The 52357-nt window shown below is 73.9% G+C and carries 47 protein-coding genes; 29 read left to right on the top strand and 18 right to left on the bottom strand.

What is annotated here, in order from left to right:
- Positions 1 to 112: 112 nt before the first annotated feature.
- Complete coding sequence (locus tag ABT360_RS23225; RefSeq protein ID WP_351819656.1) at positions 113 to 835, bottom strand: transcriptional regulator; 723 nt, start codon at positions 833 to 835, stop codon at positions 113 to 115.
- A 209-nt stretch (positions 836 to 1044) separates the two neighbouring features.
- Entirely contained in the window at positions 1045 to 1983 is a 939-nt protein-coding gene (locus ABT360_RS23220) for an endonuclease/exonuclease/phosphatase family protein (protein WP_351819653.1), read from the bottom strand.
- A gap of 252 nt (positions 1984 to 2235) precedes the next feature.
- On the opposite strand from ABT360_RS23220, the gene ABT360_RS23215 reads away from it, so the two are divergent.
- Positions 2236 to 3492: a Tm-1-like ATP-binding domain-containing protein gene (locus ABT360_RS23215; RefSeq protein WP_351819651.1), complete on the top strand. Its 1257-nt coding sequence runs from the start codon at positions 2236 to 2238 to the stop codon at positions 3490 to 3492.
- Here the strand turns inward: ABT360_RS23215 and ABT360_RS23210 are convergent.
- Together ABT360_RS23210 and ABT360_RS23205 are read right to left on the bottom strand one after the other, a co-directional pair.
- Positions 3461 to 4102, bottom strand: coding sequence for a helix-turn-helix domain-containing protein (locus tag ABT360_RS23210; protein ID WP_351819648.1), 642 nt, complete (start codon positions 4100 to 4102; stop codon positions 3461 to 3463). The two genes, ABT360_RS23215 and ABT360_RS23210, sit on opposite strands and share 32 nt — an antisense overlap.
- 80 nt (positions 4103 to 4182) lie before the next feature.
- Positions 4183 to 6975, bottom strand: coding sequence for a SpoIIE family protein phosphatase (locus ABT360_RS23205; protein WP_351819645.1), 2793 nt, complete (start codon positions 6973 to 6975; stop codon positions 4183 to 4185).
- Positions 6976 to 7350: 375 nt separating this feature from the next.
- Here ABT360_RS23205 and ABT360_RS23200 point away from each other — a divergent pair, with 375 nt between their 5' ends.
- Positions 7351 to 8463 carry a S1 family peptidase gene (locus ABT360_RS23200; RefSeq protein WP_351819643.1) on the top strand — a complete coding sequence of 371 codons (1113 nt, stop codon included), beginning with the start codon at positions 7351 to 7353 and terminating at the stop codon, positions 8461 to 8463.
- 176 nt (positions 8464 to 8639) lie between these two features.
- Here ABT360_RS23200 and ABT360_RS23195 read toward each other — a convergent pair whose 3' ends face one another.
- Positions 8640 to 8819, bottom strand: coding sequence for a hypothetical protein (locus ABT360_RS23195; protein WP_351819641.1), 180 nt, complete (start codon positions 8817 to 8819; stop codon positions 8640 to 8642).
- A 189-nt stretch (positions 8820 to 9008) separates the two neighbouring features.
- On the opposite strand from ABT360_RS23195, the gene ABT360_RS23190 reads away from it, so the two are divergent.
- Both ABT360_RS23190 and ABT360_RS23185 read left to right on the top strand, forming a co-directional pair.
- The gene (locus ABT360_RS23190) at positions 9009 to 10262 is read left to right on the top strand and encodes a DUF3419 family protein (RefSeq protein ID WP_351819639.1); all 1254 of its coding nucleotides are present in this window, start codon (positions 9009 to 9011) and stop codon (positions 10260 to 10262) included.
- A 15-nt stretch (positions 10263 to 10277) separates the two neighbouring features.
- Positions 10278 to 11003 (top strand): class I SAM-dependent methyltransferase, encoded by a 726-nt coding sequence (locus ABT360_RS23185; protein ID WP_351819636.1) that lies wholly within the window; start codon positions 10278 to 10280, stop codon positions 11001 to 11003.
- Here the strand turns inward: ABT360_RS23185 and ABT360_RS23180 are convergent.
- Together ABT360_RS23180 and hpnR are read right to left on the bottom strand one after the other, a co-directional pair.
- A complete protein-coding gene (locus tag ABT360_RS23180; RefSeq protein ID WP_351819632.1) occupies positions 10976 to 13219 on the bottom strand; it encodes an MMPL family transporter in 2244 nt (747 codons plus the stop codon). The two genes, ABT360_RS23185 and ABT360_RS23180, sit on opposite strands and share 28 nt — an antisense overlap.
- Positions 13220 to 13349: 130 nt before the next feature.
- Complete coding sequence (gene hpnR / locus ABT360_RS23175) at positions 13350 to 14861, bottom strand: hopanoid C-3 methylase HpnR (RefSeq protein ID WP_351819629.1); 1512 nt, start codon at positions 14859 to 14861, stop codon at positions 13350 to 13352.
- A gap of 240 nt (positions 14862 to 15101) precedes the next feature.
- Between hpnR and ABT360_RS23170 the strand changes: the two genes are divergently transcribed.
- Positions 15102 to 15878 carry an alpha/beta fold hydrolase gene (locus tag ABT360_RS23170; protein WP_351819626.1) on the top strand — a complete coding sequence of 259 codons (777 nt, stop codon included), beginning with the start codon at positions 15102 to 15104 and terminating at the stop codon, positions 15876 to 15878.
- Positions 15875 to 17116 carry a cytochrome P450 gene (locus tag ABT360_RS23165; protein WP_351819624.1) on the top strand — a complete coding sequence of 414 codons (1242 nt, stop codon included), beginning with the start codon at positions 15875 to 15877 and terminating at the stop codon, positions 17114 to 17116. The genes ABT360_RS23170 and ABT360_RS23165 overlap by 4 nt, the downstream gene beginning before the upstream one ends.
- 242 nt (positions 17117 to 17358) lie before the next feature.
- Here ABT360_RS23165 and ABT360_RS23160 read toward each other — a convergent pair whose 3' ends face one another.
- The 4 genes from ABT360_RS23160 to ABT360_RS23145 form a co-directional block, all read right to left on the bottom strand.
- Entirely contained in the window at positions 17359 to 18090 is a 732-nt protein-coding gene (locus tag ABT360_RS23160; protein ID WP_351819621.1) for a class E sortase, read from the bottom strand.
- A gap of 417 nt (positions 18091 to 18507) precedes the next feature.
- On the bottom strand, positions 18508 to 18765 hold the full coding sequence (locus ABT360_RS23155; RefSeq protein ID WP_351819618.1) for a WhiB family transcriptional regulator: 258 nt from the start codon (positions 18763 to 18765) through the stop codon (positions 18508 to 18510).
- An 84-nt stretch (positions 18766 to 18849) separates the two neighbouring features.
- Positions 18850 to 20022 carry an anhydro-N-acetylmuramic acid kinase gene (locus ABT360_RS23150; protein ID WP_351819615.1) on the bottom strand — a complete coding sequence of 391 codons (1173 nt, stop codon included), beginning with the start codon at positions 20020 to 20022 and terminating at the stop codon, positions 18850 to 18852.
- 15 nt (positions 20023 to 20037) lie between these two features.
- Positions 20038 to 21360, bottom strand: a complete 1323-nt coding sequence (locus tag ABT360_RS23145; protein ID WP_351819612.1) for an MFS transporter — start codon at positions 21358 to 21360, stop codon at positions 20038 to 20040.
- 1454 nt (positions 21361 to 22814) lie between these two features.
- Here ABT360_RS23145 and ABT360_RS23140 point away from each other — a divergent pair.
- The 8 genes from ABT360_RS23140 to ABT360_RS23105 all read left to right on the top strand — a co-directional run bounded on the left by ABT360_RS23140 (position 22815) and on the right by ABT360_RS23105 (position 28922).
- Positions 22815 to 23486, top strand: coding sequence for a pentapeptide repeat-containing protein (locus tag ABT360_RS23140; protein ID WP_351819663.1), 672 nt, complete (start codon positions 22815 to 22817; stop codon positions 23484 to 23486).
- 359 nt (positions 23487 to 23845) lie between these two features.
- On the top strand, positions 23846 to 24034 hold the full coding sequence (locus ABT360_RS23135) for a hypothetical protein (protein WP_351819609.1): 189 nt from the start codon (positions 23846 to 23848) through the stop codon (positions 24032 to 24034).
- 276 nt (positions 24035 to 24310) lie between these two features.
- Positions 24311 to 24499, top strand: a complete 189-nt coding sequence (locus ABT360_RS23130) for a hypothetical protein (RefSeq protein WP_351819607.1) — start codon at positions 24311 to 24313, stop codon at positions 24497 to 24499.
- An 11-nt stretch (positions 24500 to 24510) separates the two neighbouring features.
- Positions 24511 to 25212, top strand: a complete 702-nt coding sequence (locus ABT360_RS23125; protein ID WP_351819604.1) for a hypothetical protein — start codon at positions 24511 to 24513, stop codon at positions 25210 to 25212.
- Positions 25209 to 26174, top strand: coding sequence for a DUF6895 family protein (locus ABT360_RS23120; protein WP_351819601.1), 966 nt, complete (start codon positions 25209 to 25211; stop codon positions 26172 to 26174). Before ABT360_RS23125 ends, ABT360_RS23120 begins: the two co-directional genes overlap by 4 nt.
- Positions 26171 to 27100, top strand: a complete 930-nt coding sequence (locus ABT360_RS23115; protein ID WP_351819598.1) for a DUF6895 family protein — start codon at positions 26171 to 26173, stop codon at positions 27098 to 27100. Before ABT360_RS23120 ends, ABT360_RS23115 begins: the two co-directional genes overlap by 4 nt.
- A complete protein-coding gene (locus tag ABT360_RS23110; RefSeq protein ID WP_351819595.1) occupies positions 27097 to 28128 on the top strand; it encodes a serine hydrolase domain-containing protein in 1032 nt (343 codons plus the stop codon). The genes ABT360_RS23115 and ABT360_RS23110 overlap by 4 nt, the downstream gene beginning before the upstream one ends.
- Positions 28122 to 28922, top strand: coding sequence for a VOC family protein (locus tag ABT360_RS23105; RefSeq protein ID WP_351819592.1), 801 nt, complete (start codon positions 28122 to 28124; stop codon positions 28920 to 28922). Before ABT360_RS23110 ends, ABT360_RS23105 begins: the two co-directional genes overlap by 7 nt.
- 17 nt (positions 28923 to 28939) lie before the next feature.
- Here the strand turns inward: ABT360_RS23105 and ABT360_RS23100 are convergent, their stop codons facing one another.
- Positions 28940 to 29914 (bottom strand): transcriptional regulator, encoded by a 975-nt coding sequence (locus tag ABT360_RS23100; protein ID WP_351819590.1) that lies wholly within the window; start codon positions 29912 to 29914, stop codon positions 28940 to 28942.
- Between the two features lie 70 nt (positions 29915 to 29984).
- On the opposite strand from ABT360_RS23100, the gene ABT360_RS23095 reads away from it, so the two are divergent.
- The 6 genes from ABT360_RS23095 to ABT360_RS23070 all read left to right on the top strand — a co-directional run bounded on the left by ABT360_RS23095 (position 29985) and on the right by ABT360_RS23070 (position 37224).
- Positions 29985 to 31208, top strand: a complete 1224-nt coding sequence (locus tag ABT360_RS23095) for an MFS transporter (protein ID WP_351819587.1) — start codon at positions 29985 to 29987, stop codon at positions 31206 to 31208.
- Between the two features lie 127 nt (positions 31209 to 31335).
- Positions 31336 to 32313, top strand: coding sequence for a thiopeptide-type bacteriocin biosynthesis protein (locus ABT360_RS23090; protein ID WP_351819584.1), 978 nt, complete (start codon positions 31336 to 31338; stop codon positions 32311 to 32313).
- A 1-nt stretch (position 32314) separates the two neighbouring features.
- Complete coding sequence (locus ABT360_RS23085; protein ID WP_351819581.1) at positions 32315 to 34921, top strand: lantibiotic dehydratase; 2607 nt, start codon at positions 32315 to 32317, stop codon at positions 34919 to 34921.
- Between the two features lie 19 nt (positions 34922 to 34940).
- Positions 34941 to 35099 (top strand): hypothetical protein, encoded by a 159-nt coding sequence (locus ABT360_RS23080; RefSeq protein ID WP_351819579.1) that lies wholly within the window; start codon positions 34941 to 34943, stop codon positions 35097 to 35099.
- An 88-nt stretch (positions 35100 to 35187) separates the two neighbouring features.
- On the top strand, positions 35188 to 36354 hold the full coding sequence (locus tag ABT360_RS23075) for a lanthionine synthetase LanC family protein (RefSeq protein ID WP_351819577.1): 1167 nt from the start codon (positions 35188 to 35190) through the stop codon (positions 36352 to 36354).
- 30 nt (positions 36355 to 36384) lie between these two features.
- A complete protein-coding gene (locus ABT360_RS23070; protein ID WP_351819574.1) occupies positions 36385 to 37224 on the top strand; it encodes an arylamine N-acetyltransferase family protein in 840 nt (279 codons plus the stop codon).
- A 6-nt stretch (positions 37225 to 37230) separates the two neighbouring features.
- Here the strand turns inward: ABT360_RS23070 and ABT360_RS23065 are convergent, their stop codons facing one another.
- On the bottom strand, positions 37231 to 38307 hold the full coding sequence (locus ABT360_RS23065) for an MGDG synthase family glycosyltransferase (RefSeq protein ID WP_351819572.1): 1077 nt from the start codon (positions 38305 to 38307) through the stop codon (positions 37231 to 37233).
- Between the two features lie 184 nt (positions 38308 to 38491).
- Between ABT360_RS23065 and ABT360_RS23060 the strand changes: the two genes are divergently transcribed.
- The 4 genes from ABT360_RS23060 to ABT360_RS23045 are packed head-to-tail and all read left to right on the top strand — an operon-like array spanning position 38492 to position 41579.
- On the top strand, positions 38492 to 39319 hold the full coding sequence (locus tag ABT360_RS23060; protein ID WP_351819569.1) for an SDR family NAD(P)-dependent oxidoreductase: 828 nt from the start codon (positions 38492 to 38494) through the stop codon (positions 39317 to 39319).
- 5 nt (positions 39320 to 39324) lie between these two features.
- A complete protein-coding gene (locus ABT360_RS23055) occupies positions 39325 to 40203 on the top strand; it encodes a DMT family transporter (RefSeq protein WP_351819566.1) in 879 nt (292 codons plus the stop codon).
- On the top strand, positions 40197 to 40919 hold the full coding sequence (locus ABT360_RS23050) for a polysaccharide deacetylase family protein (protein ID WP_351819563.1): 723 nt from the start codon (positions 40197 to 40199) through the stop codon (positions 40917 to 40919). The genes ABT360_RS23055 and ABT360_RS23050 overlap by 7 nt, the downstream gene beginning before the upstream one ends.
- Before the next feature lie 33 nt (positions 40920 to 40952).
- On the top strand, positions 40953 to 41579 hold the full coding sequence (locus ABT360_RS23045; protein WP_351819560.1) for an alpha-ketoglutarate-dependent dioxygenase AlkB: 627 nt from the start codon (positions 40953 to 40955) through the stop codon (positions 41577 to 41579).
- Between the two features lie 10 nt (positions 41580 to 41589).
- Here ABT360_RS23045 and ABT360_RS23040 read toward each other — a convergent pair whose 3' ends face one another.
- Positions 41590 to 42351, bottom strand: a complete 762-nt coding sequence (locus ABT360_RS23040; RefSeq protein ID WP_444852314.1) for a carbonic anhydrase — start codon at positions 42349 to 42351, stop codon at positions 41590 to 41592.
- Between the two features lie 226 nt (positions 42352 to 42577).
- Between ABT360_RS23040 and ABT360_RS23035 the strand changes: the two genes are divergently transcribed.
- From ABT360_RS23035 to ABT360_RS23025, 3 genes are all read left to right on the top strand, one after another.
- Complete coding sequence (locus ABT360_RS23035) at positions 42578 to 45322, top strand: SpoIIE family protein phosphatase (RefSeq protein ID WP_444852313.1); 2745 nt, start codon at positions 42578 to 42580, stop codon at positions 45320 to 45322.
- A gap of 9 nt (positions 45323 to 45331) precedes the next feature.
- Positions 45332 to 46063: a class I SAM-dependent methyltransferase gene (locus tag ABT360_RS23030; protein ID WP_351819557.1), complete on the top strand. Its 732-nt coding sequence runs from the start codon at positions 45332 to 45334 to the stop codon at positions 46061 to 46063.
- A gap of 180 nt (positions 46064 to 46243) precedes the next feature.
- Complete coding sequence (locus ABT360_RS23025) at positions 46244 to 47752, top strand: DUF6056 family protein (protein ID WP_351819554.1); 1509 nt, start codon at positions 46244 to 46246, stop codon at positions 47750 to 47752.
- On the opposite strand, the gene ABT360_RS23020 is transcribed toward ABT360_RS23025, so the two are convergent.
- The 3 genes from ABT360_RS23020 to ABT360_RS23010 form a co-directional block, all read right to left on the bottom strand.
- A complete protein-coding gene (locus ABT360_RS23020) occupies positions 47727 to 48176 on the bottom strand; it encodes a GtrA family protein (protein ID WP_351819551.1) in 450 nt (149 codons plus the stop codon). The two genes, ABT360_RS23025 and ABT360_RS23020, sit on opposite strands and share 26 nt — an antisense overlap.
- Complete coding sequence (locus tag ABT360_RS23015) at positions 48173 to 49165, bottom strand: glycosyltransferase family 2 protein (protein ID WP_351819549.1); 993 nt, start codon at positions 49163 to 49165, stop codon at positions 48173 to 48175. The genes ABT360_RS23020 and ABT360_RS23015 overlap by 4 nt, the downstream gene beginning before the upstream one ends.
- 284 nt (positions 49166 to 49449) lie before the next feature.
- Positions 49450 to 49638: a DUF2795 domain-containing protein gene (locus tag ABT360_RS23010; protein ID WP_351819546.1), complete on the bottom strand. Its 189-nt coding sequence runs from the start codon at positions 49636 to 49638 to the stop codon at positions 49450 to 49452.
- 276 nt (positions 49639 to 49914) lie between these two features.
- Between ABT360_RS23010 and ABT360_RS23005 the strand changes: the two genes are divergently transcribed.
- The gene (locus ABT360_RS23005) at positions 49915 to 50178 is read left to right on the top strand and encodes a DUF5133 domain-containing protein (RefSeq protein ID WP_351819543.1); all 264 of its coding nucleotides are present in this window, start codon (positions 49915 to 49917) and stop codon (positions 50176 to 50178) included.
- Between the two features lie 284 nt (positions 50179 to 50462).
- On the opposite strand, the gene ABT360_RS23000 is transcribed toward ABT360_RS23005, so the two are convergent.
- Positions 50463 to 51395 carry a MurR/RpiR family transcriptional regulator gene (locus ABT360_RS23000; protein ID WP_351819540.1) on the bottom strand — a complete coding sequence of 311 codons (933 nt, stop codon included), beginning with the start codon at positions 51393 to 51395 and terminating at the stop codon, positions 50463 to 50465.
- Between the two features lie 176 nt (positions 51396 to 51571).
- Between ABT360_RS23000 and ABT360_RS22995 the strand changes: the two genes are divergently transcribed.
- A partial coding sequence (locus ABT360_RS22995) for a GAF domain-containing protein (RefSeq protein ID WP_351819537.1) occupies positions 51572 to 52357 on the top strand: 786 nt, incomplete at its 3' end.

The following is a 52357-nucleotide window of genomic DNA, read 5'->3' as shown; positions in this document are numbered from 1 at the left end:
ACACCTTCTCCGGGTACGACGCCTCCGCCCACCTCTCCGAGGAGACGTCCAACGCCTCCGTCTCGGCCGCCAAGGGCATCGTGCGGGGGGCGCGGGTCCGGGCGGAGCCGGATCAGTGGCCCGTGGCGTCGAACGGGGACTCCTCGCCCACGTCACCGATCAGGTCCCAGAAGTGGTCGACCAACCGGTGGAGGTAGGCGGAGCGCTCGGCGGCGACCTCCTTGAGGCGGGAGTCGTCGTTACGGGCGACCAGGTGGCCCATGTACCGCTCCGCGAACTCCGCGAACTCCGCGTGCATCGTGCGCAGCGCGTCGCCCACCAGCGTCTCGTTGACCACGACGATCTCGGCCACCGGCGCCACATGGGCCTTCCAGCGGCCGTCGATGGCCGAGCGGAGGTGCCCGGCCAGTTCCTCGCCCCGGCCCAGGATGCCGACGAGCTTGCGCAACGACAGGCCGAGGGCGTCCACCAGCGCCCTGGTCTGCCGCAGGTCGCCGTCCCAGTGCCGCGAAGCCTCCGCCGCCCGGTACTCGGTGGGATCCATCCCGATCCGGTACGCCAGCCGTTCCACGCTCAGCTGCCGGGCCAGCCGGTGCTCGGCCAGGGTGCGCGGCTCGACGCCCATCAGTGTGGTCGACGAGCACCACAGCACATTGGCGAGCGCGAAGAGCTGGGACTCCGACGGGACGTGGGAGCCCTGCTCCCACGCGGCGACCAGATCGGGGTGGACCGGGACTCCGCACGCGGCCATGGAGTGGGCGACCTGAGCGGTGGTCAGGCCCATGCGGGCCCGCGCCGCTCTGGCCTCTGCGGGGGAGAACGGAGTGCTGTACACGAATGAAACACCTCGCTGCACCCGGCGAGCGTAGGGCGCTTGGGGGGAGAGGAACCGGTGGACGAACATCCAGGAGCGGGCAGATTAACAGATGGCCGAGTAGTGTGAACGGCCAACTTTCCCTTCGATCCCAAGGTTGTACGCCGGTTGCAGGGTGCAAGCGGTGGATGGATGTTGGGATTGCCTCCCGGATCCAAGGAAGCTGTCCGTTAGCCGGAAGCTCCCGGCCGGTAGTCGGACACCCCCGCCCGGGTGCCGATCCTCAACGAGGTGACGACCGCGGCGTGGTCCGAGTAGAACGGCCCCGGCTGGTGCTGCGGAAGCCGGGTGTCCACGGTGTGGGAGCCCATGACCGAGACACCCGGCCCTCGCGCGAACACGAAGTCGATCCGGTCCGGCGTGATCATGTAGTCGTAGGCGGGCAACGGACTCCACGTCCGTCCGGCGGCGGCGCACACGTCCGGGTTCGCGGCGCGGTAGGTGTCGGTGAACCCGGCGTCGGTCACCACCTTCGTGGCGCGCAGCGTGTAGCGCAGCCCGAAGTGGTCGGCGCAGCCCGCGTACCGCGCGGTCCAGTCGGCGGCCGGCAGGGTGTTCAGGTCGCCGGCGAGGACGACCGGATCCGTGTTCCCGGCCAGCATGGCGGGCAACTGCCTGCGGACGATGTCCGTCACCTGGGGCACCTGCGCGCCGGACTCGGCGTCACGCACCCGCGCGGGCGCGTACGGCACCGGCTGCCCCGCCCGTACCGCGACGGCGTTCGCGTCGACCATGTCACCGATCCAGGGAGTGGTGTACCCCAGCCAGGTGTTGAAGAGGTTGACCTGCCGGCCGCTGGGCAGTTCGACGCGCACGCCGCCGAAGTGGAAGTCGCCCACCACCCCTCCGGACGGTTTCGGGTGGACCTTCGTGACCGGGTAGCGCGTGAAGATCCACAGATTGTCGCGGCTGCCGGAGGTGATGCGGGTCGCGCTGTACGTCCCTTTCCCGGCACGCCGGGTCAGACCGTCACGGATGACGTCCGCCGATCCGTACGTCTCGACGGAGAAGAACACGTCAGGGGCGATCGCCACCAACTGGTCCACCACCAGGGGCAGGTTGGCGGCACCGCCGAGGCCGTCGTCCTTACCGCCGTGGAAGATGTCCACGCGAGGACGCGGACGTCGTCGGGGGCGGTCGCGCCCGAGGCCGACGCCGGGGCGGGTGCGAGGGTCGTCGCGGCGAGCGTCGCGGCGAAGGCGAGGACGGCCAGACGGCGCCACGCGCGGCGCGCAGTTCCGAGAGTTCTCATGGTGTCAACCAACCACGCGGACCCGGCCGTTGGGCGACGATCCGATGACCGTTGGCGAGCCGCGGCCACGGACTTGTCGATCTGTCGATTCCCCTGGACAGTTGCCTCCATGGCGATCGTTGTGCTGCTGGGAACCCTCGACACCAAGGGGCTTGAGTACGGATGGCTCCGTGACCGGCTGCTGCGCCGGGGCGTCGACGTCGTCGTGGTCGACGCCGGCGTGGCCGGCGAACCACGGATGCCGGCCGATGTGCCGCGCGCCGAGGTGGCCCGGGCGGCGGGCGCCGACCTGGGGCGGCTCCGGGCCGAAGGCGACCGGGGCGCGGCCGTGACGACGATGGCCCGGGGCGCGGCCGAGACCGTGCTGCGGCTGTACCAGGAGGGCCGCCTGCACGGCGTGCTGGCCATCGGCGGCAGCGGAGGCACCTCCATCGCGACCCGCGCGATGCGCGCCCTGCCGCTCGGAGTGCCGAAGGTGATGGTGTCGTCGATGGCGTCCGGTGACGTCTCGGCGTACGTCGGGTCCACGGACATCACCATGATGTACAGCGTCGTCGACATCGCCGGGATCAACAGCGTCTCGGCCCCGATCCTGGCCAACGCCGCCGACGCGGCCGCCGGTATGGCGGAAGGCTTCGCCGCCGCCTCCCGGGCGACGGCGGCCGGCCTCGGTGCCGGCGACAGGCCGCTGGTAGCGGCGAGCATGGCGGGCGTGACGACGCCCGGTGTCGACGCGGCCCGCGAGCGGATGACCGATCTCGGCTACGAGGTGCTGGTCTTCCACGCGAGCGGGGCGGGCGGCCGGACCCTGGAATCACTGGCCGGACAGCGGCTGTTCGCCGGGATCCTGGACCTGACGCTCTGCGAGCTCGCCGACGACCTCTGCGGAGGCGTCCTCACCGCCGGCCCGGACCGGCTCGCCGCGGCCGGGCGCGGCGGCATCCCTCAGGTGGTGAGTCCGGGCGCGCTGGACATGGTGAAGTTCGGCCCCGTCGACACCGTGCCCGCGCGGATGCGCGACCGCGACGTACGCGTGCACAACCCGTCCATCACCGTGGTCCGTACGACGCCGCAGGAGTGCGCGGAGCTCGGCCGCCGCGTCGCGGCCAAGCTGCGGTCCGCCACCGGGCCGACCGCCCTGTGCCTGCCGCTGCGCGGGCTGTCCACCCTCGGCGCACCGGGCGGGCCCTACCACGATCCGGACACGGACGAGGCGCTCTTCGGGGCGTTGCGCGACGGGCTGCGGGGGAGCGCCGTCGAGGTCGTCGAGGTCGACACGCACATCAACGACCCGGCCTTCGGCCGCGCCGCCTCCGACCTCCTGCACCGGATGATCACCCGGACGCGGACACCCTGCCGCGGGTGACCCCGCTGCCCTCCGGCTCGTCTTCCGCCCTTCGCGGCCTGGCGCGTACGTGCATCCGCTCGCCCTGCCGGCCGAAGAGGCTGAGGACCTCGACGGGGCCGTCCCCCGTGGTGCCGAACCAGTGCGGCACCCTGGTGTCGAACTCGGCCGCCTCGCCCGCCCCGAGCACCAGATCGTGATCGGCCAGGACCAGACGCAGCCGCCCGGACAGCACGTACAGCCACTCATAGCCCTCGTGGGTGACCGGCTGCGGGGTGTTCCGGCCGGGAGGGAGCACCATCTTGAACGCCTGCTGAGGGCCGGGCTGACGGGTCAGCGGCACCACGGTGTTGCCGTGCACGGTCCGGGGGGTGAGCCGGACGCGCGGGTCGCCCACCTCGGGCGCGCCCACGAGCTCGTCCAGGGGGACCTGGTGGGCCTGGGCGATCGGCAGCAGCAGCTCCAGGCTCGGACGGCGCAGACCGGACTCCAGGCGGGACAGGGTGCTCTTGGAGATCCCGGTGGCCGACGACAGCGCGGCCAGGGTCACACCGCGCTCCGTACGGAGCCGCTTGAGGCGCGGACCCACCTCGGTGAGGGTCCGGGCGATGGCGTCCTGCTGTTCTTCCATGCCGCCATTGCACCGCGTCCCTCATGGGAACGGCAAGAAAGGTTGCCGTTCCGGCACCGGTCACGGGAGCCGGCGGGCGTTCACCAGGAGACGTCGTCCAGCAGCAGTTCCGTCGGCATCCGGGACCCCGCGGCCGGGGACTGCTCGGTCCACATCACCTTGCCCGTGGGGGTGTACCGGGTGCCCCACCGCTCGGCGAACTGGGAGACGAGGAACAGCCCGCGGCCCCCCTCGTCCGTGGTCGCCGCCCGCCGCAGGTGCGGGGAGGTGCTGCTGCCGTCGGACACCTCGCAGATCAGGCAGCGCTCGTACAGCATCCGCACATGGATCGGCTCGGAGCCGTAGCGGATGGCGTTGGTGATCAGCTCACTGAGCATCAGCTCGGTGGTGAACCCGACCTCCTCCAGCCCCCACTCCTCCAGCTGGCGTCCGCACGCGGCACGGACACGGGCGACGGCGGAGGGGTCCCGGGGCACGTCCCAGTCGGCGACCCGGGTGCGGTCCAGCAGGTTGGTACGGGCCACCAGCAGAGCGATGTCGTCCCGCCGGTGCGGCGGCAGCATGGCGTCGAACACGGCCTGGCAGGTCTCCTCCGGCGTACGGGCCGGATGGCCCGACAGCGTCTCGCGCAGCATGCGGAGGCCGGTGTCGACGTCCCGGTCGCGGTGCTCGATCAGACCGTCGGTGTAGAGGACCAGCTGCGAGCCCTCGGCCAGCTGGATCTCGGCCGTCTCGAACGGCAGGCCGCCCAGCCCCAGTGGCGGGAAGACGGGCACCTCGGGGCAGTCCACGGTGCCGTCCGGCAGGACGACCGCCGGGGCGAAGTGCCCCGCGGTCGCCACACTGCACCGGCCGGACACCGGATCGTAGATGGCGTACAGGCACGTGGCGCCCGTGATGCCCTCCCCGTTGCCGTTCCCGCCCTCCTCCTGGTCGATACGGGAGACCAGCTCGTCCAGGTGGCCCAGCAGCTCGTCGGGCGGCAGGTCCAGCGCCGAGAAGTTGTGCACCGCCGTCCGCAGCCGGCCCATCGTGGCCGCGGCGTGCAGACCGTGCCCCACCACATCGCCCACCACCAGGGCGACCCGGGCCCCGGGCAGCGGGATGACGTCGAACCAGTCACCACCGACCCCCGCCTGGGCCGGCAGATAGCGGTACGCGATGTCCAGCGCGCTCTGCTCGGGCAGGACCCGCGGCAGCAGGCTCCGCTGGAGGGTGACCGCCATGGCGTGCTCGCGGGTGAAGCGACGCGCGTTGTCGATGGCGACGGCGGCCCGGGCGGCCACCTCCTCCGCGAAGGCGAGGTCCTCCTCCTCGAACCGCTCGGCCCGCTCCGAGCGCCAGAAGTTGGCCATGCCCAGCACCACCCCGCGCGCCTGCAGCGGCACCGTGACCAGCGAATGGATGCCGTACGCGAGCGCCTCGTCGGCCCCCGCGGGATCCTGGGCGCGCCAGCCGTGGGCGACGTTCAGATCGGCCTCCAGCACGGCGTGCCCGCTCGCCAGGGCCGCCGCCATCGGTGTGGTCGGGACGGCGAACCTGATGAGGTCGCCCACCGGCTGGAGGGGGTGGTCGTCGTGGATGCCGGTCACCGCCGTACGCCGCATCTCGGTGTGCGTGCCCGACGGCTCCTCGCCACGCAGCACGGGATCCAGCAGCTCCACCGTCACGAAGTCCGCGAATCCGGGGACCGTCACCTCCGACAGCTCCTCGGCCGTCCGCACCACGTCCAGCGTCGTCCCGATCCGCACGCCCGCCTCGTACAGCAGCTTCAGCCGCTCCCGGGCCACCTCCGCCATCCCCGACACCGCACGCAGCTCGGTGGTGTCGCGGAGCGTCGCGACCGTGCCGGACGCCCCGCCGTAGGGGGCCGTGGGCCGGGTGTTGACGGCCAGCAGGCGGTCGCCCGCCAGGTGCACCTCGTCGGTCACGGTACGGCCCGAGGCCAGCAGGTCGGCGGTGTCCTGGTCCAACCCGAGGTCGGTGACGGGGCGCCCCTCCGCGTCGGGGGGCAGCTCCAGCAGCCTCCGGGCCTCGTCGTTGGCCAGCGTCAGCCGGCCGTCGTCCCCGATGATGAGCACGCCTTCACGCGCCGCGTGCAGAACGGCGTCGTGGTGTTCGTACATCCGGGTCATCTCGGTCGGGCCGAGGCCGTGCGTCTGGCGGCGCAGCCGCCGGCTCACCAGCGCCGAGCTGCCGACCGCCAGCGCCAGCGCGGCACCGGCGGAGCCCAGGAGCACCGGCAGGTGGCGGTTGACCGCGTCCCCGACGTTCTCGATCGAGACACCGGCGCTGACCAGGCCGACCACCGAACCGTCGGCGTCGGTCACGGGGACGACGGCGCGGGCCGCGTCGTTCGGGGCCCCTTCGAAGATCTCCGTGATCGCCGTTCCCGCCGTGGCGCGCTCCACGCCCTCGGCACGGCTGCCGACCAGCGTCCGATCGTTGTCGGCCACCCGGGTCCCGTCGGGCGTCATCACCGCGATGAAGTCCAGTCCGGAACCGTCCTTGGCCTTCTCCACCGAGGTCTGGAGCGCGGCGGTCGGATCGGGGGCCTTGAGCGCCGCCACCGTGCCCGGGGCGTCCGCGAAGGACTCGGCGGCGGCCAGCGAACGGTTCTGCGCGTCCTGCTCGCTGTCGTACCGCGCCTGGAACGCCAGTCCTGTCACCGCCGCTGCGATCAGCAGCACCGCCACCAGGATCTGCAGCACCAGCACCTGACCGGCGACGGTGCGCACGCCCAGCAGCGGCCGCACCCCCTCCTCCGGCGGGCGCCCTGCCCGCACGGGCCGGGACCGGCCCGGAGCGCCCGGCACGCGTCCCGGGGCCGGGCGGCCCGACGCTCGCCTGGTCCGTCCGAGACGTCCGCTCATGCCCCATTTCTAACATTGCATCCTCTGCCGGAGCGACCCACGGCGTCCCCGGCCCGCCCCAGCGGCCCCCGGCCCCTGAGCCGGCCGGAGCCACCCCCCGTGGTGGCCGGCCGCGGGAACGGCAGGAGCGCGCAGTGACGGCCCGCCCCGTGCCCCGAGGAGTCCCGCCTCCGCTCCGGTCTCCTCGGACGGCTCCTCGCCGCGCAGCCTCGCGCGGTGTCCCGCCCGGATCAATCTCGCCCCCGGGCGGCCGCCCCCGCCGACGAGCCGGTGCGGAGGTGAACACATCCGCCGCGCCGTCCGTACTCAGGGGCGGACGCGTCCCCCGGTCGCCGACGGCAACCGGAGTCCGAACCACCAGCAGGAGCAGCGGAGTTGAGTCACAGGCGCATACCCAAGCGAAAAGCCGTCCTCGCCGGAGCGGGGGCGGTCGGCATTGTCGCGGCGGCGATCCTGCTGCCCAACGCCAATGCCTCCCAGTCCGGGCCGGCAGCGGACCGGGTCACGGCCACCACCATGAGCGCCGCGTCCGCCGCGCAGGTGGCCAGGCAACTGGGCCAGTCCCTCGGCGACTCCTACGGAGGGGCGTACTACGACACGGCCAAGCGGCAGCTCGTGGTCAACGTGGCGGACGGCGACGACGCCGAGAAGGCCGAGGTCGAGCGGGCGGGCGCGGTCGCCCGCACCGTACGGAACAGCACCGGCGAGCTGACGTCGGCCACGCGGACGCTCTCACAGAAGGCGGGCATCCCCGGTACGGCGTGGGCCGTCGACCCCAGAACCAACCAGGTCCTCGTCACCGCCGACCGCACGGTCACCGGTGACCGCTGGAACACACTGGAGTCGGCGGTCGAGTCCCTGGGCCCGGGCATGGCCCGGATCCAGAAGTCCAAGGGGCAGTTCAAACCGTTCGTCGACGGAGGAGACGCCATCTTCGGCGGCGGCTCGCGCTGCTCGCTCGGCTTCAACGTCACCACCCAGGACGGTCAGAAGGGCTTCCTCACCGCCGGCCACTGCACCGCCGCCTCGCAGCAGTGGGCGGACCAGAACGGCACGCGGCTCGGTTCCGTCCAGGAGAGCGTTTTCCCCGGCGAGGGGGACTTCGGCCTTGTCACCTATGACGATCCGAACGCCGAGGCCCCGAGCGTCGTCGACGTGGGCGGCGGGCAGACCCTGCAGATCAGGCAGGCGGCCGAGGCGGCGGTCGGACAGCAGGTGTTCCGGATGGGCAGCACCACCGGGTTGCGGGACGGACAGGTCACCGGCCTGAACGCCACCGTGAACTACCCGGAGGGCACCGTCACCGGGCTCATCCAGACCAACGTGTGCGCCGAGCCCGGCGACAGCGGCGGCTCCCTGTTCACCCGGGAAGGGGACGCGATCGGCCTCACGTCGGGCGGCAGCGGCAACTGCGACGTGGGCGGCGAGACGTTCTTCCAGCCCGTGACGACCGCACTCGCCGCGGTCGGCGCCCGCATCGGCGGCTGACGCCCGCCGGCCGAACGTCCCGCACCGGAGGGTGCACCCGTGCCACGGCGGTACGGGTGCACCCTCCGGTGGCGTGACGGCACCGACCGGTGCGGGACGTTCCGGCGGTCGGCCGTGACCCGTGCGGAGGCGCACCGTCCCACATCCCGCACGGGACGGGCGCCCCTGCGCGGGGCCTACGCGCCCGGGATGAGGAGCAGGGGCGTCCAGCGCTTCTCGGGGGTGCCCCGGCCGGCCGCCGTGCGGCGGGGCGGGCGCTGCCGGCCGCGCACCAGCAAGGTGAGCGCGGCCACGGTGACGGCGGTGCCGGCCAGGCCCAGTGGTGTCACCGCATTCTGCCGTCGCTGTCGTCCCATCGGGTTCCTCCCTCGCGCGGTCCACCGGACAGCGTCCCCCGACGGTCAGGCGCGGGCAGCCGCGCGAGCCCGGCGGGCCCTTCAATCCGCCCGCCCGGCCTAGCGCGTCACCTCCCGGGGGTCGGCCGGCCGGGGGAATCCGGGTGTCTCCGCACCGGCCCGGCCGCTCGATCCAGCAAGGTGAGGGGCATGCCCTCGTACCCATCCGCCGACGTGACGCCGGTCGCCGCCCCTGCCTCGGCGCTGCCGGCGCCCCGCGCGGGCACCCCGCTGGCAGGGCGGATGTTCAGCGCCCTGCACGACCGGAAACTGGTCTACAACGCCTGCTGGGAGGACCCGGCGCTCGACCGCGCGGCCCTCGGCATCGGACCCGACGACCATGTCCTGGTCATCACCAGCGGCGGCTGCAACGCACTGGACTACCTGCTCGCCGGAGCGCGCAAGGTCACCGCCGTCGACGTCAACCCACGGCAGAACGCCCTGCTGGAGCTGAAGGCGGCCGGCGTCCGGCGCCTGTCCCACGCCGAGTTCTTCGAACTGTTCGGCACCGGCCGCTCCGTACGGGCCAACGAGATGTACCGGGACGCCCTGCGTCCCGACCTGTCGCCCTTCGCGCAGCGGTACTGGGACGGGTACATCGAGGCCTTCACCGGGCGGGGCTGGCGCAACTCCTTCTACTACCGGGGCACCTCCGGCTTCCTCGCCAAGGGCGTCATGCTCGTCATGCGCCGCTTCCAGGGCCTCGGCCCGGACCTGGAGGAACTGCTGGCCGCCCCCACGCTCGCGGAGCAGCGGCACATCTACGAGTCCCGGCTGCGCGACCGGCTGTGGTCGGCGGCACGGCTCGGCGCCCAGCCGCTCGCCCTCAGCTTCGCAGGCGTGCCGCCCCAGCAGCGCCGCGAGATCACCGAGGAGTACCCCGGAGGGACGGCCCAGCTCATCCACGACGGGTTCGACGCGATCTTCGGCCGGCTGCCCGTCGCCGACAACTACTTCTGGCGCGCCTACATCACCGGCTCCTACACGGCGACGTGCTGCCCCGAGTACCTGAAGGCCGCCAACTTCCCCCGCCTGCGGGACGCCCTTCCGCGCCTGGACGTGCACACCACGACCGTCACCGGGTTCCTCACCAGGACGCGGCCCGGGCCGGACGTCTCGAAGTTCGTGCTGCTGGACCACATGGACTGGATGGGCTGGCGCGACCAGGCCGCCCTGGCCCAGGAGTGGCAGGCCATCCTCGACGCGGCCCGCCCCGGCGCCCGTGTGATCTACCGCAGCGCCGGACTGCGCACCCGCTACCTCGATCCCGTACGCGTCCTCCACGAGGGCCGCACACGACGGCTGACGGAACTGCTCCACCGCCACCCGGAACTGGCCGCCCGGCTGCACGAGCAGGACCGGGTGCACACCTACGGCAGCTTCCACATCGCCGACCTGCCCTGACCCGACGGAGCGTTCATGGGAATCCGGACCGACCTGCGCACCATCCGCCACATGGCCTTCCCGCGCGTCGCGGGCACGACGCCCGCCGAGCGCATGGAGTCCTACTACCGCTCCACGGCCGAGGACTACGACGCCTTCCGCGAACGCCTCCTGCACGGCCGCCGCGAGCTGATGGGCCTCCTGCCGTCCGCACCGGGCGGCCACCTGGTCGACATGGGCGCGGGCACCGGCAGCAACATCGAGCACCTCGACGAGCGGCGCCGCAAGGAGTGCCGGCGGATCACGCTGGTCGACGTCTCCGCCTCGATGCTGGAGGTGGCACGGCGGCGCGTCGAGGGGTCCGGCTGGGACAACGTGGAGACCGTCCTGGCGAGCGCCACCGACTACCGGCCCGAGGACGGACAGGCCGACGTCGTCGTGTTCTCCTACGCGCTGACGATGATGCCCGACTGGTTCGCGGCCGTCGACCACGCCCGCGCCATCCTCAGGCCGGGCGGCACGCTCGCCGTCTGCGACTTCTACGTCGCCCGCAAGCACCCCACCGGCGGCGCGCGCCACGCCGCGTGGCGGCGACACCTGTGGCCCGCGTGGTTCAGCCACAACAACGTCTTCCTGTCGCCCGACCACCTCCCCTACCTCCGCGCCCGGTTCACCACCGCCCACGTGACCGAGAGCCTCTCCCCGGTCCCGTACCTCCCGGTCCGCGTGCCGTACTACCTCTTCATCGGCACCAAGGACTGAAGGGCGGGCCGCACGGCCGGCACCCACCAGTTGGCCCGGCCGAGCAGCGCCATCAGCGCGGGCGCCAGCAGCAGCCGGATCACCGTGGCGTCCACGAACACCGCCACGGCCAGGCCCAGCCCCACCACCTTCAGCAGCAGCAGACCGGACGCCGCCAGCGCCGTCATGACGACGATGACCACCAGTGCCGACGCCGTGAACAGCCCCGCCGTGTGCTGCACCGCACGCGCCACCGCCCGCCGTGTCGACGCGCCCGCCTCGTGTTCCTCCACGGTCCGCGACAGCAGCAGCACCTCGTAGTCCATCGACAGCCCGAACGCCACGCAGAGCACCAGCACGGGTACGACGGTGTCGGTCACCCCCGTCACCGTGACACCGCCCAGCCACCCGCTCAGGTGCCCTTCCTGGAACACCCATACCATCACACCGAACGTGGCGCTCAGACTCAGCACATTGAGGACGAGTGCCTTCAGCGGCAGCACCACACTGCGCGTGCACCACCCCAGCAACAGCAGCGTCACCACGGCGATGAGCGACAGCGCCGGCACCACCCCGGCCCGAATGGTGTCACCCAGGTCGGCCAGCCACGCCTGCGTGCCGCCCACCAGCGCCGGCACCGGCGAGGAGACGGCCCGTACCGCCCGTGCCACCTCCGCGCCCTGCGCCGTCTCCGGACCGGCATCGGTGACGACGGCCGCCCACACCCCCGCGGGTGACGCGTAACCGTGCCCCCGCTCCGGGGGCCCCACCCGCCGGCCCTCCCGGTACGTCCCCGTCGACGTCTCCACCCGCACCACATGCTCCAGCCGCGACAGCCGCACGGCGTAGCCCTCCAGCGCCGAGGCACCCCTGCGGGCGTCCAGCCCCGGCAGGGCCACCTGGACGGGGTTCAGCGCGTGGTGGTCGAAATCCCGGCGCACCGTGTCCGTGGCCTGGCGCGTCGCCGAACCGGCGGGCAGGGCCCGGTCGTCGAACGTACCGAACCGGGCGCCCGCGAACGGCAGGACCAGCGCGGTCAGCACAGCGCCCAGCACCAGCACGACCGGCACCGGGCGGCGCATCACCCCGTACGCGAGGCGGTACCAGCGGCCGCCGTCCGGGACGGTCCAAGGCCGGCGGCGGCGCACCGAGAGCGCGTCGATCCGCGGGCCCAGCAGGAGCAGCGCCGCGGGCAGGGCCGTGATCGCGAGCAGCGCGCTCAAGCCCACGACGGCGATCCCGCCGTACGCCACGGAACGCAGCATGCCGAGCGGGAACACCAGCAGCGCGGCGAGACTGCCGATCACCGTCAGCGCCGAGCACACCACCGTACGGCCCGTGCTGCACACCGTGGCCACCAGCGCCTGGTGCACCGCCTCTCCGGGGTCGCGCTCCTCCCGGAACCGCGCCCTCTCCTCCCGGTAGCGGGCCAGCATGAACAGGCTGAAGTCGACCGCCAGCGCGAACCCGAGCGCCGTGGTGAGGTTCAGCGCGATCACCGACACCGTCGTCAGGTGCGACAGCCCGCTCAGGAACGCGACGGCGCCCACCACCGCGCACAGCCCCACCGCCAGCGCCAGGCCCGCCGCCACGACGCCTCCGAAGACGACGACGAGGACGGCCGCCGTCAGCGGCGCGGCCAGCAGTTCCGTACGGTGCAGGTCCAGCCGGCTCTGCCGCTCGATGGCCAGCCCCACCGGCGTCGGCCCCGTCGCGGCCACCTCCAGGGGGCCGTGCCGGCCCGTCAGCTCCCGCAGCAGCGGCTCCACGTCCTTGTGCGCCGTCGCCTCACTGCTCGCCACCCGCAGCAGCACCAGCGCCGACCGCCCGTCGCCCCCGCGCAAGGAGGCGGGACGCCCCGCCCAGTACGAGCGGACCCCGACCACCTTCGGCAGTCCGCGCGCCCGCTCCGCGAGCCGCGTTCCGGCGCGCACCGCCGCCGGATCGTCGACCGAACCGCCGGCCCCCGTCGTCGCCACCAGCGTCACTGTCGGGCTCCCGCCGCGGAACGCCGTGGACAGCGTGTGCTCGGCGCGCGCCCATTCCGACCCCGGCGGCGTCGTGCCGCCGTGGTGGAGGTTCTCGTCGACGCCCACGGCCGCCACCGCGGCGACCAGCAGCGCGCAGCCGGTGAGCACCAGCGTACGGACGGGGAAGCGCAGGACCAGCTCGGCGAGGGCGCCCAGCGGGTCACCGGGCAGGAGACTCCGGCGCCGTTTCACGATCCCGGACCGCACATGAGTCTCCTGACGCCTTCACCCCGGAGCCGTGACCCGGGCCGGACTCGGAATCCTCAACCTTCCACACGGGCCGTCGGTACGTGCCGTGCGACCCGGCCGGTGTACTCGGACGGCGGAAGGCGCCGGCTCAGACGCCGTCCGGCTCCGGGTCGGCCTGCGGGCGGGCGTGGGAGGCGGCCCTGGTGTGGATGAACAGGTCCTGCCGGCCGGGCGGTGTGGCACGGTGCGTGGGCAGCGGAAGCTCGTACCGCACCTGCTTGCGGTGGTCCGCCATCTGGCGCTGTACGTTGTAGACGCTGCCGAACTTCCACAGCATGCGTGCGAAGTTGGTCTGGCCCCGGGCGAGGTTGCGGCCCAGCACGCTCATGGCGCCGATGGCGTTGCGCAGCCCCAGGTGCTTGCGGTTCAGCACGGCCTGGGTGCGCACCAGCTCCCGGTAGAACTCCTCCAGGGGGAGCGTGGTGGGCACGACGGCGTGCTGGATGTCGAACAGCCGGTAGTCACGGGTCGTCAGCTGGCGCGCCTCGGTGTGCCAGATCTCCGTGCCCGGGTACGGCGTCATCACGGTGAGGTGCACGATCTCGGGGACGGAGAGGGCGAACTCCCGGACGAGGCGGAAGCGCTCGGCGTCCCAGGCGGGGTCGACGATCAGGTTGATGGCCACCATGATGCCCAGCCGGCGTGCCGTCTCCAGGGCCTTGAAGTTGTCGTCCGGGCTCACCCGCTTGCGGTAGAGGTCCAGCCCCTCGGCGTCCAGGGCCTCCATGCCCAGGAACATGTACCGCAGGCCGAGGCGGGTCCAGCGGGCGAAGACCTCCTCGTTGCGCAGCAGGACGTCGCTGCGCGTCTCCAGGTAGTACTGCTTGCGGATGCGCCGGCGCTCCAGCTCGGCGGCGATGCCGTGGCCGTGCTCCGGCCGGATGAAGGCCACGTCGTCGACGATGAAGACGTTCGGCTCCCGGATCGACGCCATCTCCTCCGCCGCCGCCTCGGGGGACGCCTTCCTGTAGCTGCGCCCGTAGAAGGTCCACGCGGAACAGAAGGAGCAGTCCCAGGGGCAGCCGCGGGTGAACTCGATGGAGGCACAGGGGTCGAGCTCCCCGATGAAGTAGCGGTTGCGCTTGCGCATCAGGTCACGGGCGGGCCGGGGACTGTCCAGGCTGTCCAGCAGCTTCGGAGCGGGGCCGCGGCCCTCGGCGCAGACGACGCCCGGCACCTCCTTCAGCCCGCCGTCGCGTGCCGCCGCCAGCAGCGGCTCCACGGCGGGCTCGCCCTCGCCGCGTACGATCGCGTCGACCGCGCCCTCGGCCTGCTCCAGCACGTGCTCGGCGATGAACGAGACGCTGTGGCCGCCGAGGAAGACGAAACACCCCGGGGAGGCGGCCTTGGCGTGGTGGGCGATCTCGATGGCCTCGGGGATGTTGGCCAGGTAGTTCAGCGAGATGCCCACGGCCTCGGGCGCGAACGACTCCAGCTCGCGGTCGAGCAGGCCGCGCGAAAGGACCTGGAGGTCCACCACACGCACCTCATGACCGGCGTCACGCGCTGCCGCGGCCACCCGTTCCAGACCCAGTGGCTCGAGTCGCAGGAAGATCTCCGAGTACATGAGGGCACTCGGGTGAACCAGCATCACGCGCATCTCAGTCTCCAGCCGACGGCGGCACAGGGCAGCTACGTGAACCATTTCTGCCCCTTTGTTCAGATTTCTTGCTGGAGCCACGCCGGGGGTGAGGGATACCGGGCCCGCCGCCGCACGCTGCCCGCCGGCCCTCCCGGGCCCAGGCCTCCGCCGCCGGCCCGTGCGGTGGCGCTCTTGTGGCGCGGGCGCGGGCGGGCCAAGGTGAACGCGACCGGCCGTCCCCTCCCGATCGGAGCGACCGTGGCCCCCTTCGTCCTGCCCCACCAGCGAATCGGCGACGGACCCCACCACGTCCTCGCCGTGCACGGCTGGTTCGCCGACCGCGCCGCCTACGCGCCCGTCGTACCCGACCTCGACCGCACGGCCTTCAGCTACGTCCTGGTGGACCTGCGCGGCTACGGCGAGGCCAAGGACGCGCCCGGCGCGTACACGACCGCCGAGGCGGCGGGCGACCTGCTCGCCCTCGCCGACCGGCTCGGCTGGGACCGGTTCTCCGTCGTCGGCCACTCCATGGGCGGCAGTGTCGCCCAGCGCGTCCTGGCCGCCGCACCCGACCGGATCCGCCGGCTCGTCGGCATCTCCCCGGTCCCCGCCGCCGGGCTGCTGATGCCGCCCGAACAGTGGGAACTGTTCGCCGGAGCCGCCGAGAACCCCGGCAACCGCCGCACCATCATCGACATCACCACCGGCGGCAACCGGCCGGCCGCCTGGCTCGACCGGATGGTGCGCCGCTCCATGGACCGCAGCGACCCCACCGCGTTCCGCGCCTGGCTCGACTCCTGGGCCCGCGAGGACTTCCACGCCGAGGTCGCCGGCAGCGACGTACCCGCCCTCGCGGTCGCCGGGGCCCTCGACCCCGCCCTCGGCGCCCAGCTGATGAGCCGCACCTGGCTGCGGTGCTACCCCAAGGGCCTGGTCACCGAGCTGCCCCGCGCCGGGCACTACGCCATGGACGAGACGCCACTGGAACTCATCCGGGTCGTCGAGGACTTCCTGCGCGCCGACGGCCCCGCGTGACCGTCCCACCGCCGCCGGACGTCTTCGACCCCCGGCTGTACGCGCGCGGCATCCCGCACGACGCCTACCGCGAGCTGCGCGACCGGCACCCGGTGGCCTGGCAGGACGAGTACGAGGTGCTCGGCTGGCCCGCCGGGCCCGGCTTCTGGGCGGTGACCCGCCACACCGATGTCGTACGGGTCCTCAAGGACGCCCACGCCTTCTCGTCCCACCTGGGCGCCACGCAGATCCGCGACCCCGACCCGGCGGACCTGCCGTTCATCCGCCGCATGATGCTCAACCAGGACCCTCCCCGCCACGGCAGGCTCCGGCGCCTGGTCAGCCGCGCCTTCACACCCGGCCGGACCGACCGCTTCGAGGCCGCCGCCCGCGCCAGGGCCAGGGAGCTGCTCACCACCGCGTGCACCACCGCCCGCGACGGGGACGGCAGTGCCGACGTCGTCCACACCGTCACCGACGAGTACGCGCTGCTCAACCTCACCGACCTGCTCGGCGTACCGAGGAGCGACCGAGGGCTGCTGCTCACCTGGACCGAGCGGGTCATCGCGTACCAGGACCCGGACGAGCCCCCCGTGCTCGGACCGGACGGCACGCCCGTCAACCCGCGCTCGCCCGCGATGCTCGAGGAGATGTTCACATACGCCCGGGACCTCGCGGCGTACAAGCGCGACCATCCCGCCGACGACGTCCTCACCTCCCTCGCGCACGCCGACCTGTCCGACGGTGAGCTGGAGATGTTCTTCTTCCTCCTCACCGTTGCCGGGAACGACACCGTCCGCAGCGCCGCCCCCGGCGGACTCCTCGTGCTGGCCGAGCACCCGGACCAACAACGCCGGCTGCGGGCAGGGGAGTTCGCCATCGGGCCCGCCGTCGAGGAACTGCTCCGTGTGCATCCCCCCGTCCTGACCTTCCGCCGCACGGCCGCCGAGGACCGCGTCCTGCACGGGCAGCGGGTGCGGCGGGGCGACAAGGTGGTCGTCTTCCACGCCTCCGCCAACCACGACGAGCGGGTCTTCCCCGACCCGCACCGCCTGGACCTGGCCCGTTCGCCGAACCCGCACGTGTCGTTCGGCGACGGCCCGCACGTCTGCCTGGGCGCGCACTTCGCCCGGCTCCAACTCCGGGTCCTGCACGAGGAGGCCCTGCGTGTGCTGCCGCCGTACGAGCCGGCCGCCGAGCCCCGGCGGCTGGTCTCCCACTTCATCAACGGCCTGAAGTCACTGCGCCTGCGCCTGTGACCCCTCCCTCCGCGGTCCGGGCCCGGCTGCGAGAAGGCGTGCGGGCCGGTGCAGCGGCAGGCGCGGCGAGCGATGACGGCGGCCGAGGGGCCGGAGGTGCGCCCCGGCGCGGAACGGACGGTCGCGGGCCGCCGAGGGCCCGCCCGCTTCGGCGGGGCGGGTTCCGTGAAGGCCCGGGGGAGTGCGTTCACCCCCGGGCGGTGGGCGGCCTGCGTCGCGGCACAGGCGCGCGGCCGGCGCCCCTACGCCTTCTTGGACGAGACCAGCACACCGACCTTGTCGATGCGGTGCTCGGGGTTGCCCTTGGCGTCGCGCCAGAAGTTCCCGGCCGCGTCGTCCTCGGGCGTCGCACACGTGGAGACGGTGATCATCGCCTTGGTGGGGCGCTCGCCCGGCTTGCCCGGGACCGCGGCGCGCTGCTCGGCGAGGGAGCGCTCGGAGCGGAACGACGTCTTGCGGGTCTCGGTGATCCGGTACTCGTGGACCGTGCCGCCCGACGTCACGAAGACCGACTCGCCCACTTGGAGAGCCGGCAGGTCGCGCAGGGGGCCGCCGGCGGAGAGGCGGTGCGCGGTGACGAGGTAGTTGCCGGTCTCACCGGGCCCCGCACCGCCGTGCGGGCCGTACGGGCTGGCGGCCACGCCGCGGTCCTGGATCCTCGTGCCCGGCCAGTCGTCGGTCGTCCCCTTGTACGGCACCACCCGCAGCTCCTCGACCCCGATGGCCGGGATCGCCAGCACGGCGGTCCGGGTGCGGGCGGTCTCACTGGGCGACGGCTCGGGTGAGGGGGCGACCGGGACGGCGGGGGTGGCGGGTGGTGTCGCGGCCGCGGGAGTCGCGGGGCCCGCGGGCACCGGGTCGGCGACGGCCGCCACGGGGCGCTCGGCGGCGCCGGTGCCTCCGGCGGCACAGCCGACGAGCACGACGACGATCGCGCTGGTGACGGCGGCGGAAGCGGTTCGGGCGCTGAGCATGGGGCTCCGGATGGATGGCCGGGACAGGTCGGCCACACCAACGTAAACCGGACACATGTGCCCTGAATAGACCCGTCGACGGAATGCGATGGGTCACACGCGCTGGGTCACCGCACGCCAGTGATCGCCCTCTGGTCCGGAAGCCGCCCCCGGACGGCCGCCGTGACACGGTCCGCACTGCTCGTGCGGCCGGGTCCGGGCGACGGCCGCCGCCGGTGCCGGTCGCCCGCCGCCCAGGAGTGGCCCGCGATCTCCAGCAGACCGCTGCCTCCCGGGGCGGGCGGATTCGGGTGGACTCCGTCACCCACCGGCTCCGTCGAGATCCCACCGCGCGCTCAAGCGCAACGGGACGGTGGACGAACCGGCCGTCGGGGCGCCGTCCGGTGAACAGGCCGCCGGCCGGTCTCCGCGCCCACCTCAACCGGTGCCCCTCGAGGCCCGGCGGGCGGCGCGGCGCTTCAGGGCGCGCCGCTCGTCCTCGGTGGTGGCGCCCCAGACACCTGCCTCCTGGCCGGACTCCAGCGCCCACTCCAGGCACGGTTCCCGCACAGGGCAGCGGCGGCACACGGATTTGGCCTCCTCCGCCTGGAGAACCGCCGGGCCCGTGTTCCCGATCGGGAAGAAGAGGTCGGGGTCCTCGTCGCGGCAGACCGCCTGCAGGCGCCAGTCACTCATGGAACTCTCCCAGTCCGTCGAATGGTTCGTTCCTACCGGGTCGCCGCGAGAAGAGGGGCTGAAACAGATCAATGCCGGACGAAGTCAATTACCGGGCAGCCGAAGCCTCTCGGGAGCGACTGCCGCCGGCTCCGGCAGGCGCAGCCCGAACCGGCCGGGTGTGAGCGAGCCGAGGACGCTCGGGTGCCGGGCGCCGGTGCACGCCGGTACCGTCCCGGCGAGCCCATGGACGGTCAGGAACCCGAGCACCGCGAAGGCGTACGCCTCCTTGGCGTCCGACGGCAGCCCCAGTTCGTCCGAGCCGCGCAGCGGGACGCCGTCGAGTTCCGTACGCAGCATGGCCATCAGCACCGGGTTGCGGGTACCGCCGCCCGAGGCGACCACCTCGGTCGCCCCCACCGAACGGGCGGCGTCCGCCACGGTCCGGGCGGTGAGCCGGGTGAGGGTGGCGACGACGTCCTCGGCCGGCAGCGCCGCGTGGCCGGCCAGGGCGGCCCGCAGGTACGGCAGATGGAACAGTTCCTTGCCCGTCGTCCTGGGCGGCGGCTGCGCGTAGTACGGATCGTCCAGCAGCCGCCGCAGCAGCGCCTCGTCGACCCGGCCGCGGGCGGCCAGGGCGCCGCCCTCGTCGTACCCGAGCCTGCCACCGGTGAAATGGTGCACGGCCGCGTCGATCAGGGCGTTCGCGGGCCCGGTGTCGAACGCGGCCGGGGGCCCGGTCCGCGTGGCCACGGTGATGTTGGCGATGCCGCCGAGGTTCAGGGCGACCGGCACACCGGGCCGCCCGCGCAGCCACAGGACGTCCACGATGCTGACGAGCGGCGCGCCCTGGCCGCCGGCGGCGACGTCCCGGGTGCGGAAGCCCGACACCACGGGGAGGCCGGTCGCCTCGGCGATCCAGGCCGGCTCGCCGAGCTGAAGGGTGCCGTGCACGGTGCCGTTCTCGGACCAGTGGTAGACGGTCTGCCCGTGGGAGGCGACGAGGTCGGCGCGCCCGCCGCACAGTTCGTCGGCGGCCCGTACGGCGAGGGACGCGAAGGCCTGGCCGATACGGGTGCCGAGCCGGCACACCTCCTTCATGGTGGTCGCCGCCGGAGGCAGGGCCGCGGCCAGGGCGGCACGCAACTCGGCCGGGTAGGGGGCGCTCACCATGCCGAGTGGCTCGAGTACGAGCGTGTCCCCGTCCAGCGCCAGATCGGCGGCCGCGGCGTCGACCGCGTCGTACGACGTACCCGACATCAGTCCGATGACCCGCATTCCGCTCCGTCCCGGTCAGTCGCGCAGCGCGCGGCGGTGGTCGTCGCCCCGCAGCGCGGCCAGGGCGACCGCACTGACCGCGCACGTGGCGGCCACGTAGTGGGCGGGGATGTCGGCGTCGCCGGTCCGTTCGATCGTCTCGGTGATGATGAGGCCCGCGCAGCCCGAGAAGACCGCGTTGGACAGCGCGTACGCCAGCCCCAGACCGGTGTACCGGACCCGGGTGGGGAACATCTCGGCGAGCATCGCGGGCCCCGGCCCCGCCATCAGCCCCACGACCGCGCCGGCGGCGCACACGGCGAGGCCCTTGGCGGCCGTGGGGGCGGCGGGGTCCTGCAACAGGTCCAGCAGGGGGAACGCCGCGAGGGCGGCCACCACCGCACCGGACAGCATCACCGCGCGCCGCCCCACCCGGTCGCTCAGCGCGCCCGCCGGCAGGATCGCCGCCGCGAAGCCCGCGTTGGCCAGCACGGTGGCGATCAGCGCCTGCTGGAACGTGGCGTCCAGGACGCTCTGCAGGTACGACGGCATGACGACCAGGAAGGTGTAACCGGCCGCCGACCAGCCCATCAGCCGGCCCACACCCAGGGCGATGGCCCTGACCGTCTCCCGCACCGGAGCGGCGACCGCCTCGGGGCGGCGCTGCGTGAACGACGGCGTCTCCTCCAGCCGCAGCCGCAGCCACAGGGCGCCCAGCCCCATGGGCAGGGTCAGCAGGAACGGCACCCGCCAGCCCCACGACCCGAGCTGCTGCTCGGTCAGCACGGTGGCGAGCACGGCCGCCACCCCCGCCCCGCCGAGCAGGCCGAGCGCCACCGTGAAGGACTGCCACGCCCCGTACAGGCCCCGCCTGCCCGGCGGGGCGAACTCCGTCATCAGGGACACGGCACCACCGAACTCCCCGCCGGCCGACAGGCCTTGGAGGATCCGCAGCAGTGTCAGCAGCCAGGGCGCCGCGGCGCCGACCGTGGCGTACGTCGGCAGCAGACCGATCAGCGTGGTGGCCGCCGTCATCAGCAGCACCACCAGGATCAGCGTGGGGCGCCGCCCCACGCGGTCCCCGACGCGGCCGAACAGCGCCGCGCCCACCGGCCGGAAGAAGAAGGCCAGCGCGAACGACGCGTACGTCCTGATCAGCGCCTCCGCGTCGCTTCCGCCCTCCGGTGTGAAGAACACGGCGGCGATGACCGTGGCGAAGTAGCCGTAGACACCGAACTCGTACCACTCGATGAAGTTGCCCACCGAACCCGCCACCAGCGCTCTGCGCGAGCGCGGCGGCCCGGCGGACCCCGAGGGGCCGGCGGCCTCCTCCGCGGGACCGTGCACGGAGGTCGTCATGCGGTGCCCTCCCGGCGTCGTCGTTGTCGACTCGACTCGACTCGTCGACTACGTCATCGTTTCCCTTCCCGGCACGCCGAGGAAACGGTCCAGCAGTGCGTCGAGGCCGACGGCGAGGACCTCCTCGCCCGCGCGCTCCGAGAGGGCGGGCACGGTGGCGCGCACGTGGGGCGGTTCAGGCGGTCCCGTGGCTCGACCACTACGGCTTCCCGCGCGGTACGCCGGCACGGGGTGCGGCGGCCGGGTCAACGAGGGCCGAGACTCGTTCGAACGCGTTCTGGACGTACGCGACGACGTGCGGCTCCTGTCGGAGGAGCGGGATCCCGAGTCGGCACGGTGCCGGCGCTGCACGGGACGCGTCGGGAGAGCCGCAACGGCAACGGTCGCAACGGCAACGGCCGCCACGGCGACGACCGGAGCGGCAACGGGAACGGGCACGGCGACGGGAGCCGCGAGGAGAGCGGCTCCCGTGCGGGGGTGGCCCGCTGAGGGCGGCGCCCGTCATGTGCCGTTGGCCGCGTCGGGCTCTTTCTGCCGGCGCAGCAGCGCCGAACCGGCCAGGAGTGCCGTGACCATCGCGCAGGTCACCGCGGCGGCGCCCGACCAGGCCCACGACCGCCCCAGGCTGCTCTCCAGCAGGGCGAAACCGCTGCTGCCCGCGATCCCGTGGAGCGACACCACACCGACGGACGTCGCGGCCGCGAAGCCCCACACGCGGGGGGAGTCCCGCACGATCAGCCATTCGCCGATCACCAGGCAGAGCACGGTGACGACGAGGGCCAGGACGTCCGCGTACCCACCGGACCGCAGACCGCTGAAATCGGTGGGCAGGTGGATGATGCCGCAGGCGAACAGGGCAGCCGCCGCGGGCCAGCGGAGCGCGGACCGGGGCGTCGCCGGATCGGTGGCGCCCTCGGCCGGTTCGCGCACGAGGACCTTCACCTCCGGTGCCGGTGCCGCACCCGAAAGGGACCGGGGCGGGCGGACGTTGGGGTTCTCGGGAACCGCCTGGACGGGGCCGGCCGGTGCCGCGCCCGGCATGGGCGGCGGGGCCTGGTCGTCGCCGGTGCCGAGGATGCTCACCAGCTGGACGACGTCCTCGATCGGCCTGCCGACGGCCGCGGCGCGCAGCGTCGTGTCGCTGTCGTCGAGCGTATGACCCGCCTCGTTGAGCATCGCGACCAGCTGCCGCACCTCCTCCAGGGGCCGGGCCACCGCGGCGGCGCGCAGCGCCTCGTCCGCCGGGCTGTCGACGGCCTTGGTGTGCTTCAGCTGGGTCACCAGCGCGGCGACCTCCTCCAGCGGACGGTACGTGGCCGCCGTCCAGATCAGCGTCCGTATGCGCTCGTCGCTGTCCTCGTCGTCCGCCCCGGTACCCGACGTCTCGCCGAGTACGGCGTCGACGAGGGCGGCGTCGACCGCCGCGCCGGACTCCTCGTAGGGCCCGTCGGCGGGTGCCGTGTCGGCCGGCGCGAGGCCGGCGCCGCGGTCGTCGGTGCCGGTTGCGGGGTCTCCGTCGCTGTCGCTGTCGAGGGTCCGCACGTCGTCGACGGGCGCGGCATCGCGGGACACCGGTTCGGCGTGCGGGCGATCGGCGGGTCCGCCTTCGCCGTAAGCGGCCTCGCGGTACGCGGTTTCACGGTGTGCGGCGTCGCGGTACACGGTTTCGCCGGGCGCGGCCTCGTGGTGCGCGCCTTCGCCGTGCGCGCCTTCGCCGTACGCGCCTTCGCCGTACGCGGCGTCGCGGTACGCGGTTTCACGGTGCGCGGCGTCGCGGTACACGGTTTCGCCGTACACGGCTTCCCGGTACGCGGCGTCGCCCGGCGCGCGGCCGGGGGCGTCGGCCGTGGTCGGCGCGGTGTACGCGCGCGCGTCGTCGGTCCGCGCGGTGCCCGTGGTCCCGGGCGGTGGGGTGGACGCGCGCGCACCGCTGGGGGCCGTGGCTTCGCGGGGTGCCACGTGCGTGTACGTGCCGTTCGTGTGCGTCGTCCCGGCCGGGGGCGCGGGCGGCGCGGGCGGTGGGGCGGCACCCAGGCGCACGGCCTCGGCGTGTGCCGCGTCGACGGGCACCGTGCCGAAGGGAGGCGCCTCGCCGTGCGCCGCGTCGACGGGCGCGCCGGTGGTGACGGGCGGGTCGGGAGGGTGGGGCGGCTTCGCCCGGTCAGGGGCGCCCGCCGCGGGGCGAGTTGTGGGGTCGTCGGTTGTCATGGCGTGGCTCCGTTCGCCGGACTCCGGTGAGGCACACACCGTGTCGGTCGTCGAGCGCCGCTGGAATGGCGCGCGGTTTGCACCATCTAATGGGCAAGCCGGTCAATTGCGCCATCCGGGAAGGGCAGACGGGGTACCCCGCCCGGCATCCCCCACGCGCGGTCGCAGCTCGCCTTCTCTACCACAAAGTTGGATTCATGCCATTTGCGCCCTGTGCCGGACTGCGGTCCACTAGAAGCGGAAGTGGACATTCCGTTCCGCGTGAAGGGATGGTGGCATGACGTCGACCGAGCGTGAGCTCCGGGACCGGACCAAGGTCCTGGAGAGTGACATCGAGAAGGCCCTCAACCCGGGCGAAGCCGAAGGTTTCTACCGCGACACCCGCGAGTGCGGGATCCTGGCCCTGGAGGCCGGTGCGGGCAAGCTGCTGTTGTCGCCCCCGACGCCGCGGCCCAAGAAGGGTTGAACGGGCAACCGGAAAGAGCGGCCCGGCATTTCGGCCCGTCCGGCCCGGCGAGGTCGGTACGGAAAGACCGCCGGAGTGCGCCGCCGATCGATGTGGCCTCCGCCCCTCAGCGGCGGGGGCCACATCCCTGTTCGGGGAGTCGCGTGGGTCCGCGTTTTCGCAGGCCGTCACCGGTGTGTGCCGAAAGGGGGCGTTCTCGCCGTTTGCACACCTCGCCGGACTGGGTTCCACTGGAACTGGAAGAAGGCATTCCGTTCCGCATAAGGGGATGGTGGTATGACCTCGACCGAGCGTGAACTCCGGGACCGGACCAAGGTTCTGGACAGCGACATCGAAGCGACTCTGAACCCGGGCGAAGCCCAGGGCTTCTACCGCGACACGCGTGAGTGCGCGGCCCTGGCCCTGGAAGCGGGTGCGGGAAAGCTGCTGTTGTCGCCGCCGACGCCGCGGCCGAAGAAGGGCTGAAGGGCAACTGAATGGAGCAGCCCAGCACTTCGACGCCCTTGACGGACGCGGTGCGGGAGCTCGCAACCCATGTGGTCTCTGCTCTGACGAGGGGGGACCACACCCGAGTGTCCGCCGGCCCGGCGGTCACCACCGGGGACGACGACCTCGGCCTCGCCGCCGTACGCGTCGTGGGAGCGGACGTCCTGCTGCCGAGCGTCCTCCACCGCACCCCTCCCGCCCCCGTCGACCTGGCGGTGTGCGAGAAGGCGGTGCTCGCCTACCCTCCGGGGCCCGACGCCTCGGCCACCTCGCGCTGGGGCCACTGGGCCATGACCCGCACCTTGCGGGACCTCGGCGCCCCGGCGGCGGTCACGTCCACCGACGACGCCGAGCCGCCCGCCACCTGGCTGGAAGACCTTCCCTGGCAGGCCCTGACGCACCAGCTGGCCCTGCTGGCCGCGCTCGCCGTGCCCCGTGCCGACAGCGCGGTCGCCCGCGTCGCGGCCCGCCGCACCGTCGACGTGGCCCGTGGCTTCGTCCGCGCGGTACGACGCCGCGGCTGGCCCCAGGCAGCAGGCGCCGGCCGCTGGCTGGCCGTCCTCGACGGTGTGCCCGACACGCTGGGCCTGGACGCGGGCCTGGAGTTCGTGGCGCACATGGGCGGCGACGACCCGCGGGTGGCGCTCCACCTGCACGCGGCCCGCCACCTGCGAGCCGGAGCCCGGCCGTGACGGCTGAGGGAACCGCGACGGTGACGGACGTGCGGCGGGTCGCCGAGGCGGCGCTCGGCTGGCTGTCCGACAACCGCGACGGGTTCCGGCTCGGAGACGACGCGCTGGAACCGGACGCCGACGTCAACGCCTCCTGGAAACCGCTGGGCGAACTGGCCCAGACGTGCGTCTGCGTCCGCCGGCACACCCCGCCCGGGAGCGCCCTGCACGACACCGCCGCCGACCTGCTCGGCCACGCCTGGCGCGAGACCCGCCACGGGGAACTCTTCCTCGACCTGCAACGCCTCGAACCGTGTGCCACGTACCCCCTGGAGGTGTACGCCGCGTTCGCCTCGGGCGGCCTGCGACACCCCGCGTACGAGGATTTCGCCGCCCAGCTCGCCCGCACCCGCAGCTGGCGGATGACGGAGCTGCTGCCCAACCGGCTGCTCAGTATCCTCAACTCGGAGCGGCGCTCCGGGCTCACCCCCCACGAAGCCGCCCCCGCCGTCCTGCGGCGCACCTGGCTGGGCGGCCTCCCGGAGCCGTGGACGTTCGAGCGAACCCACGGGTACACGCTCACCCATGTGGTGTTCCACCTCACGGACTGGGGCCACGACGTGCGCGGCGTCCCGGCGGACATCGCGGCCTACCTGGAAACCTGGATCCCGGCCTGGCTCGACAGCTGCGTCGAGACCCGGCATTGGGACCTGTGCTGCGAACTGCTCGCCGTCGCCGCGAGCCTGCCCCGGCCCCCCGCCCCGGAACTGACCGAGGACGCGTGGGCGGCGGTGGCCGAGGCCCAGGACGACACGGGCGCCCTGACGGAGATGGGACGCGGACCGCGCGGCGAGGAGGTCCTGCGTGTCTTCGCCAACTGCTACCACTCCACGCTGGTCGCGGCGTTCGCCGCCACCCTGACCGCCGCCCGCCGCCCCGACGACCGGAACACCGACACAACCCACCGAGGAGTGCCGGCATGACCGCCGCCAGTACCCGCCTCGTCCACACCGTCGGCGTGGGCGCCATCGAGTGGCTCCACGCGCACCGCGACGGCTTCCGGCTCGAACCGGACGTCGACCCCGCCATCGGCTACCTGGAGCGCTTCAAGCCGGTCGGCGAACTGGCCGTGATCTGCAAGGTCCTCTTCCGCGAAGGAGTCGCCGGCTCCCGCCAGGCCGACCTCGCCCGCCGGCTCCTCGACCACGCCTGGCGCGAAGTCCTGGACGGCGGCCGGGCGCTGGCGCGCGGTCAGCGCATCGAACCGACGTCCCCCATCCCCTTCGAGGTGTACGTCCCGTTCCGGGAGCTCGGCTACAGCAACCCCGAGCTGGAGCGGGCGATCCGGATCAACCACCGGCTCACCGGCTGGGCCGCCCTGGAGGTGCAGCCCGTCCGGCGCCTGGGCCTGAGTGCCTTCGAACGCCGCTACGGGCTGGCCCCGAGCCTGCCCGAGGACGAGGCCCTGTCCCGCACCTGGCTCGGCCGCACCCCCGAACCGTGGACCGTCAGCCCCCACACCGCGTACGACATCACGCACACCGTCTTCCACCTCACCGACTGGGGCGAGAACCCCGGCGGCCTGCCGCCCCGCATCGCCGACCACCTCGAACTGTGGCTGCCGGCCTGGCTGGACGACTGGCTGGACCTGGAACGCTGGGACCTGCTCGGCGAGCTGCTCGTCGTCGACGCCTGCCTGCCCCGCCCCACGCTCGACGCGGCCGCCTGGGAGGGCTTCGCCGCGGCCCAGCAGCCTGACGGTGCGATGCCCGCCCTCGGCCCGATGCCCGAAGGCGATCCCGAGGACGTCTTCGACATCGTGTACCACCCCACGCTGGTCGCCGCCTTCGCCTCCGTACTGGCCACCTCGCGCGCCTTGGAGCAGCTGACCGCCGAGGCGCCCGCATGACCACCGGCACGGCCGACGACGACGCACCGTCACTCGACCACGCCGTACGGTCCGTCGACGCGCCCGACGTCGTCTTCGCCCTCTCCCGCAACGGCCGCCGCACCGTCCGCAGCGGCGGCACCGCGCCCTCCACGTCCGTACCGCGGGAGAAGCTGCGGTACGAGATCGGGTCGGCCTCCAAGACCTTCACCGGCCTTCTGCTGGCCGACCTCATCCACAGCGGAGCCCTTTCCGGCAACGACCCGGCCACCGCCCTCCTGGACCCGGCCAGGCCTCCGGGACGGCGCCCCGCCACCCTGACGCACCTGATCACCCACACCTCCGGACTGCCCCCGCTGCCCGCCGACTTCTACCCCCAGGCCCTGCCCCGCTGGTCCACCAACCCCTACGCCCACTACCCGCCCGAACGGGTCGTCCGCGCCTTCCTCCGCGCCCGCCCGCGCCACCGGCCCGGCACCCGGTGGCGCTACTCCAACTTCGGCGTCGCCGTCCTCGGGCACACCCTCGCCGCGGCCACCGCAACCCCCTGGGAACGGCTCCTGACCGACCGCGTCCTGCGCCCCCTCGGCCTCGACGACACCGCCCTGCGCCCCAGCGGACCCGCCACCGACGCCACCGGCCATCGGGCGGACGGCACCACCCCCACACCGCCCCTGCAGATCGGCGGGTTCCAGGCGGCCGGCGCCCTCCGCGCCACCCCGCACGACCTGCTCACCTTCCTGGAGACCCATCTGCGCCCGGACGGCTCCCCGCTGGCCGCCGCACTGCGGGAAGTGCGCCGCCCGCTGCTGCGCCGCGGGTCCGGACACCGGGAGACACACACCCTGACCTGGTTCCACCACCCGGCCGAAGGGGGCACCATGTACTTCCACATCGGGGCCACCAGCGGACAGACCGCCTTCCTCGGCTTCCGCCCCGACACCGGCACCGCGCTCGTCGCCCTCTCCACGCGCCGCTACAGCCGCAAGGACGCCCTCGTCCCCACCGCCTACGCGCTGCTCAGCTCATCGGAGGACCACCCGTGCTGACCACCGACTTCGTCCCCGGCACCCCCAACTGGATCGACCTCGGAGCCCCCGACACCGATGCCGCCGTGGCCTTCTACGCCGTTGTGTTCGGTTGGACGTTCCAGTCGGCCGGCCCGGACGCCGGCGGTTACGGCTTCTTCCAGCGCGAGGGCGGCACGGTCGCCGCCCTCGGCCCGCTCACCGAGGAGGGCGCGAGCCCCGCGTGGACGCCCTCCTTCCACACCGGGGACGCCGACGCCACGGCCAAGGCCGTGGAACGGGCGGGCGGTTCGGTGCGCGTTCCGCCCATGGACGTTTTCACCGCCGGGCGGACGGCCGCCTTCACCGACCCGACGGGAGCAGGCTTCGCCGTCTGGCAGCCGGGCGACACCAAGGGGCTGGAGACGGTCATGGAACCCGGCACCCTGTGCTGGACCGAGCTCTACACCACCGACGCGGTGGCCGCCAAGGACTTCTACCGCTCGGTGTTCTCCTGGGACTACCAGGACATGGACATGGGCGGCGGCCTGGTCTACTCCGTCGTCTCCGCGCCCGGCGGCGGCACGGACGACGACCCCGGCCAGGGCGGCATCATGCAGCTCCAGCCGGAGAACCTCGCGGCCGGCAACGGCTCCGAGTGGCACCCGTACTTCGGCGTCACCGACTGCGACGCCACCTTCGCCACCGCGACCGGGAACGGCGCCACGCCCCTGATCGCACCCACCGACGTTCCGGGAGTCGGGCGGCTCGCCATGGTGAAGGACCCCGCGGGCGCCACCTTCGCGCTCATCAAGGGCGACCCGTCCATGACCTGACAGCCTCGCCTTCCGCGTCAGCCGCCCTCCTGCGCCCGCACCAACGCCTCCCCGACGTCCGAGCGGTAGTACAGCACCGACCGCCCGGCACGTCGGCGCCGCACCAGCCGCGCGTCCAGCAGCACCCTCAGATGGCGGCCCACCGAGCCCAGGCCCCGCCCGGTCAGCGCCACCAACTGCGTCGTGCTCTTGGGCGTGTCCAGCAGCACCAGCACCCCCGCCCGCCCCGTACCCAGCAGCGCGCCCAGCGCCTCCGGCACGGCCGCTGCCCCACCCCCGTCCGCCAGGGCGCCCGCGCACGGATACACCACGGCGTACCGGTGCGGCGCGTCCCACGAGCACCAGCTCTGGCGGGGTGTGACCGGCACGAACATCAACCGCGCCCCGGAGATCTCCCGCGGCGGACAGGGGCGCGTACCGACCTGGAGCCGGTCCCCGCCCAGCCACCGCATCCCGGACCGCATGTCGTCCAGCGCCCCCGCCCAGCCGTCCTGGCACAACCGTGCCGTACGCGCCACGACATCGGCCTCCAGGATCCGTCGCCGCCTCGGCCACTCGGGCAGGACCGTACGCGTCCACACCCACTCCAGCAGCCGAGCCGTGCGCTCCGGCAGGTCGCAGCGGTGCAGCCGGGCCGGAAGCGGCCCGCCCAGCGACACGGTCAGATCCGCGCGGGCCGCCTCGGGCGGCCAGGTACGGATCCGCGCCAGTTCCTCCTCGAAGACGGCCTCGCCCTCACCGGTGGGCGTGGGCGTCAAGAAGTCCGCGTTCCAGGTGCGCCCCAGGGCCGCCCGTACGAGCAGCGCGGTGACCGGGTCGGCGGCCAGCCGCTCCCGGTAGGCGGGGAGGTGGGCGTCCAGCCACCCGCGCTCACCCGGATGCGCGGCCGTACCCCGATCCAGCGACTTCAGGCACGCGACGGCCTCGGCGAGCGGCGACACCACGAACCGGCTCCCGGCCAGCGTGTCCGCGTTGACCTGCCACCAGCCCATGCGTACCCCCGTGTTTCGCGTGAGCGCGAAACAGTAACGCCCCCGCCGCGCGGCCTTCGAGACTCCCGCCATGCACACCTACCGCGAACTCCTCCGCACACCGGAGTTCACCCCCCTCTTCCTCACCTCCGCCATCCAGGTCGCGGCCCAGACCGTGAGCGGACTGGCCCTGAGCACCCTCGTCCACCGGGCGACCGGATCGGCGCTGCTGTCCGCACTCGCCATGTTCGGCCACGCCCTCGCCCAGGTCGTCGGCGCGACGACGCTGCTGTCGGCGGCCGACCGGCTGCCGCCGCGCGCCGCGATGACCGGGCTCGCCGTCCTGTTCGGGCTCGGGACCGCGGCGCAGGCGATCCCCGGCCTGCCCGTGTGGGCCGTCTTCACCGTCCTCGCGGTCCTCGGCGTGCTCGCGTCGCTGGGCGGCGGAGTGCGCTACGGGCTCCTCAACGAGATCGTCACCAAGGACGGGTACCTGCTCGGCCGCTCCCTGCTCAACATGTCCGTGGGCGTCACGCAGATCTGCGGGTTCGCCCTCGGCGGCGTGCTCGTCGCCACCCTGTCGCCCCGCGGCACGCTGCTCACCGGCGCCGCGCTGTACGGGGCGGCCGCCGCCGTCGCCCGGTTCGGGCTCGCCCGCCGGCCGCCCCGCGCCACCGGGCGTGCCTCGATCGCCGTGACGTGGCGTGACAACGCCCGCTTGTGGTCCTCGCGCCCCCGCCGGTACGTCTACCTCGCCCTGTGGGTGCCCAACGGACTGATCGTGGGCTGCGAGTCGCTCTTCGTCGCGTACGCCCCCGGGGACGCCGGTCTGCTCTTCGCGTCCGCCGCCGTCGGCATGCTGACCGGCGACGTCCTGACCGGCAGGCTCCTACCCGCACGGTGGCGCCGGGGCCTCGCCGTGCCGCTGCTCCTGCTGCTCGCCGTTCCCTACGCGCTGTTCGCCCTCCGCCCGTCCCTGCCGGTGGTGGTGGCGGCCGTCGCGCTCTCCGGGCTCGGCTACTCGGCGGGCCTGCTGCTCCAGGAGCGCCTGATGGACCTGACCGCCGGCCAACTCGCCGGGCACGCCATGGGGTTGCACACCTCCGGCATGCTCACCATGCAGGGCGTGGGCGCCGCTCTCGCGGGCACGGCCGCCGAACTCACCTCGCCGTCGACGGCGATGGCCGTCATGGCCGTCGCCTCGGCCGGGGTCACCCTTGCCCTCGCGCGGGGCCTGCCACGCGGCGGCCGGGGAGGTCCGGTGGCTCTCGCAACCACCGGGCGTCTGGGTGCCCGCTGGCGTACGCGCCGGTAGGCAGCGGCGGGCCAATACCGCGCCCGCGCACCTCAGTTGATAGTACGACTAACTTTTGTCGTGCTTTCGGGCGGCGGCGGCCCGGACATCCACTGGGAGGAAGCGACACACCCCTGGAGGAGGCCGCATGGTGGACGTCGAGCGGCTGCTGGCCGACTGCCTGCAGGACGCCCGTACCGCACCCCTCGGCGCCCTGCCGCTCGCCGGAGAGGGCGCCGCGTACGCCGAGGCCCGCCGCACCTTCCTCGCCGCCGGACTACGGGCCCTGCGCGACGACCTGCCGGAGACCGGCTGGGTCCAGCTCGGCCTGGCACCGTGGCCGGACGCCTGGCCCGCACTCTACCGGCGGCTCGCCGAGGCCGCCCACGAACTCATCGGCTGCGGCTGGGCGAACGACTTCTTCTTCATGCACAAACCGCCCGGTCTGCGCATCCGGTTCCACGCCACCCGGCCGGCCGGTGTGGCCGCCCTGCGCGCCGAACTCCTCCGCCGCTTCGACCGCCGGGACGGCGCGTGGACGAGCCCGGTGGAAGGCGTGTACGAGCCGGAGACTTACCTGTTCGGCGGCCCGCACGCCATGCCCCTGGTGCACGCCCTGTTCACCGCCGACTCGCTGGCGTGGCTCGACCACCACGCCGCACCGAGCAAGGACGCGCCCGCCGACTGGCGGGTGTCGCTCACACTGCTGAGCGCCGCCCTCGACGGCCTGGGGATCGTGGGCTGGGAACACCGGGGAGTCTGGCAGGTGGTACGGGGGGAGACGGGGCGCCGCCTCGTCGGCGGCCTGCACGACGCGCCCAGGCGACGGGCCGCCGCCGGAATCCGGGCCTACTGGGCCCTGTCCCGCGAGGAGCAGCTCGACGCCCTCCCCAAACCCTGGCGCAACGGCCTGCGCGACCACCAGGAAGCCGTACGCCGGGCCGCGTCGCGCTGGCGCGCCGACTACTTCGAAGCGGGTGACGCCACCGTCGGACCTCGCCGGGCCGCCGCCCACTACGCCATCTTCCACTGGAACCGGGGCCGCTTCTCGGTGGCCCGCCAGAGCCTGCTGACCGAGGCGCTGGCATCCGACGGCCACGACGACTCCGGCGAAGGGCCCCGCTGACGTGGCCGGCGCGAACGACGGCACGCGCGCGACGGTGCTGCTGCGGATCGCGGGCACGCCGTGCGAGACCTGGACCTCCGCCGCCGACCCCGCCCTGTTCGACCGGGTCGCGCGCCACGCCCGCGACGGCGAACAGCGGACCGCCCGCGCCCGCGCACTCGCCGAACGGCTCGGCACGAGCGCCGTACCGCACCCGGACCTGACGGACACCGACCGCCGAGCCGTCCTGGCGCTGCGCAGGCGCCTGCACGCCGGACACCCGCCCACCGCGGCGGACCTGGACCTCCTGGACCGGCTGCCGCGCCACGCCGGCACGGCCGACCTGCCCGGCCAGGCCCGGACACTGGCGCGCGACGCCGAGCGGGCCGACGCCGAGCGGGCGGAGCTGGAGCGGGCGGTGGCGGACGGGCACGTGCGGGTGGCCGAACTGGCCCGGGACCTCGCCCGCACCCACCCCGTCCTGCGGGACCTCCTGGACGGCGCGGCCCCCGGGCTGCTCGCGGACGTCGAACGGCGCCTGGCCGCCGGCGAGTCCTGGACGGACAAGAGCCTCCGCAAACGCGCGGCGTACCTCTGGCGGGTCCTCGGCCGGGCGGCCGCGAAGACCACCCCCAGAGGCTGGGCCGGCCAACTCGCCACCGCCCCGCTCCTGACGGACGCCCCGGGCACCCTCCTGATCACGCCCGGCGCCACGCTCGGCGCCCTCGCCGCCACCTGCACGGAGAACGTCCATCTCGTCCGTTCCCGGCCCCCCGGCCCGCCCGACCTGCGCACCGCCGACGCCGGCACCCTGCTGGCGCCCGCGCCCCTGCACTTCACCGAGCCTCCGGGCTCCCTACGGGCCTACGTCGTCGACCCGCGCGAACCCGGCCGGCTGCGCCACGTCGTCCTGCGCCGCACCCGCCCCCTGGACACCGTCCTGAACCTGCTCGCCGACGGACCGCGCCCGCTGGGCGAACTGGAGAAGACCCTGCTGGGCGCGGCGACGGCCCGGAGCACCGTCGACCCGGCCGTCCTGCGCGGATTCCTCCAGCACCTGCACGCCATGGGCGTCCTCCAGGTGTGCACCGCGCCCCGGGTCCACCACAGCGCCTGGACACCACCCGAGGACGTGGCCGAACACGGCACCCTGCCACGGCCGTCCGCCCCCGGGCACGGCGAACCGGGCGGCTGGTTCCTCGACTCGTACCGCACCGCGGCCTCCCCGGTGCCCGCCGCGGCCGCCGCACGCGTCCGGCGCGGGCTGCGCGTCGCGGCACGGATCGCCGCCCTGCGCGACGCGGACGCCGCCACCCCACAGGAGGCGCCCGAGCTCGCCGGGATCACCGAACGGCCGCGCCCCGTCAGCGAGATCCTCGCCGGCCTGCTCCCGCTCACCACCGGCGATCCGCGCCCGTCGACGGCCGTGCCGCGCCGGCACGGCGGCTGGCCGGAGCCCGCCGACCCGAGTTCCGGTTACGCACGGCTGCTCGCCCACCTCGCCGCCCACCCCGGGCCCGGGCCGGCCGACGTGGGCGACGCGCTGCTGGACGCCCTCGGCGCCCCGCCCGCCGACCACGTCCTTCCGCCCTGGCCCCTGGACTGCCTGCTGCGCCCGCTCGCGGGCCCCGCGGCCGGCCCCGTCGCCGTGCTGGAGACCGCGTCCGCCGCCGGCGTCCTCGACGCCCGGTTCGCCGACGGCCTGCGCGCCCGGTCCGACGGCCACGGCAACGCCGACACCTACCGCGCCTTCCTCTCGGCCGTCGAGCAGCACACCGGCGTACGGTTCGTGGAGCTGCTCGTACCGCCGCTCGGCGAGCGGGCCGCCAACGCCGTACGCCGCCCGGTGACCACCACCTGGTGGACCGGCGACCCCGACCCGACGCCGTACTACGGGCCGTCCGGCGGCGCCCGGTACCTCCCGCTGGACCGCGTCACCGTGCGCCGCCACGGCAGGCGGATCGTCACCGAGGCCGACGGGCGGCGCATCGTCCCCGTCCACCACGCCACCCGCAGCCCCGCCCCGCCGTACGACCTGCTGCTGCGGGTGCTGCTGGCCGCAAGTCACCCGGCCGCCTCCTTCCTCCTGCGCCTGGACGGCCTGGACGGCGCCCTGCCCGGACACACCCGGCTGCCCCGGCTCACCGCCGACGGTGAACTGGTCCTCGCCCCGGCCACCTGGCGGCTCGACCGCTCCCGGCTGTGGCGGCCCGGCGACGACGCCCTGCACAAGGTCCGCGTCCTCGCGCTCCTGCGGCGTACGCACGGCCTGCCCCGTCACGCCTTCCTCCGCACCGCCGCGGGTGCGAAACCCGTCCCCGTGGACCTCGACGCGCTGACCGCCCTCCAGGTCGTCGACCGGCTGTGCGCCCAGCAGCCCGGCCCCGAACTGCTCGTCGAGGAGATGCTGCCCGCCCCCGGTGACCTGCCGCTGCGCGACCCGCTCCACGGCGGCGCGGCCGTCGCCGCCCAGATGCTGCTGAGACTTCCGTACGAGACCGGCGCCCACGCCGTCGAACGGCTCGCCGCGTCCGCCGCCGACGCCCTGCTGCGCGGCGCCCCCCAAGACGTCCCCGACGGTCCGCCCGCAGCCGGCGGACGGACCCTCGGGGCGGCCATCGCCCACTAGTGCGAGAAGGGAACCCACCATGCCCGGAACGATCGAACTCACCGACCTCGACGCCCTCATCGACGACCTCGACGAGCGGATCACCGACACCGAACTGACCGAGGCCCACCCCACGACGGCCGGCTGCAGCGGCCTGTGCACCATCATCGTCTGCGCGACCGTCGTCATCTGCGCCTGACGCGGACGCGCCCGCGCGGCGCGCCGCCCCAGGCGGGAGCCGCCCGGCACGTCCGGGCGGCTCCGTCCCCGCCCGTACGAGGAGCCCGATGGACACCCCTCACGACCCGGGCGCCGACCTCGCCCTCACGTACCTGGAGAAGTGGACGGCGCAACCCCCGTGGGCGCCGGCGCCCTCCGACCCCGGCATCCCCGTCCTCGCCCACCTCGTGGCCGCGACCGGCGGCCCGGAAGCCACCGCCACGGCGGCCCGCGCGGTCGCCGTGTGGGCCAGGACGGCGGGGCGCGGACCCGGCCACCCCGGCCTGTACGACGGCGGCCTGGCCGGCACGCTCGTCGGGCTGCGTCTCGGCGCCCGGCTCCACCCGGCACTGCACCGCGCCGCCGACCGGCTGCGCGACCACCTCACCACCGCAGCGGCCGGCCTGCGCCGGCAGGACGTCGCCTTCCCCGACTACGACCTCATCACGGGGCCCGCCGGTGCCCTGCACGCCCTGTGCGCCGCTACGGAACCGACACCCGGCCAACTCCATGGTGCGACGACCCACTTGGTGTCCCTCTGCGACCGGGGCGACCTGTGGCGCCTGCGCATCGGGCAGTACGCGGACCACCCCCACCTGTCCTGGACACAGGGGCGCGTCAACACCGGCATGGGCCACGGCCTCGCCGGTGTGATCACCGCGCTCACCGCCGCGCTGCGCCGCGACGCGGACCCCGGGACCGCGGACGCGCTGCGCCGCGCCACCCGCTGGCTGGGCACCCGCTCCTACGTCGACGAGCGCGGTGTCCGCACCTGGCCGGGCGCCGGGCTCGACGGGGCACCCCCGACGGGCGCCGATCCGCGGCAGGCGTGGTGCTACGGCACACCCGGCGTCGCCTGGGCACTGTGGGACGCGGCCGACGCGCTGGACGACTCCGAGGCCGCGCACCGGGCGGCAGGGGCGTTCACCACCCTCGCCGACCGGTACGACGAGGCCTTCCACCTCTTCGGCGACACCCCCGGGGACCTCCTCGGGCTGTGCCACGGCGCGGCGGGAGTCCTCGCGGTGGCGGACGCCTTCGACCGCCACGCGCACCTGCCTGCCGCGACGGCGCTCATCGCCCGCCTCACCGCGCACCTCCACGACCGCCTCCCCGCCGCCCTCGGCGCCGCCTGGCCGCCGGGCCTGCTCTCGGGCCCCGAGGGCGCGCTGAGCGCCCTGCTCACGGCACGTGGCGGACCGCGCGACTGGCTGCCCTGCCTCGGTCTGCGCTGAGGGCACTCGTTAGGGTCAACCGTCATGAGCGTGAAGGGTTTTGAGGGTTACCTGGCCCGCCTGGGGACGACCGACCCGGGCGTGCCGTCCGCGGAGGCGCTGAGCGCGTTGCAGCGCGCCCATCTGGAGCGGGTCCCGTACGAAAACATCGACATCCAGCTCGGCCGGCCGCCCGGTATCGAACCGGAGCTGTCCGTACGCCGGTTCGCCGCCGGGCAGGGCGGCTACTGCTTCCATCTGAACGGCGGCTTCGCCGCGCTGCTGGAGGCCCTCGGTTACGACGTCACCCGCCATGTCGGGGGCGTCCACCACGACCCCGAGGGGCGCGGCGCCAACGGCAACCACCTGGCGCTGACGGTACGGGTCGACGGTGAGGCCTGGTTCGTCGACGCGGGGCTCGGCGACGGGCCTTACGAACCGCTGCCGCTGCGCGCCGGCACGTACCGGCAGGGACCCTTCACGTACCGGATGGAACCGTCGGTCACGGAACCGGGCGGCTGGACTTTCCACAACGACCCGGGCAGTTCGTTCCCCGTCATGGAGTTCGCCGCCCGCCCCGCCTCGATGGCGGATTTCACCGACGAGCACCTGCGGCTGTCCACCGCGCCGGACTCGCCGTTCCTCACCACGTTCGCCGCCCTGCGCCGCGACGCCAAGGGGCTCGACCTGCTGCGGGGCCGCGTCCTCACCCGCATCGACGCGGCCGGACGCGCCGAGCGGACGCTGGACACGGCGGGGGAGTGGTTCGCCGCGCTCGCCGACGTCTTCGGCCGGAACCTGGACGGTCTCGGCCCCGGCGACCGGGCCGCCCTGTGGGAGCGGGTGACGCGCGCCCACGAGGAGTGGTCGGCCGGCCGGGCGGCGGCGTAACCGTCCTCAGCGCCGGACGTCCCCGACGTCCGCGAGATCGGTGACCAGGCGGGCGGCGTCGGCCCGGAACACCGCCGAGCCGGCCGCCGTCCGCCGGTCCCGCGCGGGGCCCGGGGCGGCGAGGTCACCCACGGCAGCCAGCAGGCTGGGGAGGTCCGCGGCGTAGGTGGTCAGGCCCTCGGCCGCCATCTCCCGCACGCCCACGGCGCCGTGTCCCGGGATGGGCCGGTAGCCGACCACCGGGACCCCGGCGGCGAGGGCCTGCACCGCCGTCTGGCCCGCCGCGTTGTCGACCAGGACCCGAGCCGACGCCATCAGCCCCGGCATGTCGTCCGTCCAGCCGAGCGCGCGTACCCCCGGCAGCCGCGCGGCGCGCCGGCGCAGCCGCTCGTCCCGGCCGCAGAGCAGCACCGGCAGGAAGCCGTGCCGGGCGAGCGCCCGGGCCGTCCGCAGCAGCCCCGGCCCCACCCCCCACGCCCCGCCGGACAACAGCACCACCGGCCGGCCGTCCGAAGCCGGCCCCGCCTCGTGGAACTCCGGCGGCACGACCGGCCCCGTGGCGACCGACGGGCGCCCCGTGCCGTCCCGGGCCACCCGCGCGGCGGCCTCGCTGACGCACAGGTACCGGTCGTTCCCCGGGTCCAGCCAGGCGCGGTGCACGGCGAAGTCGGTCACGAAGACCACGCACGGCACGCGCAAGGCGCCCCGGCCGCGCATCCGGCCGGTGATCTGGCCCGCGAGGTGGAAGGTCGAGACGATCACGTCGGGCCGCCAACGCTCCACGAGCACCCCCAGCCGCCGCTCCGCGAGCGCGGCCACCGGCGAGACGTCCAGCCCCCGGCGGGGACGCGGCCGGGGGGCCAGGAACAGCGCGTAGATCGCCGCGTACACCGGGGGCAGCCGCCGCACCACGAACCGGTAGAAGCCGCGCATCGCCGCCCCGGTCCCGCGCGGCAGCAGCGTCAGCACGTCCCGGACGAGGACGTCGTGGCCGTCCGCGCGCAGCCGGCGTGCGAGTTCGCCGGCCACCGTGTCGTGGCCCGCACCCATGCTCGCGCTGAGGACCAGGCATCGCCGCCCCATGTGGCGCCCTCCGTTCCGTGCCGTTCCATCGTGGTCCGTCCGGGCCCGCGGCGCGGCCCGGAGGGCGGCCGAATCGGACTGTTCGGGTGGATCAGCGGGAGCGATGGGCGGGTACCGAGAGGCGAACCGGCGCGAAACCGGGACGCTGGAAGAGCACGGTCGACGACAGTCCGGAGGATCCGCCATGCCCCCTACGCCCCGTCACGAGGCCACGCCCCGTCGCGAGGCCGAACCGGGAGGGGCACGGCCCGGCGCGGGACCGGTCGCCCGCCCGGTCGTCCTCGTCACGGGCGCGTCCTCCGGCATCGGCGAGGCGGTCGCCGACCGGTTCGCCGCCGACGGCCGCTGGCGGTTGCTGCTCGGCGGGCGGGACGAGGAGCGGCTCGCGGCGGTGACGCGGCGGACGGGCGGCGGCGCGCTGCGGGCGGACCTGGCGGAGCGGCCGGGGGTGGAGCGGTTCGCCGCCGACGCCCTGGACAGGGAGGGACGTGTCGACGTCCTGGTGGCGGCGGCCGGCATCGGCTGGGCGGGGCCGTTCACCCGGATGCCCGCCGACGCCGTGGACCGGCTGATCGCGGTCAATCTCACCTCGGTCGTCCATCTGGTGCGGCTGCTGCTGCCGCAGATGGCCGAGCGGGGCGTGGGGCACGTGGTGATGATCGGTTCCATGGCGGGGCGGGTCGGGGTGGCCAATGAGGCGGTCTACGCCAGCACCAAGGGCGGCCTGCTGGCCTTCGCCGACAGCCTGCGCTACGAACTGGCCGGTACCCGGGTGGGGGTGACCGTCGTCCTGCCGGGGGCGGTGGACACGCCGTTCTTCACCACGCGGGGTGTCCCGTACCACCGTGAACATCCGCGGCCGGTGTCCGCCGAACGGGTGGCAGAGGTGGTGTGGCGTGCGGTCGTACGGGGCCGGGAGGACGCGTTCGTCCCGGGCTGGCTCGCCATGCCCGCCCGGCTGCACGGAGCCGTGCCCGGCTTCTTCCGCGCCATGGCCAAGCGGTTCGGCTGACCCCGGTGTTGGCGCTGTCGATCTGCCTGGCGCTGCTGGCCGCCCTCGGCAACGCCGGGGCGTCCGTGCTCCAGCGCCAGGGTGCGGCCGCCACCGGCCCCGAACCGGCCTCGGCGCGGCGGGGCTCGTGGATGGCGGGACTGGTGCACCGGCGGGTGTGGGTGTGGGGCGCCGCGCTGCTGGCCGTGTCGGGCGTCCTCCAGGCCCTGGCCCTGGCCACGGGGCCCTTGTCGGTGGTCCAGCCGGTGATGAGCACGGAGCTGATGTTCACGCTGGTGGTCGGCGGCGTGGTGTTCCGGCGCCGCCCCGACACCCGGACCAAGTGGGCGTTCGCCGCCATGGCGCTGGGCCTGGCCGTCTTCCTGGCGATGGCGGACCCGACGGGCGGCCGGTCGACCGTGCCCGTGGCGGACTGGGTGTGGACGGCCCTGGGCGCGGGCGCGTTCGTGGCGGTGCTGGGGGTGGTGTCGCTGAGGCTGTCACCGGCGCCCCGCGCCGCGGTGCTGGGCACGGCGACGGCGACCGGCTTCGCCTGCACGGCGGCGCTGCTCAAGGACGCGCTGGGCCGGTTGCCGGACGGGATCGGCGCGGTGCTCGCGACCTGGCAGCCGTACGCGGCCGTGGGCGTGGGGCTGGCGAGCTTCGTCCTGCTCCAGGTGACGCTGCGGGCGGGCAGCCTGGTCGCCTCGCAGCCCGCGCTGACCCTGGGGGACGCCCTGCTGAGCGTGGTGCTGGGCGTGACGCTGTTCGCGGAACGGGTCCACCTGGGCTGGCGGGTGGTGTTCGAGGTGCTGGCGCTAGCGGTCCTGGTGGCCGGGTGCGTCCAGCTGGCCAGGTCCCCGCTCGTCACGGACGACTCGGAGCGCCCGGAGGGGCGATGGTGAACGCCGCCGTACCTGCGGCGGGCGTGCTGGGCGCGCTGGCCGCGTGGCACATCGGGCCCGCCGCGACGTGGCTGCCCGGCGCGCGGGCCGCGCTGTGGCCGGGGCTCGACGGGCGGGGCGACCCGTCGCACGTGGCCCTGACCTTCGACGACGGGCCGGACCCCGTCGGCACGCCCCAGTTCCTGCGCGTCCTGGACGCCCTGTCCGTACGGGCGACGTTCTTCGTGCTGGGCGGCCGGCTGGAGCGGTACCCCGCGCTGGGACGGCTGATCGCGGCGGAGGGCCACGAGCTGGCCGTGCACGGCTGGCGGCACGACCGGCCCTGGTGGCCCCACCCGCTGCGCGACGCCCGCGACCTGGCGCGGACGGCGGACCTGGTCGCCGACGCGGCCGGGCGGTGGCCGCTGTGGTACCGCCCCGCCTACGGCATTCTCACCGGCGGACGGTGGGCCGCCGCCCGTGCCGCCGGACTGCGCACGGTGCTCTGGTCGGCGTGGGGACGCGACTGGACGGCCGAGGCGACGCCGCGGAGCGTGCACGCGGAGGTGACGAGGACGCTCCACGGCGGCGGGACGGTGCTGCTGCACGACTCCGACGTGGTGAGCGCGCCGGGGGCGTGGCAGGCCGCGCTGGGAGCGCTGCCGGAGCTGGTCGCGGAGTGCCGCGCGCGTGGCCTTCGGGTCGGCCCGCTCAGGGACCACGGGCTGATCGAATAGCTCATGCATTCGATTTTCTCGTACGCTGAGGACATGGCAGCACACCTGCAGGGTTCGCTCTTCGACCAGACCGACGAGGTATGCCTGGGGCCGCTGACCGGCCTCCGGCGGACCGTGCTCGGAGACGGCGCGTGGATCGACCTGCTCCCCGGCTGGCTGCACGGGGCCGACGCGCTGTTCGAGGAGCTCGCCGAGGGCGTCCCGTGGCGGGCCGAACGCCGCACGATGTACGACCACGAGGTCGTCGTGCCCCGGCTGCTGGCCTACTACGGCGAGGGCGACCGGTTGCCGCACCCCGTGCTCGACGAGGCCCGCGCCGCCCTGTCCGCGCACTACGCCGCCGAACTGGGCGAACCGTTCACCACGGCGGGGCTCTGTTACTACCGGGACGGGCGGGACAGCGTCGCCTGGCACGGCGACCGCATCGGGCGCGGTTCCCGCGAGGACACGATGGTCGCCATCCTGTCGGTCGGAGAACCGCGCGATCTGGCGCTGCGCCCCCGCCGGGGCGGCCCGTCGAGGCGGGTGCCCCTCGGGCACGGCGACCTGATCGTGATGGGCGGCTCGTGCCAGCGGACCTGGGAGCACGCCGTCCCCAAGACCGCCAAGGGAGTCGGCCCCCGCATCAGCATCCAGTTCCGGCCACGCGGCGTGGGCTGACCGGTCACTCCTACGCCAGGCGGTGGGCGAGCTGCGTACCGAGCTCGTACCGCGCCCCCACGACGGCCAGCCGGCCCGCCTCCACCCGGGCTGCGAGGTCCGGTTCGGCGGCCAGCTGCGCGCGTACATGGCGGACGTTGGCCGTGATCGTCGCGTCGATCCGCGCCGTCCCGGTGTGGCCGTGGTCGATGGCGGGCCGTATCCGCTCGGCGATGTAGTCGATGTGGGCGGGCGGACGCCCGCCGGTCTCGTCCGCGTGCACGGCGGCCGCCACCGCCCCGCACGACTGGTGCCCCAGCACCATGACCAGCGGTATCCCCAGTTCGAGGACGCCGTACGCGACGCTGCCGAGCACCGCCTCGTCCAGCACCTGGCCCGCCGAGCGGACCGTCATCAGATCACCGAGGCCTTGATCGAATATCAGCTCGGGCGGGACGCGGGAGTCGATGCAGCCCAGGATCAGGGCGAACGGGTGCTGGCCGGACACGGCCGCCGTCCGGTCCGCCGCCCCCTCGTGCGGATGGGCCTGGTGCAGCGCCCGCCAGCGCCGGTTGCCATGGGCCAGCTCCCGCAGCGCCGCCGCGGGGGTGGTGGGGCGCCGAGGGCCGGAACGCGGTGCCCCCACGGCCGGTGCCGGGGCGAGGCCCGCTCCGGCACCCAGGGCGGCGGCGCCACCGAGCGCCGCACGCAGCAGCACACGGCGGCCGCGCGGAGAAGGCAGGGGAGCGGGAAGGGACAGGGCTGTCGGCCCGTCACCGGGATGCGAAGTCACGACACGAAACGTACGTCCGGCCGCTCGTCACCTGTTCGAGTTGGGCCACTGTTGGCCCCCCTGTGGCCGGCCCATGGACATGCTTTGGGCGAACGATGGATTCCCCCGCCGAAGGCCACCCGGGGCCCCGCGGGCGCCCCGGGGAGTCCGCGTGCACAGCGTGGTCGTCCGGCGACCGGCGGTCACTCATGGTCGCCATGGCCCATGCGGTGTTAGAAAGGGGAGCGTGGTCCACTTTTTCGACCGATTCCGTGGCGCCTCGGTTCGGTCACTGGCCGAGAGGCTCCCACGGAGTGTCGCGGGGCAGGTCTTCGTCCTGCAGGTGGCGCTCGTCGTGCTCCTGGTACTCGGAGCGGTCCTGGCACTGCTCCTCCAGTCGCGCAGCGACAGCGACCGGGAGGCCCGTAACCGCTCCATCGCCGTCGCCGAGTCCTTCGCCCACTCCCCGGGCCTGGAGAACGTCCTGGAGACCCACCCCGACCCGTCCAGCGTGCTCCAGCCGCTCACCGAGACGGCACGCGAGCGGGCCGGGGTGGACTTCATCGTCGTGATGAACACCAACGGGATCCGCTACACCCACCCCCAGCCCGAGCGGATCGGCGGACGGTTCGTCGGAACCATAGAGCCCTCCCTCGCCGGCCGCGTCCACACCGAGAGCGTCGACGGCCCCCTCGGCGAAGAGGTCCAGGCCATCGTTCCCGTCAGGGGCTCGGACGGGAAGATCATCGGCCTCGTCTCCGCCGGTCTGGAAGTCCGGAACGTGACCGGCGTCGTCAACCGCCAACTGCCCGTCATCCTCGCCATCGCCGCCGCCGGCCTGGCCGTGACCACCGCCGGAACCGCCCTGGTGGCCCGGCGCCTGCGCCGCCAGACCCATGGCCTCGGCCCCGCCGAGATGACCCGGGTGTACGAACACCACGACGCCGTGCTGCACGCCGTCCGCGAGGGCGTCGTCATCGTCGGCGGCGACGGCAGACTCCTGCTCGCCAACGACGAGGCCGAACGGCTGCTCCGGCTCCCGCCCGACGCCGAGGGCCGCAACGTCAGGGACCTGCCGGGCCTCGACCCCGGCATGGCCGAACTGCTCTGCTCCGGCCGCGTCGCCACCGACGAGGTCGTCCCCGCCGCCGACCGGCTGCTCGCCGTCAACCAGCGCCACACCGACCGCCACGGCGGCCCCGCCGGGACCGTCGCCACCATCCGCGACACCACCGAGCTGCGCTCCCTCACCGGCCGCGCCGAGGGCGCCCGCAGAAGGCTCAACCTGCTGTACGACGCCGGCGTCGGGATCGGCACCAGCCTCGACGTCGTCCGCACCGCCGAGGAACTCGCCGAGGTCACCGTCCACCGGTTCGCCGACTTCGTCACCGTCGACCTGGCCGACCCGGTCCTGCGCGGTGAGGAGCCCACGGGCACGACCGCCGACATGCGCCGCACCGCCGTCGCCGGCATCCGCGACGACCACCCCCTCTACCCGCGCGGCAAGATGATCGGCTTCGTCCCCTCCACACCCCAGGCACGCGGCTTCGGCAGCGGCCGCGCCGAACTGGTGCCCGACCTGTCCAAGGCGCCCGGCTGGCAGGCCCAGGACCCCGACCGGGCGGCCCGGATCGTCCAGTACGGCATCCACTCCCTCATCGCCGTCCCCCTCAAGGCCCGGGGCGTCGTCCTCGGCGTCGCCAACTTCTGGCGCTCCGAGAAGCCCGAACCCTTCGAGGAGGAGGACCTCGCGCTCGCCGAGGAACTCGTCGCCCGCGCCGCCGTCTGCATCGACAACGCCCGCCGCTACACCCGCGAACACGCCATGGCCGTCACCCTCCAGCGCAGCCTGCTGCCCCGCGCCCTGCCCGAGCAGAGCGCCCTGGAGGTGGCCCACCGCTACCTGCCCGCCCAGTCCGGCGTCGGCGGCGACTGGTTCGACGTCATCCCCCTCCCCGGCAGCCGGGTCGCCCTCGTCGTCGGCGACGTCGTCGGGCACGGCCTGCACGCCGCCGCGACCATGGGCCGGCTGCGTACCGCCGTACACAACTTCTCCACCCTCGACCTGCCCCCCGACGAACTCCTCGGCCGCCTCGACGACCTCGTCGGCCGGATCGACCAGGACGAGGACGAGGACGACACGGGCGCCGCCGGCATGACCGGGGCCACCTGCCTGTACGCGGTGTACGACCCCGTCTCCCGGCGCTGCTCCATGGCCCGCGCGGGACACCCGCTGCCCGCGCTGGTCCACCCCGGCGGGAACGTCGAGTTCCCCGACCTCCCGGCCGGGCCGCCGCTGGGCCTCGGCGGCATACCCTTCGAGACCCGCGAACTGGAACTGACCGAAGGCAGCCAGATCGTCTTCTACACCGACGGGCTGATCGAGGACCGCGCCCGCGACATCGACGTCGGCATCGAACTGCTCCGCAAGGCCCTGGGCCGGCCCGCCGCCACCCCCGAGGACCTCTGCAGCCTGGTGCTCGACGAGCTCCTGCCCGCCCACCCCAAGGACGACGTGGCCCTGCTCGTCGCCCGCACCCGCGCCCTCGGCGGCGACCGCGTCGCCGACTGGGACGTACCGTTCCACCCCGGCGCCGTCGGCGGCATCCGCTCCGCCGCCGTACGCAAACTCACCGAGTGGGGCCTGGACGACCTCTCCTTCGCCGCCGAACTGATCCTCAGCGAGCTCATCACCAACGCCATCCGCTACGGATCCGCCCCCGTCCGCGTCCGCCTGCTGTACGACCGCGGTCTGACCTGCGAGGTCGCCGACAACAACAGCACCTCACCCCACCTCCGGTACGCCGCCACCACCGACGAGGGCGGCCGCGGCCTCTTCCTCGTCGCCCAGCTGGCCGAACGCTGGGGCACCAGATACACCGCCCAGGGCAAGGTGATCTGGGCGGAACTCCCGCTCCCCGGCGCCGGCACCGAGCCGCTGGACGGCAGCGGAACCCTGCCGTTCGACGTCTTCAACGCAGGCCTGATCTGAGAGGGGACCATGTTCGGCCCGAACGGCCCGACGCTCCGCGAACTCGCCATCCAGGCGCTCTCGTCCACCCGCGCCGGCTACGACCTGCTGGCCCCCAAGTTCGACCACACCCCCTACCGCACCTCCGAAAGCGTGCTGCGCGCGGTCGCCGACGCCGTACGACCGCTCGGCCCGTTCCGCGCGGGCCTCGACGTGTGCTGCGGCACCGGAGCCGGGGTGGGGGTGCTGCGCGAGCTGTGCCAGGAGCGGGTGACCGGCGTCGACTTCAGCGCCGGCATGCTCGACCGGGCCCGCGCCGCCCACACGGACGCGAACGGCGACGCCCCCGAACTCCACTGGGTATGCGCCGACGCCCGCGCCCTGCCGTTCGGCCCGCCCTTCGACCTTGCCATGAGCTTCGGGGCGTTCGGTCACTTCCTGCCGGCCGAGCGGCCCCTCCTGTTCGCCGGGGTGCACCGGGCGCTGCGGCCCGGCGGCCGGTTCGTCTTCCCCCTCCCGGCCCCGCCCCCGGTCGGCTCCCTGCCCTACTGGGAGCTGTGGGCGTTCGACGCCGCCATGCGCGTACGCAACCTGCTGTGGCGGCCGCGCTTCATCATGTACTACCGCACCTTCCAGCTCACCGACGTGGTCGCGGAACTGACCCGTACCGGCTTCACGGTGGAGCTGTCCCCGCTGGAGGAGTTCGGCCGCCGGCCCGACGGAGCGCCCCGGTGCCGCCTGGTGACCGCGCTGCGCCCGTGAGCCGGCCGCGGGTGTGAGCCACCTGGGCGACGGCCGGTTGCGAGGGCCGTGAACAGCCGGTCGAGTGGGAGACCGGTCCGCGATTCGCCGAATCCGGTACGGCGCGCGGACAACGGCACCGGCCGGATTCACCTCTTCGGTGTCGTACCAGTGGTTTCCCCGAGAGGCAGTGAAGAAGACATGGCCGTCGGCGCATCGAGTGTCACCGTCCCACCGGACCCGGGGAACGACCCCGGGGCCGGGTGCGAGCGGGGTGGCGGTGACCCGCGCAGGTCACGGACGACCGTCTGGACGGCCGGCCTCGCCCTGCTGCCGCTCGGCCTCCTCGCCGCCGCGTCCTACCTCGGCCGGTACGTCCGTCCCAGCGCCGACGAGTGGTGCTTCCTGCCCGTCGTGCGCGACGGCGGCATCTCGCGCCTGGTCGGCAAGTTCTACGTCACCGACAACGGGCGGGTCGGCAACGGGCTGCTCGTCGGCCTGTACGCCAAGTTCCCGGTCGCCGGGCACCAGTGGTACGCCGTCGTCAGCGGCGTCCTCATGCTCGGCCTGCTGTGGGCCCTGACCGTGCAATTGCTGCGCCGGGCCGGCCAGAGCGTACCGCGCGGGGTGCCGCTGCTCGTCGCGGCCATGATCACGGCGGTCTTCCTGTTCGCCACCCAGAACACGTACAAGACCTTCTACTGGCCCGCCGCGTCCGTCTCGCACACCCTCGCCCCGGTCCTCGCCTGCGCGGCGGCGATCCCGCTGCTGCGGGCGCGTGGCAGGCGTGGCCGGATCGCCGCGCTCGCGGTCGTCCTGCTCGCGGGGGTGTTCATGGGGACCCTCTCCGAAGAGGCGTCCGTGGTGGCCCTGGTGGTGCTGTCCGGCGTCGTCCTGTTCGCCGGGTGGATCTTCACCGAACGGGTCAGGGCCTTCGCCCGGGGCTGGTCCCTCGTCGGCATGGCCGGTGTGGCCATCGGCACGATCGTGCTGGTGACGTCCCCCGGTTCGCGCAACCGGCGCGAGCGGTTCGGCGCCGAGACCACCTCGATGCTCGCCCCCGAATCACTGCTCGCCTCGCTGCGGGCGTACGTCCGCATCCTGGAGACGGTCCTGACGACGTGGAGTTACGCGGGCGCCCTCGCCGCCGGAGTCCTGCTGGGCCTGCTGGCCCGCGGCACCGCGGGGGAGCGGCGGGTCCTGCTGCCGTGCCGGCCGCTGCTGCTGACCGGCCTCGGCGCGCTGGCGTTCCTCGTCTCCGGCTACCTGTGCACCGTCATCACCTACCCGGTCTTCGGCCCCCGCGTGGTGTCGGCCGAGCGCACCTGGAACGACTACCTCCTGCTGTACGTGCTGCTCCTGGTGGGCGCCGGTGCCTTCCTCGGGCGGGCGCTGCGACTGCGGGGGGTGCGCACGGGCGCGGTCACCGGGCTCGCCGCCGCCGTCTGCGCGGTGACGGTCCTGGGGCTGGCGGCCCCGCTGTACGAGCTGGGCCACGACATGCGGGTACGGGCGCAGAAGTGGGACCGGCAGGACCGGTGGCTGCGGGAGCGGGCCGCCGAGGGCGCGAAGGTCCTGCCGTACAAGCCGGTGTCGGTCAGCGGGATGCTGGAACCGTTCAGCGCCAACGGCACCAGGATCTGGCCCGCGCAGTGCGTCGCCGACTACTACCACCTGGACAAGGTCACTCGCGGGACGCGCCTTCCCTGACCCGGTCCTCCCCGGGCGGCCGCCGAGACGCCGAACGGCGGGTTGCGGCCGCCCCGGAGGTGATGGCCCAGCGGGCGAGGACGAAGGACAGCGGGGTGACGAGGAGACCGGCGGCGATGGCCGCGAGGTTCTCGTCCATCCCCAGCCTGCTGACGGCGAGATGGAGCAGGATCCCGCTGCCCACCACGTTCGCCGCGCCCGACAGGGGGTAGCGGGCGAACGCCCGCCACGTCGGCCGGGTGCGGAGGGTGACGTACGAGTTGAGCAGGAACGAGCCGACGACGCTCACGGCGTATCCGATGACGTGGGCGGCGAGGTAGGGCAGCCAGATGTTGAGCGTGGCGTACACGCCGAAGTAGACGGCGGTGTTGGCCAGCCCGATGAGGCAGAAGGAGACGAACTGGCGCAGGACGGCGGGCTTCACGGCTTGGGCCGCGCCCGTCCCGCCGGCTCCAGAGGGGCCTGGCGCGCGTCGTGACGCCGGACGGCCGCCGACCGGTCCGTCTCACGCACCACGTAGTGCGGGCGGCGCTTGGCCTCGTGGTAGATCCGCCCCACGTACTCCCCGATGACGCCGAGCGTGGCGAGCTGGATGCCGCTGAGCGCGACGATGGCGGTGATGAGGGTCGCGTACCCGGGTGTGTCCACGCCGTCGAGGATCGCGTTGGCGACGATCCACAGCGCGTAGAGAAGCGCGGAGAGGAACAGCCACAGACCGGTGTGGATGGCCAGGCGCAGCGGCCGGCTGTTGAACGACAGCAGTCCGTCGATGCCGTAGTTGAGCAGCCGCCGGCCGCCCCACTTGGACCGGCCGGCGGCCCGCTCGACGTTCTCGTAGGTGAAGCTGACGGTGTCGAACCCGATCCAGGAGAACAGGCCCTTGGAGAAGCGATTGCTCTCGGGAAGGGAGAGCAGCGAGTCGACCGCGCGGCGTGACAGCAGCCGGAAGTCTCCCGCTCCGTCGACGATCTCGACGTCCATGAAGCGGCGGACCAGGCGGTAGTAGGCGCGGCTGAGCGCGGTCCGCACGGCGCCCTCGCCGCTGCGGTCCCGCTGGGCGATCACCTGGTCGTAGCCGTGCCGGTGCAACTCCAGCATGCGGGGGAGGAGAGCGGGAGGGTGCTGGAGGTCCGCGTCCATGAGGACGACCACGTCCCCCCGGGACATCCGCATACCGGCGAGCAGCGCGGACTCCTTGCCGAAGTTCCGGCTGAAGGAGGTGTAGCGCACGCGCCCGTCGGCCGCCGCCAGGTCCCGCAGCCGGTCCATGGTGCGGTCGCCGCTGCCGTCGTCGACGTAACACACCTCGAAGGTCACTCCGGTCGGTTCGAGAGCGGTGATCAGGGCGGTGTGAAAGGCGTCGATCACCTCGCTCTCGTCGAAGCACGGGACGACGACCGACATATGGACCATGGGCTGCTCACTCCATGCACTGGTGTGCGGTGCGGCGTCCGGGAGTTCGGGGCCGCCGCATAGGGAGGATGGCCATGGGGCCACCGGGGTTGCCTGCACAGGGCGGTGGACTTCGCCCTGTCCAGCCAGTGGAGCGCGGCGGCGGCCGCTTCACAGCCCCACGCCGTCCACTCGGGTGAACCCGTGGGGGTGTGCATGTGTACGCAGACGTCCGCCCCGCCACCCGGACTGCGGGGGCGGGGCGGACGGTGTGCCGGACCGGCGTGGTGGGGTCCGGACCCGGTCTAGCCCTTGCCGACCTCCTTGTTGACGGCGGCCGGCGAGTCGTACTCCTTGTCGGGGAGGGAACTCAGGGCGTCCATGACCTTCTTGTCGGCCTTGTGCTTCTGCGCCTGATCGACGATCTCCTTCTTCGAAGCCGGGTAGTTGACGCCGCCGAGGGCCTTCTGCATTTCGATGGGGTTCACAGCCATGGTCGAGGGGTACCCCCGCGCGGGAGGCGGCTACCGGGACCCAAGCCCATGTCACAACAATGGCGCACAGATACCTTTTCTCCCCACGCAGCGCGAAACCGTCACGGTTGCATCACAATGTCGTGTGAGGACCGGAGAGCGCGGGCACATCCATGTGCGGGAGGGCGACCCGGTTCGGGGACCGGAGCATCGCCCCGTCCCGGGGAGGCCGGCCTGGAGCAGGCAGCGGCGTCCCCTCTCTCCTTGCTTCGTGGCGTGGGAAAGGCAGGTACGTTCATGCTGTTGGCGCATCCCGCAGTGCTTCGTGAGCTCGTAGCCCGTTACGAATCCCTGTGCACCGCCTCCCAGGAGCTGGCCCTCGCGCCCGACCTGAAACGACGGCTCGACGATGTCACGTACACGCTCTGCGTGACCACCGGAACGCGGCAGCTGGACCAAGCGCTGGCGGCCGCACGCGCCAGGCTGGCCGCCACGGCGGCCACGGCGACGTCCCCGGCCACGGCGGCTGTCACTGCCGCGGCGGCCGTGACGGCCACCTGACGGGGAGGATTTTCGGCGGCCCCGGCCCAGGGGTTGACCGGGGCCGCCACGGGTGTCCGCGGGGAGTGCGGAGCGCCCGGTCAAAACACCGGGGGCGGCGCGAGGAGGGAGCGCCGTCAGCCGGTGTTCTGTCTCGTTCCCCGGGTCGTTTCACCGGGGGTGTCCGAGCAGTAAATATATTTACCGTCGAGTAAGCAAGTGCATGAAATTTTTCATGCCGCGACAGACGTGAAAATGTCTGAAAACGCCCTGGCGGCACGAGTGGCGGGGAGCTTCTGGCGTCGTCAGTCGTCGAGGAAGAAGTTGTGCTGCTCCGCGGCCTGCTCATAGCCTTCCAGCCGCACCTGGGTCCGTTCCGGGTTGGCGTCCGCCATGGCCTGGAGCACGGAGGCCGACAGCACGCCGGGTGCCGCGTACGAGTCGAAGACCAGCCGCGAACCGGTGCCGGCCGTCAGCGCCACGTCCGCCTCGTCCACCAGCGGCCCGAGCGTCAGATCCGTGATCAGCGCGATCCGCAGCCCGGTCCGGCGGGCCGCCCGCATCGCGGCCAGGGTCTCGTGCGCGTGCCTCGGCATCGCGAACGCCAGCACCCAGGTGCCGCCCGCCTCGCGGGACTGCAGCAGTGTGTCGTAGGCGACGCTGCCGCCGCGGGTCACCAGGCGGACGTCGGGGTGGATGCGGCGCGCCGCGTACGCGAAGTACTCCGCGAGCGACACCGAGATGCGCAGACCGAGGACGGTCAAGGGCACGGAAGTGGCCAACTCGCGGCCGACGTCGAGGATCTGCCCCGGATCGGCGACCAGGCGCCGCAGATGCTCCAGGTTCTCGATCTCGGCGTCGATGGCGGCCTGCAGCTCGTTGCGGCGGATCTCCTCGCGCGTGTCCGGCGCCCCGGCCACCGCGCTCAGCGCGATCGGCTGCAACGCCTCCCGGAGCGCGGGGAACCCGCTGTACCCCAGGGACGTCGCGAACCGCGTCACCGACGGCTGGCTGACCCCCACCCGCTCCGCGAGATCCGTGATCGACAGGAACGCCGCCTCCGTGAGGTGGTCGATCATGTACTGCGCGATACGGCGCTGGGCGGGCGACAGCCGGTGACCGCCGAAGAGCGCCATGACCCGGTCCATGGGAACAGCGGGGGCCGACTCCTCCGTCGAGGACGGCTTGCCCGGCGTGATCGCAGCCGCCTGCGCGCGTGCCTGCTGCCCTGATGGCACCGGTATGCCTCCTTCTCGTCCCGATCCCGCTCAACATAGCTCAACCGTCCCGGCCTCTCCCCGGCCACCGATGTGCACGACGCGGCCGCTCGGGAGCATGCTGTCTGTGTGCCCCGGGGCACCGCGCCGCACCGGCACGGCGCCGCCGGAACCCTCCCGCTCAGTGAGGCTGGGACATGCCAGGGAAACCGCACAGCAACGGCACGGGCAACGCCAAGGGCCTGCCGGACCCGCTGGCCCTGGAACTGGCACACGCCACGGTGGACGCCGTCGAGTCCACCGGAGGCTTCGCGGGCGGCGTCTACCTGCGCAGCGGCAGCCCGGGGCTGCTCCGGATCGCCGCACTCGCCGGGCTGCCCGCCCGGTTGTTCCACCCCTGGTGGCGCATGCACATCAACCGCCCCTTCCCGGTGGCGGAGTCCTACCGCTCCGGCAGGCCGGTCCACCTCGCCGACGCCGAGGAGGCCATGCGCCGCTTCCCCCAGCTCATGGCGGGCCTGCCGTTTCCCTTCGGGTCGCTCTACGAGCCGGTCACCCACGGCCGTGAGGCGTTCGGCGTGCTCGTGGTGCTCCGCGCCGCCACACCGGGTCGCCCGGTCGAGCCGGCCGACCGGCACCGGATGCAGCAGGCCGCCCGGCGCCTCGGCACCCGGCTCGCCGACCTCGCCGCCCGGGGCACCCCGGTCGCCTGGGACGACCCACCCGTCAACGTCCAGCTCCCGGCCCACGCCGACCCGCCCGTACGGACCGGCCACCTCGACTGGGACCCCGCCACCGGCGCCATCACCATGGACGGCACGCTCCAAACGATGCTGGCCCCCGCCCGGGCCGAACCGCCCGCCCCGGCCGAGCCCCCCGCCCCGGGCCGCGGCCGACGTCCTCGACAGCCGCGACCTGTCCGTTCTGCAGCGGGCCGCCGACGCCGCCCTGTACGACGGCAAGCACTCCGGCCGCGCCATCCT

The sequence above is a fragment of the Streptomyces sp. NPDC000229 genome, from assembly GCF_040300825.1.
Classification (GTDB): Bacteria; Actinomycetota; Actinomycetes; order Streptomycetales; family Streptomycetaceae; genus Streptomyces.
This window is presented reverse-complemented; position numbering and strand designations above follow the sequence as displayed.

Coding starts and splice junctions, on each gene's coding strand:
- ABT360_RS23195 (WP_351819641.1), bottom strand. CDS start 8,819: ATGGGACGACAGCGACGGCAGAATGCGGTGACACCACTGGGCCTGGCC.
- ABT360_RS23130 (WP_351819607.1), top strand. CDS start 24,311: ATGACCTCGACCGAGCGTGAACTCCGGGACCGGACCAAGGTTCTGGAC.
- ABT360_RS23010 (WP_351819546.1), bottom strand. CDS start 49,638: ATGGCTGTGAACCCCATCGAAATGCAGAAGGCCCTCGGCGGCGTCAAC.
- ABT360_RS23090 (WP_351819584.1), top strand. CDS start 31,336: ATGGTGGACGTCGAGCGGCTGCTGGCCGACTGCCTGCAGGACGCCCGT.
- ABT360_RS23065 (WP_351819572.1), bottom strand. CDS start 38,307: ATGGGGCGGCGATGCCTGGTCCTCAGCGCGAGCATGGGTGCGGGCCAC.
- ABT360_RS23005 (WP_351819543.1), top strand. CDS start 49,915: ATGCTGTTGGCGCATCCCGCAGTGCTTCGTGAGCTCGTAGCCCGTTAC.
- ABT360_RS23030 (WP_351819557.1), top strand. CDS start 45,332: ATGTTCGGCCCGAACGGCCCGACGCTCCGCGAACTCGCCATCCAGGCG.
- hpnR (WP_351819629.1), bottom strand. CDS start 14,861: ATGCGCGTGATGCTGGTTCACCCGAGTGCCCTCATGTACTCGGAGATC.
- ABT360_RS23060 (WP_351819569.1), top strand. CDS start 38,492: ATGCCCCCTACGCCCCGTCACGAGGCCACGCCCCGTCGCGAGGCCGAA.
- ABT360_RS23050 (WP_351819563.1), top strand. CDS start 40,197: ATGGTGAACGCCGCCGTACCTGCGGCGGGCGTGCTGGGCGCGCTGGCC.
- ABT360_RS23155 (WP_351819618.1), bottom strand. CDS start 18,765: ATGAGTGACTGGCGCCTGCAGGCGGTCTGCCGCGACGAGGACCCCGAC.
- ABT360_RS23160 (WP_351819621.1), bottom strand. CDS start 18,090: ATGCTCAGCGCCCGAACCGCTTCCGCCGCCGTCACCAGCGCGATCGTC.
- ABT360_RS23045 (WP_351819560.1), top strand. CDS start 40,953: ATGGCAGCACACCTGCAGGGTTCGCTCTTCGACCAGACCGACGAGGTA.
- ABT360_RS23115 (WP_351819598.1), top strand. CDS start 26,171: ATGACCGCCGCCAGTACCCGCCTCGTCCACACCGTCGGCGTGGGCGCC.
- ABT360_RS23025 (WP_351819554.1), top strand. CDS start 46,244: ATGGCCGTCGGCGCATCGAGTGTCACCGTCCCACCGGACCCGGGGAAC.
- ABT360_RS23135 (WP_351819609.1), top strand. CDS start 23,846: ATGACGTCGACCGAGCGTGAGCTCCGGGACCGGACCAAGGTCCTGGAG.
- ABT360_RS23210 (WP_351819648.1), bottom strand. CDS start 4,102: ATGGAAGAACAGCAGGACGCCATCGCCCGGACCCTCACCGAGGTGGGT.
- ABT360_RS23095 (WP_351819587.1), top strand. CDS start 29,985: ATGCACACCTACCGCGAACTCCTCCGCACACCGGAGTTCACCCCCCTC.
- ABT360_RS23215 (WP_351819651.1), top strand. CDS start 2,236: ATGGCGATCGTTGTGCTGCTGGGAACCCTCGACACCAAGGGGCTTGAG.
- ABT360_RS23110 (WP_351819595.1), top strand. CDS start 27,097: ATGACCACCGGCACGGCCGACGACGACGCACCGTCACTCGACCACGCC.
- ABT360_RS23080 (WP_351819579.1), top strand. CDS start 34,941: ATGCCCGGAACGATCGAACTCACCGACCTCGACGCCCTCATCGACGAC.
- ABT360_RS23190 (WP_351819639.1), top strand. CDS start 9,009: ATGCCCTCGTACCCATCCGCCGACGTGACGCCGGTCGCCGCCCCTGCC.
- ABT360_RS23185 (WP_351819636.1), top strand. CDS start 10,278: ATGGGAATCCGGACCGACCTGCGCACCATCCGCCACATGGCCTTCCCG.
- ABT360_RS23075 (WP_351819577.1), top strand. CDS start 35,188: ATGGACACCCCTCACGACCCGGGCGCCGACCTCGCCCTCACGTACCTG.
- ABT360_RS23125 (WP_351819604.1), top strand. CDS start 24,511: ATGGAGCAGCCCAGCACTTCGACGCCCTTGACGGACGCGGTGCGGGAG.
- ABT360_RS23205 (WP_351819645.1), bottom strand. CDS start 6,975: ATGAGCGGACGTCTCGGACGGACCAGGCGAGCGTCGGGCCGCCCGGCC.
- ABT360_RS23100 (WP_351819590.1), bottom strand. CDS start 29,914: ATGGGCTGGTGGCAGGTCAACGCGGACACGCTGGCCGGGAGCCGGTTC.
- ABT360_RS23150 (WP_351819615.1), bottom strand. CDS start 20,022: ATGCGGGTCATCGGACTGATGTCGGGTACGTCGTACGACGCGGTCGAC.
- ABT360_RS23145 (WP_351819612.1), bottom strand. CDS start 21,360: ATGACGACCTCCGTGCACGGTCCCGCGGAGGAGGCCGCCGGCCCCTCG.
- ABT360_RS23015 (WP_351819549.1), bottom strand. CDS start 49,165: ATGGTCCATATGTCGGTCGTCGTCCCGTGCTTCGACGAGAGCGAGGTG.